We start from the raw sequence: 57671 nt of genomic DNA, 5'->3' as shown, positions 1-57671 counted from the left end.
TTCGGAGGGAGGTGCAGGGCTCTTTCGATAGAGTTACCTGGTATAAAATGAGGCTCTTGCTGGCCCAGAAGGCGCAGATAGCCGGGCATTATCACTTTGGTGGGGGAATGCAGGGCACTGATGAGCCAGATAACGCTGACTCGTATAGACCAATTGTATTAAACAGGATTGGCCCTGACAGACTTTCGGCTAAATTACTCACAGGCTTTACTATTTAGGGTAGGTAATCAGCTTAAGATACCTTCATTAAATATAAAAGTTTCATACTTAAGGTATAATAATAATAAATCTAACTAAATAAAAATCAAAAAATTAAAATAATAATCTAAAAAATTGCATCAACGTGCACCTATTGTTAATTTATGAATTTGAAGAGAATAAGTATTACAGGCCTTTTCTACTCAAACAAGCCTTAATACGAATACTTATATATAGTTTAGCTTAAGTATAAAATTGCACTGCTTTTTGCGAGGATACCCTTGTGATTCGTATGGTTAATTCACTCATAAAAACCTGCACTAACTCTTGAGTCAGTTTCTTTCCGATGCAGATTACATTTGTGAGGAACTCCTCTATACTGTATATTGATAGCTGGTACAAAACATTTTATGAAAAGAAAGACCCATCTCCGCATCCGTAAAACACATCGCTATCTGGGCCTGATTACAGGTATACAGTTTGTGATGTGGACCATCGGCGGCATCTATTTTAGCTTCAGTGACCTGGACGAGATTCATGGTGACCATCAACGCAAATCTGTCAGTATGACTTTAGGGAGTGGGGAGGAACTGGTTTCGCCGGCTGAGGTGATGGCACAATTGCCCGGCACATCCTCTATTACGTCACTCAAGCTGATCGATATCCTAGGGACGCCGCATTACCAGATCGCCTATCATACAGCAAACGACCAAACATCCTATGGGACAGGACATGAGCAGGTGCCGGCACGTATGCAACTTGCTGTCGCGGCAACAGGCGAACTGCGCCCTGCCCTTAATGAACAGGAATCCACAGAACTCGCCCGCCAGAGCTTCGTGGATTCAGTCGCGGTAGCCAAAGTAGAGTACATCACGCAGGAGAATATGAACGGCCACCATGAGTACCGTGGCAGTGCTCTGCCAGCCTGGGCTATCACCATGGAGCACCCTACTCAAACCACCGTGTATGTGGCTGCTGAGCAAGGCGTGGTTACCAAATTCCGGAACAACAAATGGCGCATATTCGACTTCCTCTGGATGCTGCACACCATGGATTATCAGGGTCGCGACAACTTCGGGAATCTGCTGCTGCGGGTGTTTTCTATCGCCGGCATTGTAACCATATTTTCAGGCTTTGCACTCTATTTTGTGAGCAGTGGCGCACGTCGCAACAAATCGTCGGTATCGCATGAACACAGACGATCTGTCAATGGTTAGCCTGCCTTAATCCTCAATAGTTTGTAATAAAAGCCCTGCTCTAAACGGCAGGGCTTTTATTTTTGGAAAAGGCGAGCCAAAAGGGGAAATTGCATAGCTAACCTACTATCACGATCACCCTTAAAACAACCGTACCCATGAAAAAAATCTACGCGCTCGCCACGGCGACACTGGTCTTTCTGAGCCAGTGGACAATGGCGCAGACAGACCTCTCCTACTACCTCCCACAGGATGTGACCTACAACAAAGAGTTTCCTACCCCCAGAGACATCCTGGGCTACAACGTAGGCGAATGGCATGTGAGTCACGACCAACTGACGATGTACATGCGGCAGATGGCGCAGCTTTCCGACCGTATCACCATAGAAGAGTATGCACGTACCCACGAAAACCGCCCGCTATACCTGCTCACCATCACCTCCCCCGAGAACCACAAAAACATCCAACGCATCAAGGAGCAGCATCGTCAGCTGACTGACCCAAATGCATCCGGTAAACTCGACATCAAGAACATGCCGGGCGTGGTGTGGATGGGTTACAGCGTACACGGCAACGAACCAAGTGGCAGCAATGCTTCTTTGCTGGCTGTGTACCACCTGGCCGCTGCGCAGGGACCTGAAATCGATAAGCTGCTCAGCGAAACCGTTATTCTGATCGACCCTTCTATTAACCCGGACGGCCTGAACCGCTTTGCCAGCTGGGTGAATACGCACCGTGGTAAAAACCTGGTGACTGACCCGAACAGCGAGGAGTTTGCCGAGGCCTGGCCACGTGGCCGCACCAACCACTACTGGTTTGACCTGAACCGCGACTGGTTGCCGCTTCAGCACCCGGAGTCAAGAGGTAGGCTGGTGAAGTTCCATGAGTGGAAGCCGAACGTGCTGACCGACCATCATGAGATGGGCACCAACTCCACTTTCTTTTTTCAACCAGGTATACCCAGCCGCAATCACCCGCTCACGCCTGCAAAAAACTACGACCTGACCAAAAAGATTGCCGGCTTCCATGCCAAGGCCCTTGACAAGATTGGTTCTTTCTATTATACAGAAGAGAGTTTCGATGACTTTTACTACGGCAAAGGCTCTACTTACCCGGATGTGAATGGTGCCATCGGTATTCTGTTTGAGCAGGCGAGCTCCAGAGGCCATGCGCAGGAGAGCGTGAACGGTGTACTCTCTTTTCCTTTCACCATCCGCAACCAGTTCACGACTACCCTTTCGACTTTAGAAGCGGTGCAGAACATGCGCGAAGAGCTGCTCACCCATCAGCGTGACTTTTACCGTGATGCCTTGAAAGAGTCCGCTAAGGCACCGTTCGGCGGCTATGTGTTCAGTGCCGAAAAAGATCCGTCCCGTGCTTATCACCTGGCTGAGATCATCCACCAGCACCAGATTGACATCTACCGTCCGAAGGAAAAATTCACGGTCAATAACGTGACCTACACGCCTGAGAATAGCTACATCGTGCCTACTAACCAGCCGCAGTATAAGCTGATCGAAGGTATGTTTGAACGCCGCACTTCGTTCCAGGACAGCTTGTTCTACGACGTATCCGCCTGGACGCTGCCGCTTGCCTTCAACCTGGAGCACGCGAACCTGACCTCCCGACAATTTAAAAGCAATATGCTAGGCCACAAACTCGCCTCCGTTGACTTCCCTACAGGTCAGGTAGTGGGTGGTAACAGCGCCTATGCCTACGCTTTTGAGTGGCACGGTTACTACGCTCCAAAAGCCCTCAACACACTCTTTAATCATGGTTTGCAGGCCAGAGTGACCACTAATAAGTTTACCGCCGAAGGCAAGCAGTTCGACTACGGTACTATCCTTATACCTGTAATGGGCCAGCCGCTGAGTACAGAGCGTATTCACGAATTGATGACGCAGATCGCAAAAGACAACGGCATCACGGTGCACGCCATGAACACCGGATTTACGGAGGGCATCAACCTCGGAAGTCCGGGCATCTATACCTTGCAGCAGCCTAAGGTGGCGATGTTGATCGGAGACGGCGTGAACAGCAACGATGCCGGCGAGGCCTGGCACCTGCTCGACCACCGCTTCGATATCAATACCAGCCTGGTGAATGCTGAGTCTGTGAACCGCATTGACCTGAGCCGCTACAATGTGATCGTGATGGCCGATGGCTCTTATGGCACCATTTCGGAAATCGGGAAAACGAGGCTGCGTACCTGGGTGCAGCAGGGCGGCACGCTGGTAGGTATGGGCAATGCCACCCGCTGGCTAGCCAATAACAAGATCGGCAATTTCAACTTCAAACAAGGTGAGTCTGCTGATACTGCCCGCCTGCCATACGCCAGCATGAGCAACACGACCGGTGCGCAGGTGATAGGCGGTGCCATTTTTGAAGCCAACCTCGACCTGACCCATCCGCTGGGCTATGGCTACTACAACAGCAAATTGCCCGTCTTCCGTGACAATCGCTTGTTCATGGAGCCAAGCAAGAGCCCTTATGCTAACCCAGTGGTGTATACAGCCAATCCGCTGCTGAGCGGCTACATTTCGAAGCCAAACCTGAAGCAGTTGGGCAATACGGCCGCTATTGCAGTATCGGCTTTGGGTGGTGGCAAAGTAATTGGCATGACGGACAACCCGAACTTTCGCGCCTTCTGGTTCGGCACCAACAAGTTGTTCCTCAATAGCATCTTCTTCGGCCAGATCATCAGCGGAGGCTCCGCCCGTGCTGAGGAAGCTGCTCACTAACCAGCTAATTGATTCCTATACCTGGCGCACAAGGTGTACAGATTGCAGGTATAGAATTTAATAGAAAACATCTGATTCAGATATCATAGAACTACTGAGAGTATTAAACTAGAAAGGCCAGCGCATATGCGCTGGCCTTTCTAGTTTGTGAACGATGGACTTGAGTTTTACTTGAAGCGATAACCTAATACGATTTCATGTGAACCTGCACTATGGTGGCGCACAGGCGACACCGTGATGTCGTAGGTATAGCTCAGCTGGAACTGCTCCTGAAACTGCACTCCAACCAGGCCTACAATGGCATCCTGGGTACGGTAAGAGATGCCTCCCCATACCTGATCGTCGTACACTGACTTCTGGCGGCGCTTGCTCATATGGTAGGCAGCTTTCACGTTAAAATCAGCCTGAATTGGAGCCCCCTGCACATACTTGAGCAAAGCTGAAGGCATCAGGCGAACCTTGTCGTGCACATCATAGTTGTACCCACCCGACACAAACAAGTGGCGCGATAGGCGACTCACTTCTTCTCCCCCATCCACTTCATTTATCTTGTTGCCAAGCACCTGAAACAGGGAAATCCCGAAGTAAAAGTCTTCTGAGTGCATGAAAGTACCGAGTGTCAGGTCGGGCATAAAAGCGTCTACACGGCCGTGGTTGGTCACGGGGTCATGCTCGTTGGAGCCGTCTGCCAGACGCACCTTGGCCGGGTCGAAGCGGAACTGCTGGAAACCGGCAGAAAAGCCCGACGACAGGAATATCTTGCGGTTCAAGGGCACATGGTAAGCGTAGGAAGCCAGCGCACCGGTACGGGTGGTTGGGCCTGTCTGGTCGGTATAGACCATACCGCCTGCCCCATGGAAGCCCTGCGCCTTGCGACTGCGCTTCAGGTGCTTGTTGAATAAAGCTCCTTCCCCACTCAGATAAAAGGTTTTGGGAGCTCCCTCAAAGCCAACCCATTGATTGCGATAGCCCATTTTGATGTTTACATCCTTCTCAAACCCAGCTACTGCCGGGTTGAGAATGAAGTAATTGGTCATGTACTGTGAGTAAAGAGCTTTCTGCTGAGCCGATGCGGTGAAGGCGATCAGCAGGAAGCAGAGAATTAATATCTTATTTTTCATAACGGTCTCTTTCTAAAATGGCGAAACTTAACGCATGATGGTCACTGATGTCTTGACAGCCGGCGTATCGTCACCGAACTCGATGATGGCGTAGTAGGTACCATCTGGCAGTCGTTTGCCCTTGTTCGAACCGTCCCACTCTTTGCCATATCCTTTCGATTCGAAAACCGGGCTACCCCAGCGGTTGTAAACCGTTACGCGGCAGTTAGGGTAAGTTTCCGGCAGATTGCGGATCACCCAGGTGTCGTTGATGCCGTCGCCGTTCGGTGTGAAACCGTTCGGGATATCCAGTTCGCCGAGGCTTGTTACATCAAACTCGACTTCTGTGATACAGCCGTTGGCATCGCGTACTTTCAGGAAGTGCTTACCACCGCGCAGGTTCAGGAACTCCGACTCGTTTACAAACTCTGCTCCGTTTAATGAGTAGACGTATGGTGCCGTACCGCCGCTGATCGTGCTCACTTTGGCGCTGCCTGAGTTAGGTTTACCCGGCATACCATCATTCACAGTCATCTCTACCTGCAGGGCAGCCGGTTCTGTAATCTCCACAGCACCCAGCGTAATGGTGCAGGTAGAAGAGAAGCGTGTTACCACCTGGTAAGTACCTTTGGCCAGTCCCGTGAACTCCGGTGTTTTCTGGAAGGTCTTGCCGTTGTCGATGCTGTATTCAGTGCTCGCATCGCCTCCGGTTGCCTCGATCAGGATCGTACCGTTCTTGTCGCCGAAGCAGCTGATATGGCTAACCTGCGCTATTTTGCTGGAGAGACTAACTACTGTTACCGGAACTGAGAAGGTACAACCTTTGGCATCTTTCACGATCAGGGTATAGCTTCCGGCTGCTACGTTCGCCAGTGTGGCTGAAGCAGAGAAGTTAGTACCGTCGAGTGAGTAGGTATAAGGAGCTGTGCCACCGGTTACTTCCGTCACGACAACCTCACCGGCTTTTTCGCCACAAGTGGCAGCAGAAACCGTGAATTTCGCATCGGTCAGCATCGGGCTGTTTTGCAATGTTACCGTCTCGATCAGGATGCAGCCGCTGGCGTCTTTCACCGTTACTTGGTACTCACCTTCGGCCAAGCCAGTAAAGTTTGGCTCAGACACAAAGTTGATTTTGTCGATGCTGTAGGTATAAGGCGCTGCTCCACCCACAATCTCGCTGATGGCAATGCGGCCGTTGCGTTCCCCGCAGCTGGCATCGGTTCCAGTCGCCGTGAAGCTTTCTACACCGCCACTAGACGTTACCGTTTGCTCTACCGTGATGGCACAGCCTTCGGCGTCTTTGATGGTGATGGTATAAGCACCTGCCGCCAGGTTAGCGAAAGTGGCTGAAGTCTGGAAGCTACCACCGTTCAGGCTGTAGGTATAAGGGGCCGTGCCACCGTCTACTTCCGTTACTGTGATCGAACCGTTCGTTTCGCCGCAGGCTGCTTTGTTTGCTGTTAGCGTCGCTTCTTTCGGACCTTTCTGGCCAACTGTCACAGTTGTTACTGCACTGCAGCCATTGGCATCCTTCACCCTCACCTCGTACTCACCCGGAGCCAGCGATGCAAAAGCTGCTGAAGCCTGGAAAGTCGTGCCGTTGATGGAGTAGGTATAAGGCGCTACACCGCCAGTTACCTGGCTTACATTGATCGCTCCGTCATTGGCGTCGCAGGAAGTAGCGGTTGTGTTTGCAGTCAGATCGGAAGGACCAGCTACGTTGCTTACCACTACTTTCTTCTCGATTGTGCAGCCATTGGCGTCTTTAACTGTGATGGTGTGCTCACCAGCTGCTACCGAAACAAATGCCACTTCGCTTTGGAAAGCTCCGCCGTTCAAGCTGTAGGTATAAGGAGCTGTTCCGCCCTTCACGCCGCTTGCCGTGATGCTACCGTTGGCTTCGCCGCAGGTTGCTGTAGAGGCCCTCAGCGCAAACTCAGTCGGACCAGCAATGTTCTCGATCACCACCGCTTTGCTGAAAGTACAGCCGTTGGCGTCTTTGATGTAAACCGTGTGGTTGCCTGCCGCCATACCTGTCAGCTCAGCCGAATTCTGGAAGTCAGATCCATCTTTGCTGTAGGTATAAGGAGCGCGCCCTCCGGTTACTGCACCAATCGTCACGCTGCCGTTGCTGGCACCGCAAGTGGATGCTTTGGTTGTGGTGGCAAATCCTTCCGGACCATCAGTGTTTGTTACAGCAACCGCTTTCGCGAAAGTACAGCCATTCGCATCTTTCACCGTTACCAGGTACTCGCCAGCAGCCAAAGCTGTGAAGCTGGCTGATGTCTGGAAGTTGGAACTGTTGATGCTGTAGGTATAAGGGGCAGTTCCGCCTGCCACGTTGCTGACACTGATCTGTCCGTTGCTATTGCCGCAAGTGGTGTTCTGGGCTGAAGCAGTCAGGTCAGAAGGACCAGCCACATCGCTGATCGTGATCGTCTCAGTGTGTTTACAGTTGTTGGCGTCTTTTACTGTGATGGTGTAAGCTCCTGCCATCAGACCTGAGAAACTGGCTGCGCTTTGGAAAGCGCCACCGTTCAAGCTGTAGGTATAAGGAGCCACACCACCGTCTATTGAGGTAATTCGGATGCTGCCATTGTCACTGCCGCAGGTTGAGCTATTGGTTGAGGCAACAAAGCTACCCGGACCGTCTTTCTCGACTTTTACCGTAGTTGTCGTTTCGCAGCCTTTGGCGTCGCGCACCGTCAGGGTATACTCGCCTGAAGCCAATGCCGTGAAGGCTGTTCCGGACTGGAAAGCACCGCCATTCAGGCTGTAGGTATAAGGAGCCGTACCACCTGTCACCGTGCCCGCTGAGATGCGGCCGTCGTTGTCAGCGCAGGTTGCAGCTTGTGCACTCGCCGCTAATGCAGAAGGTCCTGCTATGTCAGACACCGTGAAGGTTTTGGCAAATGTACATCCGTTGGCGTCTTTTACCGTGATGGTATGGCTTCCGGCAAGAAGACCTGTGAAGGTAGCTCCTGTCTGGAAGGTCGTACCATCGATGGAGTAAGAATAAGCTCCCGTTCCACCTGAAACGTTCGTCACTGTCAGTTCGCCGTTTGCTGCGCCGCAAGTAGATGCCTTAGCAGAAACAGTCAGGTCAGTAGGACCAGCAATGTTGTCTACCACGATCTCTTTACTGAAGGTACAGCCGTTGGCATCCTTCACGGTCACGGTATGTTTGCCGGCCAGCACACCTTCGAAAGCAGTGCCTTGCTGGAAGTTAGTACCGTCGATGCTGTAGGTATAACCACCTGCCACACCAGTTACACCTGTCACGTTGATCGTGCCGTTAGCGCTGCCGCAGGTAGAGGCTGTGCTAGCCAGGATCATATCGCTTGGACCAGGCACATCTTCTATTGTCAAGACTTTAGCAATTGTACAGCCATTGGCATCTTTCACCGTAATCGTGCGCTCGCCTGCCAGTAGTCCGGTCAGGGTAGCCGATTCCTGGAAGTTCACGCCGTCTTTGCTGTAGGTATAAGGCGCTGTGCCTTCTGTTACGTCACCCACTGTTACAGTTCCGTTCGCACGTCCGCAGCTCGAAGACTGGGCAGAAGCTACAAAGTCAGACGGACCCGGGATGTTCTCCAGCGTTACCGCCTGCGTATAGGTACAGCCGTTGGCATCCTTCACCGTCACCTGGTAGGCGCCGGCAGCCAGCGAGGCAAAAGTAGTTGCGCTCTGGAAGTTCGTGCCGTCGATGCTGTAGGTATAAGGAGCCGTGCCGCCGGTCACGCCATTGATGGCGAATGAAGCGTTTGCATCACCGCAGGTACTTGCTTTTGGTGCGATAGCCAGTCCAGATGGACCCGCTATGTCGCTTACCTGTACCTGTGCAGCGTAGGTACAGCCTTTGGCATCCTTCACCGTGATGGTATGCGTTCCGGCCACAAAACCAGTCAGCGTAGCCGAAGTCTGGAAAGTTGTGCCATCCTTGCTATAGGTATAAGGAGCGAACCCACCAGTTACTTCACCCACTGTGATCGTGCCGTTGTTGCTACCGCAGGTAGTGGCAGTGGTGGTGGAGGCAAAAGTCGTTGGGATGTTTTTGGTTACAGTAACTGTTCTGGTTACTGTACATCCGTTGGCATCTTTCACCGTTAAGGTATACTCTCCAGAAGCCAGTCCTGTAAAGGCTGTTGTGCTTTGGAAAGTCGTACCGTTGATGCTATAGGTATAAGGAGCTGTGCCACCAATAACTGTGCCGGCTGTGATCGAGCCATCGTTATCGGCGCAGCTTGCCGCTCCTGACGTTGCCGCCACTGCTGTTGGTCCGCCAGTGTTAATTACGTTAAAAGCTTTCTCGAAAGTACAGCCGTTAGCGTCGCGCACGGTGATGGTGTGCGAACCCGCTCCAAATCCGGTGAGCGTCAGTTCAGACTGGAAGTTCACACCGTCTTTGCTGTACTGGTAAGGAGCCGTTCCGCCCGTTGTGCCTGTGATGGTCAGTTCGCCGTTTGCCGCGCCGCAGGTAGAAGCTTTGGCAGTGGCTACCAGATCAGAAGGACCAGCAATATCATTCACGGTGATTTCTCTGCTCAAGGTACAGCCATTGGCATCTTTTACCGTCACGGTATACTTCCCTGCCAACACCGACTCAAAGCGAGTTCCGGCCTGATAAGTGGTACCGTTGATCGAGTAGGTATAAGGAGCTGTTCCACCGGTCACGCCATTCACGATTACCACACCGTTGGCACTGCCGCAGGTAGAGGCCGTGCTGGCCAGTGTCAGTTCGCTTGGTCCAGGGATGTCAGTTACTTCGATGGTCTTGGCAACCAAGCAACCGTTGGCGTCTTTCACGGTGATGGTGTACTCTCCTGCTGCCAGCGAACCAAAGTTGGCTGAAGTCTGGAAGTTAGTACCATTCTTGCTATAGGTATAAGGAGCCGTGCCGCCTACCACATTGCTGACGCTGATGCTCGCGTTGCTGTTACCGCAAGTAGAAGAAGCGCCAGCCAGTGTGAAGTCAGATGGTCCGGCGATGTCCTGTACTTCTACTGTTACCGTACCGATACAGCCATTGGCGTCTTTCACTGAAACCGCGTACTCCCCTGCAATTACATTGGCAAAAGTAGTCGTGCTCTGGAAAGTCGTACCATTGATGCTGTAGGTATAAGGAGCCACGCCGCCAGTTACTGCTCCCACCAAAATGTTGCCGTTGCTGGCACCGCAGGTAGTGGCTTTGGTCGAGGCTGTGAACTGTGGACCTGCCACGTTCTCCAGCGTAACCGACTTGGTGAATGTACAGCCTTTCGCGTCGCGTACTGTAATACGGTGAGCACCTGCTGCCAGTCCGGTGAAAGTGGTGCCTGATTGGAAGCTGCCGTTGTTGATGCTATAGGTATAGGTACCCGTACCACCCGTAACCGTGCCCACTGTGATGCTACCGTCACTGCGACCGCAGGTAGATGGCACTGTCGTGTGAGCAACGTTAGTTGGCACGTTCTCGCCTACCGTCACTCTGCGTGTCACGATACAGCCATTGGCGTCTTTCGCTGTCAAGGTATAGCTTCCGGAAGCTAGTCCTGTAAAGGCTGTTGTGCTCTGGAAGTTTGTGCCGTTGATGCTGTAGGTATAAGGAGCTGTGCCACCCGTTACCGTTCCAGCGGTGATCAAGCCGTCGTTGTCGTTACAGCTGGCTGGCGCAGTCGAAGCTGCCACTGCCGTTGGACCGCTGATATTGGCTACCGTAACTGACTTGGTGAAAGTACAGCCATTGGCATCTTTCACTGTGATGGTGTGCGTGCCCGCTGCAAAACCTGTCAGGGTTGTTTCAGCCTGGAAGTTCACCCCGTCCTTGCTATAGGTGTATCCTGAAGTTCCGCCTGTCACACCTGTTACTGTAATCTCACCGTTGCTGGTGCCACAGGTAGTCGCTTTGGTTGTGGCAGTCAGGTCAGTTGGTCCGGCGATATCTTCTACTACAATCGCTTTGCTGAACGTACAGCCGTTGGCGTCTTTTACCGTGATGGTATAAGTGCCCGCCAGCACGGTTCCGAAAGAAGCTGTAGCCTGGAAGTTGGTGCCGTCTATACTATAAGTATAAGGAGCCGTGCCGCCCGCCACATTGTTCACAGAAACAGAGCCGTTCGCGCTGCCACAGGTAGAGGCTTTCGAAGCAAGCGCCAGGTCTGATGGACCGGCGATGTCGGTCACTTCCACCTCGCGGGTAGCTGTACAGCCGTTGGCATCTTTCACTGCAATCGTGTAAGTACCAGCCAACAGATTTGTAAAGCTTGTGCCACTCTGGAAAGTCGTGCCGTTGATGCTGTAGGTATAAGGGGTCGTACCGCCGTTTACCTCGCTCACACTGATGCGTCCGTTGCTGGCGCCGCAGGTAGAGGCCTGGGCTGTTGCCGTAAAGTTTGGACCGGCAATGTTACTTACTACCACATCTTTGGCAAAGGTACAGCCGCTGGCATCACGCACCGAGATGCTGTAGGTGCCTTCCGCCAGGCCAGTAAATGTAGTCGAAGTCTGGAAAGTGCCACCGTTGATGCTGTAAGCATAAGGCTCTACGCCACCGCTTACATTCGTCACCGTCAGCTGACCGTTCGGGTTACCGCAAGTCGATGAGTTGGTAGAGGCAGTCAGGTTAGATGGTCCGGCCACATCGCTCACTGTTACCTGACGCGCGATGATACAGCCTTTCGCATCCTTCACCGTGATAGTATGCGTGCCGGCTACAAAGCCTGTGAGGGTAGTGCCCGTCTGGAAGGTAGTGCCGTCCTTGCTATAAGTATAAGGAGTGAAACCGCCTGTTACCGCTCCTACTGTAATCGTACCGTTGTTGCTTCCGCAGGTAGACGATACCGAGGTAGTGGCAAATGTGGTTGGGATGTTCTTGTTGATCGTAACTGCTCTAGTCACAATACAGCCGTTAGCATCTTTCGCCGTCAAGGTATAGTTACCAGAAGCCAGGCCGGTGAAAGCCGTTTCGCTCTGGAAGATCGTACCGTTAATTGAGTAGGTATAAGGAGCCGTACCACCTGTAACTGCACCGGCCGTGATGGAACCATCGTTATTGGCGCAGCTGGCCGCAGCTGAAGTAGCAGCCACTGCTGTAGGACCGGCAACGTTGGTCAGCGTAAATGACTTAGCAAACGTACAGCCATTAGCATCTTTTACCGTAATGCTGTGGGCACCTGCTGCCAAACCTGTGAAAGTAGCCGATGTTTGGAAGTTCACACCGTCTTTGCTATAGGTATAGCTTGTGGTGTTGCCCGTCACGCCAGTCACTGTGATTTCACCGTTCGCCGCGCCGCAGGTGGTTGCTTTCAGCGTGGCCGTGAAATCCGTAGGGCCGGCAATGTTGGTAACAGCTATCTGTTTCGCAACAGTACAGCCGTTTTTGTCTTTTACGGTGATGGTGTACGTGCCTTCTGCCAAAGCTCCGAAAGTAGCAGAGGCCTGAAAGTTCACCCCGTCCTTGCTGTAGGTATAGCCGGAAGTACCACCCGTTACAGCACCTACTACGATGGAGCCATTGCTTCCACCGCAAGTAGCGGTATTCGCTGTCAGCACAAAATCTGTTGGTCCGGCTACGTCTTCTACCACCACATCTTTCGCGAAAGTACAACCCTTCGCATCCTTCACGGTGATGTTGTAAGTACCCGCTCCCAGCGACCCGAAGGTGTTTGATGTCTGGAAGACGCCGCCATTGATGCTGTAGGTATAGCCTGACGTTCCGCCCACAACAGCCGTTACCCGGATGCTGCCGTTGTTGCGGCCGCAAGAGGTAGCTGTTACCGCTGGCGTAAAGTCAGACGGGCCCGCCACATCCGATACTACCACTGCTTCTGTATAAGTACAGCCATTGGCGTCTTTCACGGTTACGTTATATGTTCTGGCAGCCAGTGCCGTGAAAGTAGCCGAAGCCTGGAAGTTAGTGCCGTCTATACTATAGGTATAACCTTCTTTTCCACCGGTTACACCTGTTACCGTCAGTGCCCCATTCGGATTGCCGCAGCTCGATGACGTTGCAGTCGCCACCAGGTCAGTAGGACCTGCTTCGTTACTAACCGCTACCTGGCGCGACACCACACAGCCTTTGTTGTCACGCACCCAAATCGTGTGGGTAGTAGAGGAGAAGCCAGTAAGAGTAGCATTATTGCTGAAGTTCTGACCGTCCTTGCTATACTGGTATGGACTAGTGCCGCCTGTTACCGTACCCACCGTGATCGTACCGTTGCTGTTGCCGCAGGTAGATGGATTAGTGGTGAAGGCAAAGTCTGTCGGCACGTCCGTACCCACCGTCACCGAGAGGGTCACGGTACAGCCATTGGCATCCTTCGCTGTTACGGTGTAAGGTCCTGCAGCAAGTCCGCTAAACACCTTACCAGCCTGGAAAGTAGTGCCGTTGATGGAGTAAGTCATGGTGCCGGTACCGCCTGTCACGGATCCTACCGTAATAGTACCGTCGTTGTTGCGGCAGCTGGCAGCCTGTGCAGTAGCCGTTACCGCCGTTGGACCGGCCACGTTGGTGAGTGTGAAGGTTCTGGAGAAACGGCAGTTGTTTTCGTCTCTAACGGTGATGGTATGGGTGCCTATAGCCAGGCCAGAGAAAACAGCTGAGTTCTGGAAGTTCACACCGTCGCGGCTGTAGGTATAGGTACCCGCTCCGCCGGTCACGCCCGTTACCGTGATCTGGCCATTTGCAGCACCGCAGGTAGTATTAGCCACAGTGGCAGCAAAGTTGCCAGGGCCTGCCACATCGCCTACTGTTACTTCTTTTGAGAACGTACAGCCGTTAGCGTCTTTTACCGTGATGCTATACTTATTAGCACGCAAACCGGAAAAGACATTTGAGTTCTGGAAGCTGCCGCCGTTGATGGCATATGTCTTGGTGCCCGTTCCACCGGTTACAGTTCCTACCGTGATGCTACCGTTTGTGCCACTGCAGGTAGAGGATGCTGCTGTGAAAGCAAAATCAGATGGACCTGGTACGTTGGTGATGGCGATTTGCTTGGAGAAAGTACAGCCACGCGCATCCTGCACCGTGATGGTATAGGTTCCCGCTGCAAAGCCAGTCAGCGTCGCATCATCCTGAAACGTAGTGCCGTTTCTGCTATACTTATAAGGTGACACACCGCCCACAATATTGCTCACCAGTACGCTACCATTCGGGTTGCCGCAAGTGCCTGCAGTCGGCGTGAGCGTGAAGTCTGTTGGCATCACCTGCTCTACTCGTACTGAAGTAGTTACAGTACAGCCATTGGTATCACGGGCCGTTAAGGTATAGTTTCCGGAAGCCAGGCCTGTAAAAGTAGTGCCTGCCTGGAACGTAGTACCGTTGATGGAGTACTCCTGCGTGCCTGTGCCGCCTGTTACAGCGCCTGCTGTAATGGTACCGTCGTTGTTGCGGCAGCTGGCGGAGGTGGAAGTAGCCGCTACCGCTGTTGGGCCAGCCACGTTCGTCACCGTCACAGACTTAGAGAAAGTACAGCCGTTGGCATCACGCACCGCTATAGTATAGGTGTTGGCGGCCAAACCAGTAAAGGTGCCAGTTGACTGATAATCGCCACCATTAATAGAGTAAGTAAAGGTTCTGTTTCCGGTAGAGACAACATTGCTCACAATAATCTGGCCATTGGCGTTGCCGCAGGTAGAGGCTGTTGGCGTTGCTGTGAAGTTCGTCGGTCCAGGTATGTTGCTTACAGTTACTGACTTGCTGAACACACAGCCTTTCGAATCTCTTACCCACACCGTGTGTGTGCCGGCGGCAAAGCCAGTAAGGACATTAGATGACTGGTAGGTTTGGCCATTCTTACTGTACTCCAATTCGCCTACACCTCCTACTACACCGGAGATCGTTACAGTACCGTTCGGATTGCCGCAGGTAGAGGAAGCTGGTGTAGCTGTAAAGTTGGTGATGGAAGCCTGCGTCACTGTTACCGAAGTGGTTACGGTACAGCCATTGGCATCCTTTGCCGTCAGGATATAGTCGCCGGAGGTGAGGCCCGTGAAGGTAGTACCTGCCTGGAAATTGGCACCGTTGATGGAGTAGGTTTTGGTTCCTGTGCCACCCGTTACTTCACCTGCTGTGATCGAGCCGTCGTTGTTGCGGCAACTGGCAGGATTTGACGTGGCCGCAACTGCAGTTGGTCCAGGGGTATTGGTCAGCGTGAAGGATTTGGCAACTGTACAGCCGTTGGCATCGCGCACCGTAATGGTGTGGTTGCCCACTGCAAGTCCTGTAAAGGTATTGCTCGTCTGGAAGTTCGTTCCGTCCTTGCTGTAGGTATAGTTGGCCGTTCCGCCTGTCACATTATTGACAATGATCTGCCCATTGGCATTACCGCAAGTAGTATTGGTTGGTGTGGCCGTAAAGTCAGACGGACCTGTCACCTGTGTAATCGTGAAGTCTTTCAGGATAGAACACCCTTTGGCATCCGTTACCGTCACTGAATAAGTGCCGGCTGCTTTGTTCGCTATGGAAGCAGTGGTTTCGCCGGAGCTCCAAACATAGTTCAGGGGACCTTGTGCGCCTGTTACGATGGCCGTGATCGTACCCAGCGTACCGTTACATATAACAGGTGTCCCTGTCAGTTCCATTTCCATCTTATAGAAGGAAATCACCACTTCGTCATATACCGGACCACAGTTCCCGTTTCCGGTCGACTCTAAGGTAAGTGTTACCGAACCTGCATTTAACTCGGCAGTTGTTGGGGAATAAGTTGCATTCAGGTTGGTTCTGCTCGAGAAGGTTCCAGCCCCGCCTACCCAGCGGCCTCCGGTAGCGGCCGTCACCGTACCTGCCAGTTGCACCGTGCTGCCCGCACATACCAGTTGGTCAGGGCCAGCGTTGGCAGTGAGATTACTTACCACATCGATGGTGGACGAGAACTCTTCGCAGTTTTGCGCGTTGTTCGGAATCACCGAAAATTTGTACGTGCCGACAGCAGTAGCCGTGTAGTTGATACCTGTTCCTACTTGTGTGCCGGCGGCATTTGTCCAGCGGTAGGTAAAACCAGCATCCTGGTTACCGCCTGTTACGTTGCCACGCAGCACCACCCCACCTCCTCCGGGACAAATAATGGCCGGTGTCGGGGCAACCGTGACGACAGGCTTAGGGTAGAAAAAGACGCGGATATCATCATAGTAAAGATTATCTGAGCACGAGCTCTGATAAGCAGTACCCCTGGCACGGTAGTCCACATAAGCTGGGGCGTTATCATCGCCTGTCACTACCGCCTCTTTTTTACCATTCGGGAAACTCAGGTATTTTAGATAGGCTCCGTTCCCTGTCAGATCTTCCCATACAATGCTTTCTTCATTAAAAGTCTCAGGCGCTCTCAGGATGTCTGAGCAACCTGAAGTGAGAGACACATCAGATTGGGGCACAAAGGCGGCAATAGACTTAATCGTATAGCTGTTCGCATTGTTACCTGGCTTACAGAAAGTGATCGTAAAGATACCTGAATTGGGAGCACAGACTTCATCACCCACCCTCACCTTGGGGCCGCAATTTATCGTATAATCCATCCCACCAGATCCACCATCAACTGTCACCACGATCTGTCCGGCCCTGGCATCCAGTATCACATTAAACTGAATACAGTTATTATCTGCACACACACTACCATTCCTGCTCGTTGGTGGTGATGTCCAATCCCCATTGGGGTTGCCGCGAAGATCCACATCAAAAGTCGGAACAGTAGAGATCACAACTGCAATAGTAGCTGTACTGGTACAGCCGTTTGTGGTAACAGTCAGGCGATAAGTGCCGGCATCTGTGGTGCGCATGTTCGCGCGGGTTGGCTCTCTCAGGCTGGAAGTAAATCCGTTAGGGCCTGTCCATGAGTAGGTGGCGCCAGGTATTTCCGTAGCAGAAAGGTAAAGCGTGCCTCCCACACTCGGGCTACTGGCCGTGAGCTCAGGCAATGCTGGCCTGGCGTTAATGATGATGTCGGTGCCGTTGTCAGCGCCCGCTCTGCGGGCGCCCACTGAGAACACGCGGATTCTGTACCTGTTACCGGCTGGCGTGTCAGCAGGTATAGTGGCTGTGATGGATCCTGTGTTGTTACTGATCGAACCGATAGCGGTAGGATTTGCGAAGCTGCCGCTGGCATCCGACAGTTCTGCTCTATACCCATTGCCCAGGGACCTGGAAGTAGCATAGCTTACGGTGATCGCTTGGCCGGGGCAGTAAGCACCAGCTGTCACGCTGGTTGTTCTCAGAAGTGGAATAAGTTGGGAAATAAACGTCTCTTCTCCTCCTTTATTCGGTATGACGATGCCACCGAAGTTGGTTGTATTGCCCTGGAAATAGCCTGTTACGTACATATTTCGGGCCGCATCGGAGGTAATGCCAAAGCCACGGTCGTCCAGAGCGCTGCCCGCACCGATGCCCCATACCGGGTTGCCATCACTGCTATACTGCGCTGCAAATATGTCGAGTGCCCCAACTGAGTTTGGAAGGGGTCCGCCAATGGAAATATTGTTTCCCGAGTAGCTGCCCGTCAGGTACAGATGTCCGTCCTTATCAACATGCAGATCGTGCAGTTCCTCTGTACCACCCCCTCCTGCTTTGGTGGCCCATAGAGCGGTGCCGCTGCTGTTGTATTTGGCCAGAAAGATGTCCTGACTTCCACTATTTGGAATGCTGATGCCTGTACCGAAAGTTGGGGCTCCATTAAAGTGACCTCCCAGGTACAGGTTGCCCGCTGCATCAATACCTAAACCATTTACACGGTCTCTGTTATTACTGCCGGCTCTTCCGGCCCATTTTGGAATACCGCCGCTGGTATAGGCTGCCAGAAAAATGTCCTGATTACCGCCGTGCGTAAGCGTTGTGATGCCAAATGTGAAGTTTCCGTTGAAGTTGCCCGCCACATACACCTCGCCGTTGGCGTCTATAGCAATGCCCCTGCCTTCGTCGGCAGCAGCACCGCCTAGCTTCTGTGCCCAAACAAAGACACCGCTTGGGTTGAGCATCGCCACAAAGCCATCAGTATTGCCAGAGCTCACAAGACTGGTAATGCCAAAATTACCAGTGCCTGAGAAGCTGCCTGTTATGTAGCTATTACCGGATGCATCTACTGTTATACCTGTGCCCTTGTCGGCACCAGCACCACCGGCTTTGGTAGCCCACTGCACTGTACCGCTTGTGTTATACTTGACAATAACAACGTCGCTGGAGCCGCTGCTTGTCAGGGAGCTACCTAAGGTAGCGGAGCCCGTAAAGGAAGTGACTACATAGCTGTTCCCGGCGGCGTCTGTTTTCAGGCTCCCCTCGTCTGTTATGTTGGTATCGGATATTTTCCGGGCCCACAAAAAGGCTCCCGTGCTGCTATACTTGGTTAAATAGGTACCAATGCTTGTCGTAGTAAGTGATGCAGAACCAAACAGGGCAGATGGCGCGGAAAAATGCCCCAGCGTATACACATTGCCGGCTCCGTCAATCTGAATAGCGCGGCCATGGTCATGGGAGGTTCCACCTACTGTTTGAACCCACTTTATATCCCGCTCTTGGGCAAATGTTGACATGCTGCCACAGATATATAGGACAGCTACTAGAATAAACTGTAGAAGTTTGTTCATATAATAATAAATGAAGTACAAATAGAATTTCTGACCAGCTTGTAAGGAAAGCTGAAGCACAAGTCTAACAGGAAGCTACAGCCTGTAGCATCTCAGTTAATTGCCAGTAAGAGAAAAAGAGGAAGTAGAGTTTATCTTCATATAGTAGTGGTTAGCGTTAACGATGGTGTTTTCATATGATGTACAGGGTTATAGTTCACTGGTTTTGGACACTTAATTTTATATTACTATTTTCCACTTGGCTAAACTTTACAAATACTGTATAAACCAGCATGAAATTAGTACAATTTTTATCAATAACTGTTAAGTAAAAACGGGCTTTTCAATTCGGATTCAGCAACTTAATAAATTGCCAGAACTTTCAACTTGTAAATAAAGCAAAAATAAATTTTTTAAAACAATACTAAATAGCAATTCCTAAATATTTAAAAGGTACAAATCATAAATTGCAATTTTCTTATTTAAATGTTAACATATTTTGCTTAAATTATAATATCGCTGCTTCGTAAAACCTACCACAAAACATTACCTTTGTACATCTCTCACTTAAGCTAGATTTGATATGAGCGCCAAGAGCTTTGAGCTATTACTCCAGACTGCCTTTGCACCAGAAACTCCCCAGGTTTTTGAGAGCCCTTCTACTGCCGTATATCAGCAGTTGGAACAGGCCCTGAGGCAGTCCCGCCTCGGTAAAGGGGATAAAATATCAGAGGAAGTGGGCTTTCGGTTTGAGCGCCTGCGGCTAGGGATTGCTATCGCACTGATTAAAGCCTATGCTCGCCTGGCCGACAATGAAGGAGCCAAGGATGTGCTTGGTTTATTGCTGGAAGCAGTCAAGGCCAAAAATACGCGTGAAATCGACAAGATCATCCAAAAGAAGATCGGGTTGTTTGACAATCTGTACCACGAAATTTTTGTCAACGAGCAGCGAGAGCACCTGCTGGCCCTGTTTGAACAGACCCTGGATGCCGCTTCAAAAGAGGAGCTGGATGACCTGATACTGGAAGGGCTGGAAGCGTTGCAGGAAATCGACTTTGATGCCCCTCAACCTGACGAGGACGAGCCGCTCGATGAGGACTTCCTGAAAAGCATTCAGTAATTTCGCGCCTCATCGGGTCAATGGAAATAACCCTTACTACCCCTGCCCTGCTGTTTCCGGCTATCTCGCTGCTGTTGCTGGCTTATACCAACCGCTTTATGGCGCTAGCCAATTTGATACGAAGCCTGAAAAACCGCTATGCCTCCACACAGAGCCGATTAGTGTACAGCCAGATGGAGAACCTGCGTATTCGCTTGGTCCTTATCCGCAACATGCAAGGCTTTGGGATTGCCAGTATGTTTGGCTGCGTTTTCTGTATGTTTATCCTCTTTGCAGGGTATAGCACAGTAGGCAAGTATACCTTCGGCCTCAGTCTCTTGCTTCTGATGATCTCGCTGGCACTGGCGCTGCGTGAGATTCAGATATCGGTAAAGGCGCTGGAACTGGAGCTGGATGATTTGGAAGAAACTTCGGTTCAGTAAGCTCTTTCCTCCAAAAACCCGCTACATCTACTCTTCCCTAAGGCCGGCCATACCACTGGATACCGATCTTGATCCAGCTCTTATACCCGCTGCACACAAACAAGGTATCTGCTCAGAACCAGCGTAATTTTTTAACGGATTGAGTACCTTTGCCCTTCATGAGTTGCGAGCATAAAATCAAGAGACTAACGTTTCGCGACCCTTAATTTCAAACTCAAAATGCATACCAACCCGAAAAATCTGGCTATCAAGGATTTTGTGTACGAGCTGCCGGATGAGCGTATTGCCAAATTTCCGCTGCCTGAGCGCGACCATTCCAAGCTGCTCTGTTACAAGCAACAACGTATTGCCGACCATACCTTTAAGGACTTGCCGGAACTGTTACCAGCGGGCAGTCTGCTGGTGTTTAACAACACCAAAGTGGTGCAGGCGAGGTTGATTTTTAGCAAACCAACCGGTGGCGCGATAGAGATTTTCTGCCTGGAGCCCGTAAAACCGCACCGCGAAGTGCAACTGGCCATGCAGCAAACCCGCAGTTGCACGTGGAAATGTTTGGTTGGCAACAATAAGCGTTGGAAGGAAGGCCCGCTGAAGCTATTTTTTGAAGGGGGCGTGGTAACAGCCGAGCGCGATGCACAGCAGGAAGGGCACTTTCTGATCCGCTTCACATGGACGCCTGCTGAACTGACCTTTGCCGAAGTGCTGGAACGCTGTGGCCGCTTGCCCCTGCCCCCTTACCTCAACCGCGGACTTACCCCTGAGGACCGTATCCGCTACCAGACCATTTATGCCCGCAACGAAGGTGCAGTGGCTGCCCCTACTGCCGGACTGCACTTTACCGGCAATGTAATGGAGCAACTGCAAGTTAAAGGGATAGAAAGCACTTACCTGACCCTGCACGTGGGCGCTGGCACATTTAAACCGGTAAAGGCCGACACCATGGAGGCCCACCAGATGCACGCCGAGCAGTTGATGGTTTCAAAGCAGGTGGTAGCGCAGTTACTCAGGCATTTAGGCAAGCCGCTGATACCTGTCGGCACGACTTCGATGCGCAGCCTGGAAAGCTTGTATTGGCTGGGCACTTTGCTATTGCAGCAGCCAGACTTAATACCCGAGGAACTGCATGTCACACAGTGGCTGCCTTACGAAACCAGCACGCCTCCTGCCGCTGTGGAAGCGCTGCAGACTTTGCTCGACTACATGGAGCGGCACCACACGGAGCATCTGCATGCCAGCACGCAGATCATCATCGCGCCAGGCTATACCTTTCAGGTATGCAACGGACTTGTCACCAACTTCCACCAGCCCGAGAGTACACTCTTGTTGCTGGTCGCTGCCCTTATCGGCGAGGACTGGAAACAGGTATACCGCCATGCGCTGGACAATGATTACCGCTTCCTAAGCTACGGCGATAGCTCGCTTTTGCTACCGTAGAAACGCTGTGAGCGCAGGTAAAAATAAAAGGCCGGTTCTACGTAGGTGTAGAACCGGCCTTTTATTTTTCTTTGATCTGACTACTTGCCCGCCTTGGCGCTGCCTCCATGGAGGCCATGCTCTGAAATCAGGTATACTAGGGCGGCCATACCTGCGGAGCCCAGCTGCATTTCGCGGCGGCTTACGGTTTCGAAGGTATCGATTTCGGTATGGTGATAGTCGAAGTAGCGTTGCGAGTCAGGGCGCAGACCGATTAGTACGACATTGTTCTGGCCTTTCAGGGGACCGATGTCGGCACCGCCGCCGCCACGGTTAAGTTCGTGTAGACCGTAGGGAGCCAGCAAATCTTTCCAGGAGAGTATTCTAGCATACTGCTCGTCGTGGGCATCAAAACCAAAACCGCGTGGTGTAAAGCCGCCTGCATCCGACTCGATGGCCGCTATGTGTTTTTCGCCTTTCGCTTTGGCTTCCTCAGCGTACTTACGACCGCCACGCAGACCGTTTTCTTCGTTCATGAACATCACGGCACGGATGGTGCGCTTGGGACGTATTCCTTGCGCTTTAAGCAGGCGTAGCACCTCGATGGACTGCACACAGCCGGTGCCGTCGTCATGGGCCCCTTCGCCTACGTCCCAGGAGTCGAGGTGACCGCCGACTACCACAATTTCTTCTGGTTTCTCAGAGCCTTTTATCTCACCGATCACATTATAAGAAAGCACATCCGGACGGGTTTCGCAGGTCATGCGCAAGTAGAATTTCAGCTCTGGATCGTTTTTCAACATGGCACTTAATTCATCTGCACCCTTAGTACTGATGGCAGCGGCTGGTATTTTCTCCACATCGTCGGCGTAGCGTGTGTTGCCGGTGTGGGCCACATCCTGGATGTCGTTGGCCATGGAGCGCACGAGCACAGCCACTGCACCGAGTTTAGCGGCTGCTACCGGACCTCCGCCACGCTGGTCTACAGCACCGCTATAGGCTGCCATGGTATGCACATGCTTATTGTCGAATGGACGGTTGAAGAACACGATCTTGCCTTTCACTTTCTTCTTGCCCAGTTTCTCGAGCTCCTCGAAGTTTTGCACCTCAATTACCTGCGCACTCAGGCCTTGCGTGCCGGTGCCCACCGAGCTGCCCAGCGCCAGAATATTCACCTCCTGGCTGCCATTACGTCCGCTCAGGATGCGGCCAATTTCTTTATCGCCACGTACCCAGTGCGGTACCATCACCTCCTGCAGGTATACACGGTCGAGGCCCATCTTCTCCATCACCTGGCGGCTCCACTCCACGGCGGCAGCGGCCTGCGGCGAACCACTCAGGCGGGCACCGATGTTTTTGGTGAGATAACGCAGGTTTTCATAGCTCTCGTAACTGGTGAGGGCCTCGTCATAAAACTTGCGGATAACAGTGGAATCGGACTTGTAGGTGTTCTGCTGCGCCATGGCAGGTATAGCGGCCAGCATAGCAGCCCCCGCCACAAAGGCGCGTAGTTTGTGTTTAAGTAACATCATCAGGTGAATAATGATTGAAAAGTTAAGAGTAGATTTGTTTGTGGCTTTAAGTTAGGAAATCATTTCGAAGTATAAACAACATTCGCTATAATTCCGGCTATACCTACTTCACCTGCAACACCTTCTGCAAATCCTGCGGGCTCAGGGTGAGCAAGCCGACTTCCGGTAAGCGTTCTGTCAGCTCTTTCCAGTTTTTATCTTTTTTGTATACCTCTCTCAGGATTTTGGTGGCCCCGCTGATGTCGCCGTTGTTGGCTAGCCCAATGGCATGCCAGTACTTCATTTCGAGGTTGTCCGGGAACATAGCTTCGGCTTTGCCATATTCCTGCATGGCTTTTTCCATCTGTCCTTTTTCCACAGCCAGGTCGCCGTTGTTCATGTGCTCGTAGGCGCGGTATACCTTGAGGAGTCGCGCCAGTTCGTCCAGTGGTTTCTCGTGGTCATCCACCCGCAAGTCGATGGTTTTATCGTCCCAGGGCTGACCAGTAGCTTTGCCACGCACCACGACCAGCGCCGCCGACTGCTTACCGCGAATATCGCCTCCCTCCCGCTCAGCTGCCTGCATGGCAAGCAATACCCGCTCGGCCAGCGGCTTTCCTGCACTCGTCTCGAAAGCCTTCGCCATGGCCGGCCATACCTTGTCGGTGAGCATCATGTTGGCCTGCACCGAGAAATTTGTGCCTGTAATGTGACCAGCATAGCGGATGCACTGCTTGCCTGTATGGGTCGCCACGCGGCCCTGCGCATCCAGTATAGATACCTGCCGCACTTCGCGGCCTTCGTCATCGGAAAGCAAAATATCCAGCGCCTCTTGCGGCAACTTCCCTTCTTTCAGCAAAGCAAGTCCACGCAAGCCAAAAGACTTATTCGTAAAAGACTGCGTTGCCACCACGCCCACGCCAGCCTCTACCCAGGGCACAGCGGTGCCCACCGAAAACCAGTGGCTTTGCACGCCAACGGCCATCTCGCCGGTCTTCGCGTCGCGGGCTACAATTGAATAGGTATGGGCCAGGGGTTCTTCACTTTTAAACACCTGCGCCTGTGCTGAAAAATGTGTCACGGTGAGAAGGAGGGTTAGAATGGAGAATAATTTATTCATGGGAAGTACATGGTTTTGAAGGATTGAGTTTTAGCTGAAGCTGTTGGTACCTCTAAATTGTCCTAAGTATATCTTCTAATGACAGATGGTTTTCTTTAAAAAGCCTGTCCTTATAGCGTACATTCAGCTTATCGAAAAGCCTTGTCATGTTAAAGCCCGTAGCATAAAAATACACTCCAGACTTTGGCGTCAGGTATAGCCATTCATCCTTCTCCAACTTATAGACTTTGAAAGAGTTGTAAGCATGATAAGCTGAGTCTGACTTTTGTAATGTAGCGTCGGGATGCTTATGAGAAAACTTTTCGTAGAGCTTCTGTTCTACATACCTTGCCGTACCCTCTAGCGTCTCGTACGTCTTTTCATACGCTGCAATAGCAAGATTGAGTTTCTGAGAAGTTTCATTTCTTCGTTTTTCTCGCTCTTCAAAGAAAGTTGCAATTAACCTTCTGGTTTCTTCTCGATCGTCAGCCTCTAAAGCTTTTAGTAACAGGTCGTTTTCTCTGTCTATACCTTGTTTGAACCAGGTATGATCGTTGTACAATTCTTTAAGTTTATGTTTCTGGAATGTAGCTATGCTATCCGCAAAATATTGGAGATAATTTTTGTGCTGGAACTGAAACCCATGAAAGTATTCATGCACTACCATCGTTACCCATACCTCTGTTGTAGCCACGTCCTTCACGACCTTCCCTGTTTCCTCCAAGCTGCTGCAATGCATAAAGGGCGCATAATTATCGTACCCGCTAGAATCGCCAAATGTAAAATTCACGGCCATATGAAAGGGAATACTATCGAGACGGGTTGCAGTTTTGTATACCTTCAAATCGCTGTTCTGGAAAACTTGTGTTGGGTTGTAAATTTTCAAGAACTTATTAGTGGGGTTGGCTATAAAGGAGGAGGAATCGGTATAGTAAATTAGCGGAACATCATACTGCTTTTCATCGAAGCTTAGCCAAATCTCTTTTGCTATGGGAGGTTTAAGGCTGTATACATACGCCATCCTGTGGAACACCAATTGATCTGGGCTACTTATTTTTTTGGTGCAAGAGAATGCGGTGGCTGTCAGCAAAAGTAGAATTAGTCTGTGCATTGGTTTCTCTCTTCTAGTATGGTAACAATTTAGGCTCTATTATAGATGAACTCAGCGTGAGTGGCATACCTCAGGCTAAACTAATCTCCCCTATCCATCCTTTCTAAATTTAAAATCCTTAAATTACATCACAATATACTCAATCTCCTCTTATATAGGGAATTCCCTACCTTCTAACAACCCATCTTCATTTCAGAAGTATAACAAAACAAATTCAGCGCGTATAGGGCAACAAAACCCGGCGCAAATCATTTTATGAGCAAACCCTTCAACGAGAAAAAACAACAGCGCATGGCCATGCTAATAGATGGCGACAACGCGCAACCGACCCTTATCGTCAAAATACTGGCCGAAGCAGGCAAATACGGACAAACTACCATCCGCCGCATTTACGGCGACTGGACCACTCCACAAATGAACGGCTGGAAAGAATGCCTGAACAACCACGCGATACAGCCCATCCAGCAGTTCCGCTATACTGTGGGCAAAAACGCTACCGACAGTGCCATGATCATCGACGCCATGGACTTGCTGCACAGTCACCTGGTGGATGGCTTCTGCATTGTGTCGTCGGACAGCGATTATACCCGACTGGCAACCCGCATCCGAGAGGCTGGGATCTTTGTGATGGGAATCGGGCAGCGCAAAACACCCAAGCCTTTTGTGAACGCCTGTAATATCTTTATCTACACAGAAAACCTGACCGACGACATCGACGATAAACAGATAGCTGCGGCAGACAAAACCGCACCTAACGGACAGGAGAGCGCCCGTCCAAACCCCGTTCCGATGCTGAAAGAGGCTTTTACAATGGCTGTAGGCGAAGACGGTTGGGCACATTTGGGAGGTATAGGCACAAGCCTGCGCACCCTGGACCCGGCCTTTGACCCGCGCACTTTCGGGTATAGCCAGTTGATTCAACTCATCAAAGCGCACAAAGACTTGTTTACGATCCGCAAAGAAGATGACAAAGGTTCGTCGGCGGTATATGTGAAGCGCCGAAGCCCGGAGAAAAGGCGCAAACCCGCCAAAGTAAAAGAGGCCGCACCGGTTAGAGAAGAACGCAGCGAACGTAACTAAGCAATCGGCTATACCTAAAAACCCAAAAGCCTGAAAGAGACAGTAGCAGCTCCTTCAGGCTTTTGAGTTTTTAGGGAATCTTGTACGTAAGCTTCTAGATACTAAAGCCCACGGTTAGCGAGAAATTTCTGAACTTACCATCGGAACCGCTATCATTGAACACAGTAGTGAGTCCGTGATTATACATCAGGTCCAGCTCGACGAAGCGAAGAAATGTGATCCCCACACCACCGTGCAGCGCAAACTGGGCATTGCGTACATCACGGCGTCGCACGTCCAGGTTATTGTCGCTCACCCCGATGTTGTAGGCAAAAGAAGGGCCCACCATCACCCGGAACGGGGTAGAGCCGCCTCTCCGGTTCTTATAGTCACTTTCCCAACCCAACAGCACCGGCGCCCGGAAATAGCGGAAACGCACATCATCACTTTCGCCAGCGCGTGGCTGCACTTTGCGCTGCATATTTACTTTATTATTCACAAAGTCGACACCAGGCTGCACATAAAAGCGATTCCCGATACGGGCGAAGACCCCAAACTCCGTTCCCAGTTCAGATGATTCCTCCAGCAAACTAGGATCGCTGCTGATGTTGGAAACATTAAACCCTATCCTTGCACCCAGATCAATATTAGTCTCTTGTGCTGAGGCTGTAAAAGTGATGCCTAAAAAAAGCAGAAACAGTAGCGTATTTTTCATAATCTTGTCTACAATATATGCGTTCATAATAGAGCGACAGTGCCCAGCATAAGCTATTTAACTGATATATTGGAACTTATGTTTAGAATTTCTCTTTTTGAATTTTTGCAGTACTAACCCGCCATACCATGAGATCTGCCCCAGCAACACACCCCCTGATCGTAGCCTCAGGTATAAGCCTGTACGAAGCCCAGGTGAGCGATGCCCCGGCCCTCTACCAACTGATTGATAAGGGCCGGCTATACCTGCGGGAGTGGCTGCCGTTTATTGACAATAGTTTCTCTGCAAGCGACACCACCCTTTTCCTGCGAAGCGTCACTGCTCCCGGCAACTTCCAGGATCAGGTATACATCATCCGGTTTCAGGACGAAGTGGCCGGCATCATTGGGTACAAAACCATTGACCGGGTGAACTGTAAGCTGGAGATCGGTTATTGGCTGGGCGAGGAATTCCAAAAGAAGGGCATCATGATCCGGAGTTGCAGCGCCTTAATAGCACAGGCTTTTGAGCAAATGGGCATGAACCGCATCCAGATAAAAGTGGGCGTGGGAAACAGCAAAAGCAGCCACATTCCGCAGCGGCTGGGCTTCAAACTGGAAGGTATAGAACGCGCCGGCGAATGGCTGCAAGGCCGTTTTATCGACCTGGAGGTATACAGTTTACTGAAACGGGAGTGGCTGGAGAAAGAAACTAATCCTGACCGCGGCGAAAACGACCGATCTTAATTTTTGGTTTCGGTTCGGGCGTGGCAGGCGCTATACCTGTCCCCAGCAGCAGCGACACCGGCCGCAGCTCCTCGTGCTTGTCGGCGATAAGTTTGAGAATGGCGACGAAGGGAACAAACAGAATCATGCCGGATGCTCCCCACAGAATGCCTCCCGCCACAATGGCCAGCAAGGTAAAGAGCATGTTCACCTGCAACCGGAAGCTCACGGCCAGTGGAAAAATCAGGTTCGCCTCCAGGTACTGCACCACAGTAAATACTATAATCACCCCAATCGGGTACCACACCGAATCGTAAGTGATCCAGGCCACGGCCATGGGTAAAATTGCGCCAATGGAGATGCCCACATAAGGTATAAATGTGAGGATAGAGGCCACAATACCAAAGAAAACAGCATGCGGTATACCTAGCAGCAGCAGCCCGACACTGTTCAGCAGGCCCACCACTGCATACACAATGATCATCCCTTTGATAAAATTGTAATAGGTCGTGATGGTTTCGTGCAGAATGCTCCGGATCTTGCCGTGCTCTGCCTGCGGAAACATCGAGAAAAGCGCTGCCGCCAACTGTTCGCGGTTATACAAAATAAGCGCCGCATAGAGAGGGATCAGCAGGAAAAGTACGACCGTGGTCACAGAAGCATACAGCACGCCCCGCACCACATTCAGCACAGTGGAGGTCGCATCTTTTACAAGCCCTTCCATCCAGTTGCTGCGCTGCACATCGTTTACACCAAACTGGTGCTCCAGGTATAGCTCAAACTGCTGCCAGGCCTGTAGCAGTTTTTCCTGCAACATAGGCCACTCCTGCCCGAAACTGATCATTTGCCGGACCAGCAGCCAGCTCAATGCGCCCATTACCAACAGCATCGTCAGGAGACACAGTAATATTGCGCTCCAGCGGCTCCAGCTACGGTCTTCCAGCCACTTCACCACAGGATATAGAATAAAGCTGATGAGGAGCGAAAAGCTTAGCGGAACAAAGAGTGTGCGTCCGAAATAGAGCAAAGCCGACACCAACAACATGTATTGTAGTAACTTTAGCCAGTTTACTTTGGAGCTCTTTTCCATATTTCGCTATATTGGGTTGCTGTTTGCGTCGATGCGCGGCGTAGCAGCAATTATCCTGACAATATTTCCAAAAAAACATCAAAATCCTAATCGTATACATCGCTATACCTATGACACGCCAAAAGCTATTTGCTACTGCCTTCTCTCTCTTGCTCGGTGCTTCGCTCTCGGCGCAGGATCTCTCTGTCATCAACCAACAAGAGGCTACGCGCATGCTGCAGACCCTCAGCCACGACGACATGCAGGGCCGCGCCGTCTTCTCGACAGGTATAGAAAAAGCCGCTGATTTTATTGAGTCCGAATTCCACACAGCCGGGCTTGTGCCACTCAATGGCAATAGTTCCAGTCAGTCGCCTTCCTACCGGCAAACTTTTTATATGCACCGCCTCACGCCCAACCAGACAGAAGTAACATTGGGTAAAAAGAAAATTGCACCGGAGCACCTGTTTGTCAACACGGCGCAGGAAGCCTTTAACTGGAAACATAAAAACAAGGTCAACATCATCACCATTCCGGAAGGTGAGAATTTCAGAGCTGCTTTCGGAAAAGCAAATGCAGAAGAGCAGGACGCGATCGTGCTTGTTCACCCTAGTCATGCCGAAGCTTTTGCCAACTACCAAGGTTATTTTGCGAGAGGCGGGGTGAAGAAAGAGATAGGTACCGGCGCCAGCAAGGTATACGTGCTCACCGATCAGGCAGTCCCCAAGAAGTACGAAGTGAAGTTTGCCAACAAAGTCGAAAAACTGTCGCTCTCTAATGTAGTGGGTATGATCGAGGGCAAGCGCAAAAACGAATTTGTGGTTTTTTCCGGTCACTACGACCATATCGGCTTTCATAAGACCATTGACGGCGACAGCATTGCCAACGGCGCCGACGATGATGCATCCGGTACCACAGCCATGATGATGCTGGCCCGCTACTACAAAGAGCAGCCACAACCCGAGCGCACCCTGATCTTCGCCGCTTTCACTGCCGAAGAGATCGGCGGACATGGTTCCCGCTACTTTTCCGAGCAACTCAACCCTGACCAGATTGTGGCCATGTTCAATATCGAAATGGTAGGCAAACCGTCTAAATTCGGCCCGAACAGTGCTTACCTGACTGGTTACGAAAAATCTGATTTAGGCAAAATGATGCAGAAGCGCCTCGAAGGCACCACTTACAGCATCCACCCCGACCCATACCCGGAGCAAAATCTGTTCTACCGTTCCGACAATGCCACCCTGGCCCGCCTAGGTGTGCCGGCGCATACCATTTCATCGGTGCAAATCGATCAGGACAAGACTTACCACACTGTGAAGGATGAGTTCGAACTGTTGGATATGCCCCATTTCACCAGCATGATCCGCGCCATTGCGCTTGCCGCACAGGGCATCGTTTCCGGAGAGGATACGCCACTGCGAGTTGATAAGGCATTAGTGAGGTAAGGAATTTTCACCTCCCCTAGCCCCCTCCTTTTGTAGAGGTCCTCTACCCTCAAGACAGGAGGGGGAATTTCTGTAGCTACCATCTCAGAGGTATAAGCGTTTTAGTAAACTACCGTCGGCAGGTATAGCAAGAGTAACTTGCACACTAGCTACGAAGGTATAGCTCAGCCAGGTGCACCTTTTGACACTCCACTGTTGGGGGTGAAGGGGTCCCCCTGTCAAGAGCGTTCAGCGAGTGGGGGTAGGGGCCACTACTGTTCGAAACGTGTTCAGGTGACGAATTTCTCCATTTTAGCGGGGTCTCCCCCGCAGAGCAGCACGATTTGCCTCACCACCTCCACGTCCAGCTCCTGTGCAAAGCGCAGTTTGGCGCGACGGTCGCTGTCGAGCTTGTTGAGCTTGCGGTAGACGATGAGCAGCAGGGCCACGATCAGGGTCATGTAGCGCATGACCTGAATGCCGTTCTCGTTGCGGGTGACCAGGTGCTCGAGCTGCAGGTGCTGTTTTAAGAACTTGATGAGCACCTCGATCTGCCAGCGCTCCCTGTAGATAGCCGCTACCTGGTAGGCATCCAGCCAGGCGATGTTGGTGACAAACCAGATCTGCTCCCCCGATTCCAGGGTGGCCTTGACCAGGCGCAGGGGCTTTTCGAGGTAGCTTCCGGGCTTTTCCCGGAAGCTCACCCAGGCATCGCTCAGCACGGTGAGGGTCGTCCCCCCGGGCCGCTGCCCCACGGCCAGCAGCTCCTGCTCGATGCAGTGGGAGCCCACCTTGCAGCGCGTGACAAAGAGGCGGCCCCGCTCGTCGAGCTCCTTGAGGGCTTTGCGCGACTGCACGCCCCGCTCGAAGACGACGATGCCCGAGCGGGAGATCTCCTCCGAGAGGATCGTCTCAGGCAGGGCGCAGTCCTCGCTCAGGGCCTGGCGGTTGGTGAACACGCGCACCTGGCAGGGCAGGCTGCCTTTCATGGCCAGGGTGCACTTGAGCTGGCAGCTCTGCTTGCTGCCCGAGCGTGTGCGCATGCTCCAGGCCACCAGCCGGGCCGAGACGGCGATCAGGGTGGAGTCGTAGCGCACGAGCGCATGCTGCTCGCCCAGCAGGCGGTTGAAGCGCTTGAAGAGCAGCTCGAAGATGGCCCGGAAGAAGTCGGGCCGCATGGTCACGATCCGGTCCCGGATGGAGTTGTGGCGTGTGGTCTGCCCCTGCCCCACATCGGCCAGGGTCCGGAACTGCATAGAGCAGTAGAGCTCCTCCATCACCCGAAGGCTCGCCCGGCCCCCCTCCAACAGCGAGAGCAGCAGCAGTTGGAACATCACCCGCCCGCTGAGCTTCTTGACCTGGTGGTCCACCCGCGTCCGGGCCGCCAGCTGAGAAAGGTCCTGGTCAGGGATAAATGCCAGTAAATCCTTCGCCTTCATATCAGCCTCCTTTCATGTATGCCCGTTACATAATACGAACTTGACAAGGTTTCGAACAGTAGTGGGTAGGGGCCCCATCAAGAAAAAAAGTAGGTGCCCGCCGCACAGGCGAAGCTACAAAGCAACACAGGTCGCTATACCTGCAACAGCAGGCACTACAAAGTAAAACAGGTCCCGCCTATACCTAGACGGGACCTGTTCTGTTTTTATAAGCTATACCTTTAATTCCTCACAGCAATCATCAACCCAAGCTCCTTATACCGCATCCCAAACTTCTTAGCGATCTGCGAATTTGTCAAACTACCTTTGTAGATATACACACCGCTGCGGTAGTGCTCATTCATAAACAGCACCTCGTTGATGCCTCCGAACTTAGAGATTTCGGTAAAGATTGGTGTGAAGATATTACTCAACGCCGTAGAGGCGGTGCGTGGTACACGTGAGGCGATGTTCGGTACGCAATAATGGATGATGTCGTATTTGCGGAAGATCGGGCGGCTATGTGAGGTCAGTTCAGAAGTTTCGAAGCAGCCTCCCTGGTCGATGCAAACGTCGATGATGATAGAACCCGGATTCATCTGAGCCACTACCTCCTCCTCGACCATACATGCCATACGTCCCTCTTCCGCCACCAGCGCGCCAATCACGACATCCGCGTTTTTAAGCTCGTGGTGCAGGATAGTCTTGTCCAGCGTAGAGGTAAAAATTGGTTGACTGATGTTATGCTTCAGACGGCGCAGCTTGTAGATGTGGTTATCAAACACCTTCACTTCGGCACCCAGGCCCAGGGCGGCGCGGGCTGCATATTCGGCCACAGTACCAGCGCCCATAATCACTACTTTGGATGGAGCCACACCAGTTATACCTCCCAGAATAACACCTTTCCCGTCGTTGCTGCTACTCAAATATTCTGCCGCGATCAGCATGGACGAACTGCCAGCAATCTCACTCATAGCGCGCACTACCGGCTTCGACTCCGACTTGTCGCGGATCAGCTCAAAGGAAATGGCGTTTATTTTCTTGCGGAGAAGGGCATTGATGTAGTCAGAAGTCAGGTTGCCAAAATGCAGGGCGGAAATCAGTGTTTGCCCCGGACGCAGGTACTCGATTTCGTCGTAAGTGGGCGGTGCTATCTTCAGGATGATGCCGGCTTCGTATATCTCTTTACACGAGTAAACAATGCGGGCGCCTGCTTCGGAATAGTCGTTGTCGGAGTACTTGGACGGACCGCCGGCTCCGGTTTCTACCCAGATTTCGTGTCCCTGGTCGGTTAACTGTTTTACGGCGTCCGGAGTAAGGCCAATGCGGTTTTCCTGAAACGATGATTCCTTCGGCAGCCCGATAAACAGGCTTTTGTATCGTTCCTCCACAGCCAGCATCGACTCCTTTGGGTAAAGGGCCTGACTGGCCGCCAGTTTTCCTAATTCAACGGCGAATCTCTCCGTCATGCTCATACGCGGTTTATGGTCATCGTGCGCTCCTCGCCTTCAGCGGCGGGCTGCAGCTTTACCAACAGGTAATGCTCGGGCAACAGGTTGGGGATCATGGATGGCCACTCGATCAGGCAGGTATGGCCGGAGTTGAAATACTCCAGTGCACCGATGCCAAGTGCCTCACGCTCCTCATTAATTCTATAAAAGTCAAAATGATAGATTAGGTTCCCTTTAGCCGTTTCGTACTCGTTCACCAGGGCAAAGGTTGGGCTACTAACGTTCTCCTGCACACCCATCTGGCGGCAGAGCTCTTTTATAAGCGTTGTTTTGCCGGCTCCCATCGGGCCTTCAAACAAAATAATTGGCTCCTCACTAGCCTCCTCCAAAAGCACAGAAGCCGCCGCCGGCAGGTCAGCCAACGACGACATCTTGATGCTTCTCTTCTCAACTCCTGTGTTATGCATTCTTAGGCGTCAGCGTAATAAAAGGTATAATGCACTCTTCCAGCGACACACCTCCGTGCTGGAAGGTATCTTTGTAGTAGTTCACGTAGTAGTTATAGTTATTTGGGTATGCGAAGAAGTAATCCTCTATCGCAAATACAAACGTAGTGGAAACGTTGGCCTTTGGCAAGAAAAATCGCTCCGGCTTGCGCACCGTGAACACATCTTTGTCGGTATAGCCGAGGTTTTTACCGTGCTTATACCTGAGGTTGGTGTTCGTCTGACGGTCGCCGATGATCTTGAACGGACGCTTCACCCGGATCGTGCCGTGGTCTGTTGTGATGATCATGCGGGCTTTGCGGTCAGCAATCATTTTCAGCATCTCGAACAACGGCGAGTGGATGAACCATGAGCGCGTGATAGAGCGGTACGCCGACTCATCCGGTGCCAGTTCGCGCACCATGTTGCTATCCGTGCGGGCATGCGAGAGCATATCCACGAAGTTATACACGATCACGTTCAGCTTGTTGTTATCGAGGTTGTTGAACTTGCTGTTCAAGTCCTTGCCGGCAGCCGGGTTAGTAATTTTATGGTAGCTGTGCTTCTCGTTTATGCGGTTTTGCTGCAACTGTATCTCCAGAAAATCAGGCTCGTTCAGGTTTTTACCCTCTTCCTCATCATCGCTCACCCACAGATTCGGGTACTTTTTCATGATCTCCGTCGGCATCATACCTGAGAAGATCGCGTTACGGGCATAGGCAGTGGTAGTTGGCAGAATGGAATAAAACATCTCTTCTGTGTCCACTGTGAAGTATTCGGAAATAAGCGGCTCGAGCACTTTCCACTGGTCGTAACGCAGGTTGTCAATCAGGACGAAATAGACCGGCTTGTCCGATTCCTTCATCATTGGGAATACCCGCTCCCGGAACAGCTGGTGCGACATCAGCGGCGCATCGTCCGACTCCTTGTTGATCCAGTCCTCATAATTGTCCATGATGAACTTGGCGAAGTTGGAGTTGGCCTCGTCCTTCTGCATGTTGATCACGTCGGCCATACTTTTATTCTCGGTTTCGTCGATCTCCAGCTCCCAGTATACCAGTTTTTTGTAGATATCAGCCCACTCGCCCGGACTCAGGCGCTCGCCAAAGGCCATACCCAACTGACGGAAGTCGCGCTGGTAGCTCATGTTGGTTTTCTCTGACACCAAACGCTTGTTTTCCAGCGTCTTTTTCACGGAAAGTAAAATCTGGTTCGGGTTGAGCGGTTTGATCAGGTAATCGGAGATTTTGGAACCGATCGCCTCCTCCATAATGTGCTCCTCCTCGCTCTTTGTGATCATGATCACAGGCATGGCCGGGCGGATGGTCTTGATCTCGTTAAGCGTCTCTAAACCGCTTATGCCGGGCATGTTTTCGTCGAGGAATACTACGTCGTAGGCTTGCTCCTGCACTTTCTCAATGGCGTCGGTCCCGCTGTTGACGGGCGTAATGTCGTAACCCCTGTCTTCCAGGAAAAGAATGTGTGGCTTGAGTAGGTCGATTTCGTCATCGGCCCATAAAATCGTATATCTTTGCATAGTTTTATTTGTTGCGCGCTATTTATAAATGGCTTGGTTTTAATCGGTTACAAAGCAGTAAGACCAAAACAGGTATAATTTGTTTACTATACCTGATCCTGAAAGTTACCGATCACCTGAACGTAAACATAAGTGTACAGATGGTGGTTCATGCATAGGGTTAGTCTGTCTCCAGTTCGAGCAACCGATTAACGATTAGCAATTTAACAATTAAAAACCTCGGTTTTTGTGAATAAGAAAAAAATATTAAACGACCCTGTATACGGTTTCATCACGGTGCCGTCTGAATTACTGTTCGACATCATCGACCATCCTTACTTCCAGCGGCTGCGCCGGATCAAGCAACTGGGACTGACTGAGATGGTATACCCGGGCGCTCTGCATACCCGTTTTCACCACGCTTTGGGGGCCATGCACCTCATGAACCTGGCCCTGAACACGCTGCGTGGCAAGAACAACGAAATATCCGACGCCGAGTTTGAGGCTTCGCTGATCGCCATTCTCCTGCACGACGTGGGCCACGGTCCTTTTTCGCATGCGCTGGAGACGGCCATTTTCCAGGAAGTGCACCACGAGCACCTCTCGCTACACATCATGCATTTGCTTAACGAAGAGTTTGGCGGCAGATTGAGCCTCGCTATCAAAATTTTCACAGATACCTACGAGCGTCGCTTCTTTCATCAGCTGGTTTCGAGTCAGCTCGACGTGGACCGTCTCGACTACCTGAACCGCGACAGCTTCTATACTGGTGTATACGAGGGAAAGATAGGTGCCGACCGATTGATCAAAATGCTGGACGTGGCTAATGACAAGCTGGTTCTGGAAGAAAAGGCGATTTATAGCATTGAGAACTTCCTGGTGAGCCGCCGCCTAATGTACTGGCAGGTATACCTGCACAAAACCGTGATCAGCGCCGAGCACATGGTGTTGCGCACCGTGCAGCGTGCCCGCGAGCTCCTGCAGCAAGGTATAGACGTACCGGCCAGTCCCTGCCTCAAGTTCTTTCTGTCCTCCAACCTCACCCTCGAAGACTTCCAAAGGGACGGCAGCATCCTGGAGCGCTTTGTTTCGCTGGACGACCACGACGTGTGGAGCGGCATAAAAGAATGGGCTGCACACCCAGACCCTGTTATCTCCTATCTATCCAAAAGCATTTTGAACCGCAAACTGTTCAAGGTATACATCTCGAGCAAACCGATTGATGAGGACATGATGCTAGGTATAAGCGAACTTGTAACGGACCGTTTTCAGGTGCACCCGGACGACGTGAAGTACCTGATGATCTCGGGCCGCATCAGCAACAGTGCTTACATGTCCGAGGGACAGTCGATTGACGTGCTCACCAAAACCGGCTATGTGGTGAACGTGGCAGATGCCTCGGACCTGCCAAACATACAGGCGCTGAGCAACAAAGTGGAGAAATACTTTGTTTGCTACCCGAAAGAAGTGGCCGCTTTATAGAAACTGATTATAGGATTTGCACGGGATTTGCTTGTGCTCTCCTTAATCTGCAGCAGAATATGGCGGCACAGCGTAAACTTTTTGTTAAGTTTGCGCCCCCAATGGGTAGCACATTTTATTTTTTGCTCTAATTTTACAAGATGGAATTCACTATTCAACAGATTGCGGACCTTTTGAAGGGAGAAGTTGAAGGAGACAGTACAGTAAAGGTCAGCACATTAGCCAAAATTGAAGAGGCCCAAACCGGGGCACTCGCATTTTTGTCTAATCTAAAATATGAACCATTTCTTTATACAACCGGAGCAAGTGCGGTGATCGTGTCGGATAAACTGGAGCTGAAAAAGCCTGTATCCGCCTCTCTAATTCGCGTTTCTGACCCTTATTCCAGTTTCTCAACTTTGCTGGCCTATTACCAACAGGCCGTGCTAGCCGCTAAGGTTGGTGTGGAGGAGCCTTGTTTTATAGGTGCTGGCAGCGAAATAGGCGAAGGCCATTACCGCGGTGCCTTCTCTTACATCGGCAACAACTGCAAAATTGGTGTTAATGTGCGCATCTACCCACAGGTATACATCGGAGACAATGTGACCATCGGCGATAACACTACCATTTTCGCGGGCGTGAAGCTATACGCTAATACCGTCGTGGGCGCTAACTGTACCCTGCATGCCGGCGTGGTGCTGGGCAGCGATGGCTTTGGCTTTGCTCCACAGCCTGACGGCACTTACAAAAACGTACCGCAGATTGGCAATGTAGTGCTGGAAGATGACGTGAACATCGGTGCCAATACTACCATCGACTGTGCTACCATGGGTTCTACCATCATCCGCAAAGGCACCAAGATCGATAACCTCGTGCAGGTAGCCCATAATGTAGAAGTGGGTCAGCACACTGTTATCGCTTCACAAACAGGTATATCCGGCTCAACCAAGATAGGCAACAACTGTGTGATCGCAGGGCAGGTAGGTATAGTAGGCCATATCAGTATTGCCGACAAAACTACTATCGGTGCGCAATCCGGTGTTTCCAAATCCGTGAAAGAGTCGGGCACCGTCATACAGGGCTCCCCCGCCTTCGACTACAAGCAAAACCTCAAAGCCATTACCGTTTTCCGCAAACTGCCGGAATTACAGCGTGTTTTAGACGATCTAAGAGAGAAGAATTAAGATTTCAGGTCTCTGCCATACCGTGCCATCAATTAAAATTGGCAGGCAGTGTATAAAATCTTAAGTTTGCACTCGCAATACTCCATCCGCTGTAACTCCGCTCATACTCTGTGCGCTACAGCCGCGAAAGTATCGCTATAAGTTAACAACGAAACATTAAATGAATTATAAACAGCACACTATCAAGGGTTCGGTTACCGTATCGGGCATTGGATTGCATACGGGCGTTGTATCAAACATGACCTTTAAGCCGGCCGCTGCAAACCATGGCTACAAGTTTCAGCGCATCGACCTGGAGGGCCAGCCGATCGTGAATGTGGACGTGGACAATGTAGTGGACCTTTCGCGTGGCACGACCATCGAACAGAATGGCGCGCGCGTGAATACGGTGGAGCATACGCTGGCCGCGTTAGTAGGCCTGCAGGTCGATAATGTGCTGATTGAACTTGACGGTCCGGAACCTCCGATCATGGACGGCTCTTCTATCGAGTTTATAAAAGCGCTCCTTTCAGTAGGACTGCAGGAGCAAAATGCGCTGCGCAACTACTTTGAAATAACCGAAGGTATAAGTTACAAAGATGACAGCCGTGGTGTAGAGATCGCCGCCCTGCCACTTGACGACTACCGCCTGACGGTGATGGTGGACTATAATTCGCCTGTACTTGGCAGCCAGCATGCCTCCATTACAGACATGAACCAGTTTGAAGAAGAGATCGCGCCTTGCCGCACGTTCTGTTTTCTGCACGAACTGGAAGCACTCTACAAGCAAAACCTGATTAAAGGTGGCGACCTCGACAATGCAATCGTGATCGTGGACCGTGTAGTAGAAGAAGGAGAGCTGGAATACCTGGCTGACCTGCTGGGCAAGAAGAAAGTAAAAGTTGAGGAAGAGGGTATACTGAACAACACGGCACTCCGCTTCAGAAACGAGATGGCCCGCCACAAACTATTGGACCTGATGGGTGACCTCGCCCTGATCGGCCGTCCGATAAAAGGGCAGATATTGGCCGCAAGACCAGGGCACGCGGCCAACATCGCTTTTGCGCGCCGTGTTAAAAAACTGATACAGGAAGCTTCTATCAAGACTGTACCAACCTACGACCCGAAGAAGCCACCGGTAATGGACATCAACCAGATCGCGGCTACTTTGCCACACCGCTACCCTTTTCTGCTGATAGATAAGATCATCCACTTAGACGAAACCACGGTGACGGGCGTTAAGAACGTGACCATGAACGAGCCATTCTTCCAAGGGCACTTCCCTGGCAACCCGGTGCTGCCAGGCGTGATCCAGATCGAGGCGATGGCCCAGACGGGTGGTATACTGGTGCTCAACACAGTGGAGAATCCGGAAGACTACTGGACTTATTTCCTAGGTATAGACCGTTGCCGCTTTAAGCGCAAAGTGATACCGGGCGATACCATAATATTTAAATGTGAATTGCTTGCCCCTGTGAAACGGGGTATTGCCAAAATGTCTGGTCAGGCCTTTGTAGGCGGCCAACTGGTAATGGAGGCAGAGATGTCGGCAAGTATAGTAAAGAAAGACGCATGAATCAGCCGTTAGCATATATTCATCCAGAGGCTAGAATTGCCCAAAACGTGGTTGTAGAGCCCTTTTCGACTATCTATAAAAATGTAGAGATCGGAGAAGGCACCTGGATCGGTCCCAACGTGACCATCATGGAAGGCGCCCGCATTGGCAAAAACTGCAAGATATACCCGGGTGCCGTTATCTCCTCTGTACCACAGGACCTGAAGTTTGCCGGCGAAGAGACAACTGCCATCATCGGTGACAATACCGTCATCAGAGAGTGCGTGACCATCAGCCGCGGTACCATCGACAAGATGAAAACGGTGGTGGGCAGCAACTGCCTGATCATGTCCTACGCCCACATTGCACACGACTGCATTGTAGGCAATAACTGTATTGTGGTGAACGCCGTGCAGATGGCTGGCCACGTAGAGATGGGCGACTATGCCATCATCGGAGGTTCGAGTGCTGTACACCAATTCGTGAAAATCGGTGCGCATGCCATGATTTCGGGTGGGTCGCTGGTGCGCAAAGATGTGCCTCCTTTTGTAAAGGCAGCACGTGAGCCGCTAACTTATGCAGGCATCAACTCCATTGGTCTGCGCCGCAGAGGCTTCAACAGCGAACAAATCAACGAGGTGCAGCAGATCTACCGCATCCTGTTTATGAGTGGCAACAACACCACCGAAGCACTGGATAAGATTGAACTGGACATGGCCCCCAGCCGTGAGCGTGACGAAATCATCAATTTTGTGCGTAACTCCGGTCGCGGGATCATAAAGAGCTATTTCTCTAAAGATGCAAATTAACCTAAGCAACTTAGGTAAACGCTACAATTACGAGTGGATTTTCCGGAACCTGACCTATACCTTAGAGTCAGGCACCTCTTACGCTATTTTGGGGCATAACGGGTCCGGTAAATCCACTCTTCTTACTGTTATAGCCGGCCACAACCTGCACTCGGAGGGAGAAATCACTTACCTGATCGATGGCAAGGCAGTCGCGCCGGACAGAGCTTATCGTGAGCTATCACTTACAGCGCCGTATCTGGAGCTGGTGGAGGAGTTCACGCTCTTGGAAATGATTAATTTCCATACCCGTTTCAAGCCATTACGCCACAACCTTTCGCACGATGAGCTAGTAGAGCGCATGGGTCTGCAGAAGTCGCGCAACAAGTATGTGAAGGATTTCTCGTCAGGTATGAAGCAGCGCCTGAAGCTAGGCCTGGCTATCTACTCCGATACGAAACTGTTGGTGCTCGACGAGCCTACCACTAACCTGGATCAGGAAGGTGTGAGCTGGTACCAGGAGCACGTAGCGGCCAATAAGGAGGGCAGGCTGATTATTGTGGGGTCCAACATTGCGCATGAATACAGTTTCTGCGACCAACACCTCTACATCACCGACTACCACGCGCAGACCAAACAGCCAAAAGCAGCAAGGCAGTAATCGTTCGTTAACCATTGTTCCTTGTTCGGCTAAGTTTGCCACAAATTATCAGGTATACCTACCCGAGTAAGTGTGAGCCTATCTGAAAGCATTCCGGTACCTCTATCCCGAAAACCTAAATGCAATATACGAGCGACAATTAACGAATAACGATTAACGAAAATATTACCAAATTACAGTTAAGCTGCCTAAATTTGTAGGACATAATACTTAACCAGATACCATGGGAAGAGCATTTGAATTTAGAAAAGCCCGTAAGTTTAAGCGTTGGGACAAGATGTCGAAGGCCTTTACGCGCCTCGGCAAAGAGATTGTGATGGCAGTGAAGGAAGCTGGTCCTAACCCGGAAACCAACTCCCGACTACGTACGGCTATCAATAACGCCAAAGGTGTGAACATGCCGAAAGACCGTGTAGAAGCGGCCATCAAGCGTGCCTCATCCAAGGAAGAAAAAGACTACGAAGAAGTAGTATATGAGGGCTACGGTCCGCACGGCATCGCCATCCTTGTAGAGACCGCTACAGACAACCTCAACCGTACCATTGCCAACATGCGTGTATACTTCTCGCGTGCAGGCGGCGCTGTAGGCAAAACCGGCTCTCTGGACTTTATCTTCACCCGCAAAGGCATTTTCAAAATAGCCGCTGAGGGTCTCGACATTGAGGAACTGGAACTGGAACTGATCGACGCCGGTGCAGAAGACATCTACGAACACGAAGGAGAGATCATCGTGGAAACAGCTTTTACCGACTTTGGTGCGATGCAAAAAGCCCTGGAAGAGAAAGAACTAAACGTGATCAGTGCAGAGCTGCAGCGCGTGCCGAACACGCGTACGGAACTGACAGACGAGCAGGCTGAGGAGATAGAAACTCTGGTAGAGAAGATTGAAGAAGATGACGACGTGCAGGCGGTTTACCACAACATGGCATAACCCCTCGCTTCGCTTTAAAGTATAGTGGAAGGCTGTCTGGCGTTGTATAGACAGCCTTTCTTTTTGTGACACACCCTTACCCCCTATGCTACTATATATTCTATTCATACTTGGTTTCGTACTTTTGGTAAAAGGGGCTGACATGTTAGTCTCCGGTGCCTCTTCCATTGCCAAGCGCTTCAAAATCTCGGATATGGTGGTCGGCCTGACCATCGTTTCATTCGGCACTTCACTGCCTGAGCTGATTATCAACATCATGTCGAGTGTACAGGGGCAGTCGGAACTGGCGATAGGCAATGTATTTGGCAGCAATGTGGCTAATCTACTCCTGATCATAGGTATAGCAGCCATCATCTGCCCGCTTCCGATTAAGCGCAACACTATCCTGACCGAAATACCTTTTTCGCTGATCGCCACACTGCTCGTTGGTTTTCTGGCCAATGCGGTGCTTATTGGTGATAAAACTTCCCTCTACATCAGCCGGATCGATGGGGCTGTTCTGCTGTTCTTCTTCGTGCTGTTTATGGCTTACATCTGGAACATTGCCAAAACTAATAAAGACGAAGTGATAGAAGACGACGTGGCACCAACAATGACGATGCCGAAATCAGTGTTGTACATCGTGCTGGGAGGCACTGGCTTATTTTTGGGCGGGAAGTGGGTGGTAGACGGAGCTGTAACCATCGCGCAGTCATTTGGCTTAAGTGAGTCTTTTATTGGTCTAACAATTGTCGCTATCGGAACCTCACTGCCAGAACTGGTTACATCGGCCATGGCTGCTTACCGCAGAAACATTGACATTGCAATAGGCAACGTTGTAGGCTCTAACATCTTCAACCTCCTCTGGATATTAGGTATAAGCGCGCTCATCAATCCACTCCCCTTCAACGTGGTGAGCAACTCCGATATTGTCATGATGATTTTTGCAAGCACACTGTTGATCATCGCTATACCTATCGGAAAAAAGAACACAATTGACCGCTGGAATGGTATTCTCTTCATAGCTATCTACATCGCCTACATTGTGTTCCTAGTGCAGAGAGGGTAGATAAGTAGAGGAGTTTGGGCGTTAGATAGATCTGACTTTGAATATTAAATTTGCAGAGAAACGAGCAAGGACCGCTATGATGGCGGTCCTTGCTCGTTTCTATTGTAATATATTAGGTGCTATCTATACCTGCATGAGTAAGGTATAGCACGCTCTGACTCTAACTCCTGAACTTAATAATTCCAAGGGTATAACTCCGGCTCTCTGCCACCACGAACTTTCATGTGCAGTGGATGTACCCCCTCCGTTTCGTCGAAGTAAAGGAAGGCGTCGTAGCGCTCAGGTATAACAGTAGGCACGTAATTACCGAAGTGTTCCATTTTGGGGTCATATACCACGCCAATCGCACGGTGTGGGATGGGTTTCTGAAGCTCAGGTATAGCTTTTAAGTCAGAGGAAAGAATAATTTTGTCTTCGGTGCTCATTTCGTGCAACATGTGCTCCCAACTCCCCTCGCGGGCAGGTGGCACGTCCATTTTCTGCATCGGTGCCCCCCAGGAGCGGCTGGCAATTACATTGCCCTGGTAAGTGCCAAAGCCAACCAGCTTCACCTGTTCACGCCCGTAGGCTTGGCGCGCCAGCTGCCCGATGTTAAACATGCCATCATCGGCCATATCGGTATACCTGGCGTCGCCTATGTGGGTGTTGTGCTCCCATACAATCGCCTTGGCATTCGGGCCGTGGAGATCGAGTAATCGGTCCAGTGTTTCCATCATGTGCGTGTCGCGCACGTTCCAGGAGCCCGCCCCTCCCCTGATCATGGCGCGGTAATATTTTTCGGCGTTCACCGCCACCAGCGCATTTTGGGTTGTGCTGAATTCGTGTTCCGGGTCGTCGGGGTATACGGGGCGGCGCGAAACCTGCTCGAGCATCTGTACCACTTCATCCTGACAATCGGTGGGCACAAAGGCAGTAGCTTGCGCGTAGGTTTGCGGGTCTCGGTGGAAGGGCTCGAAGCAGCGTACGGCGGCACGGGCAGCTTCGGCAGCTTTACCGTCGCGCTGCTCCATGTATTTGAGTACCTGCTCCAGTGACTCCCACAGACTGTACACATCCAAACCGTAGAAGCCTATCTTTGCCTGTACCTGCCGCAGGTGGTTGAAGTCCCGAATCCACTCTACCAGCGCAGCTACCTCCCAATTGGCCCACATCCAGGTAGGCCAGCGGCGGTATACCTCCAGCACCTCGGCAATTTTGCGGCCCGAGTTCTGGTAGCCTTTCACGAAGCGGTTTACTGCGTAGCACTCCGGCCAGTCGCCCTCCACGGCTATAAAACAAAAGCCTTTGTCTTCGATCAACCGCTTCGAGATAGCGGTGCGCCAGGTATAGTACTCCGATGTACCATGCGATGCCTCTCCCAGCATCACGACCCGGGCGTCTCCGATCTCCTCTATCAGCACATCCAGGTCTTTTTCTTTCGTAATCGGACTGTATTTGAAGCGTTTGTTTTCCATAGGTGACAGGGGGCGTAATAAGCGTATCTAACTCACTCTTAAAATTTTGTGTATTGTACTTTCAATCCGGTTTTAATGTTTTGCAAAAAAGAAAGCCCGCTGTACCAATCGATACAGCGGGCTTTTTAAAGTGGTATACCAGGTATAGCCTATGACTGATTTTCTTTCGAAAACACTCTGCGCAACAACTCTGTGGTGCGTGCAATCGGGTTCTCGCGTATGTTTGCCTCTTCCTGGGCAACCAGCTGGAACAAGCCGTCCATCGCCTTTTGCGTGGCGTACTCATCCAGGTTCGGGTTCACTTTCTGCACCAACGGAATCTGGTTATACCTGGTCACGAGGTCGGTGTAGTAGCGGGTAGCATTCGTTTTCTCCAACGACTGACGGATAACAGGCATAAAAGCTGCCTGCAGTTGCGAAGAAGTGGTGCGCTTGAGGTATTGTGTAGCGGCATCTTTATCGCCTTTCAGGATGCTCCAGGCATCTTGTATGGTCATTTGCTTGATGGCACTCACGAAAATAGGTACAGCACTCTTAGCAGCGTCTTCGGCCCCACGGTTGAGCGTCATCACAAAGCGGTCGACCTCTTTGCCCAAGCCAACCTGACGCAGCGTATTCTCCACTTTCTGCACATCCGGTGGGAACGGGATGCGTATCAGCGAATTTCCATAAAATCCGTCTGTCTGGGCTGCCTGGTTGGAGCCTTTGGTAATGCCTACTTCCAGTGCTTGTTTAAGGCCAGAAGCTACTTCATCGCGGGTAACAGCAGCGCCACCAGTTCCGGCCATCACGCCATCAACAGTCCGCTGAATGTCGGCCACCGTACAGGCAGAAGCACCTAAGGTAAGGGCGAGAAGTGAGGTGTAGAGTAATTTTTTCATGGGTTGTTTCTTTTGTTTGTCAGGCTATACCTGCACGAGGGGCTTAAATTACAGAAAATAATGCGTGTCGTACTTCAAATTGCCCGAACATCTTTAACTTGAATGAGTTTTCCTTTGCAACACACAAATCAGACCAAAAAATTTAACATGAAAGTGGTACACGCAGAAATCATAACGATAGGCGACGAAATACTTTACGGGCAGATCGTGGACACCAACTCTGCCTGGATGGGGACGGAACTTGCCAGGATAGGTATACGGGTGAAACAAATCACGTCGGTGTCGGATGAGGTAAGCCACATTGTGGAGGCGCTCGACAATGCCAAAACCCGCGCCGACATCATCCTGATGACCGGTGGCCTTGGCCCTACCAAAGACGATATGACCAAAAATGTGCTGGCCGACTACTTCCATACCGAGCTTAAACTTGATGAGCAATCGCTGGCCGATGTGACGGAGCTGTTCAAAAGCCGTGGCTACGAACTGACAGAACTGAACCGGCAGCAGGCTTTTCTGCCGGCTTCGTGCAAACCTGTGCGCAATGTGCTGGGTACTGCCCCGGGTATGTGGTTTGAGGAGGCGGGCAAGGTATACGTATCGATGCCGGGGGTGCCGTTTGAGATGAAGCGCATGATGACCGATATTGTGCTGCCGCAGCTCAAAGCCTTTTTCAAAACCCCGCATATCATTCACAAAGTTATCCAGACGGTAGGTATAGCAGAGTCGATGCTAGCCGAAAAACTGGACGATTGGGAAACGAGCTTGCCCCCGCATATCCGGCTGGCCTACCTGCCCCACCTGGGCGGCGTGCGCCTGCGCCTGACAGGTATAGCCGAACATGCCGAACAGCTGGAGAAAGAACTGGAAGCGGAAGTAGCCAAACTGAACGCGCTTATACCTAAATACATTTTTGCGCACGGCGAAGTGCCGCTGGAAGAAGCCTTGGGAAAAGTGTTGAAAGAACGCGGCCTAACTATTTCCACTGCCGAAAGCTGCACAGGTGGCTATCTGGCACACCGCCTGACGAGTGTACCGGGCAGTTCCGCTTACTTTATGGGCAGCGTGGTGGCTTACGACAACAGTGCGAAAACGAATGTGCTGGGCGTAAAACCCGAAACCCTGCAAGAGCATGGCGCGGTGAGTGAAGCCACGGTACTGGAAATGGCCCAAAACGTACGCCGGAAGCTGAAGACAGACATCGGCGTAGCCACCAGCGGCATCGCCGGACCCGACGGTGGCACTCCCGAAAAGCCGGTCGGCACCATCTGGATTGCCTATGCCGACCAGCAAGGTGCTAAGGCAAAACTTTTGCAGTATAACAAAAACCGACAGCTCAATATTGAGTATACTGCCTTGGCTGTGCTCAACCTCGTACGCCAAAGTTTGAATATAGCGGTTGAGGAATAGGCTAAAATCCTTAACTTTGTTTGCAAATTCGGGTCGACAGGTATAGCAGGGCTTTGCTTTTCTATGTCTTGCGCCTCCAAATACTGTCCCTTAAAAGAACAACGAATAAATAAAATATGGCACTTGTAGAAATGGTTATGCCCAAAATGGGCGAGAGTATCATGGAAGGTACCGTTCTGAAATGGCTTAAAAGCGTGGGTGACACGATTGAGCAGGACGAATCGGTGCTGGAAGTAGCTACAGACAAAGTGGACACGGAAGTACCTGCCATTCAGGGTGGTGTACTGAAGGAGATACTGGTACAGGAAGGTGACGTGGTAGCCGTAGGCGCCCCGATCGCGATTATCTCTACCAACGGCGAAGACACCGCCGCTCCTGCTGCTCCGGCCGCTACAGAAGCTCCTGCCGCCACACCTGCACCTCAGGCAGCCGCTCAACCTGCAGCCGCTTCTGGTGGCACCGTAGCCAAACTCGACCAACCGGCTTCAGGCCGCTTCTACTCGCCGCTCGTGCTCAACATTGCCCGCGAAGAAGGTATCTCAATGCAGGAACTGGAGTATGTACCAGGCACCGGCAAAGAAGGTCGCGTGTCGAAAAAAGACATCCTGACTTACGTAGAGAGCCGCAAAAACGCACCGCAGCAAGCTGCTGCTCCACAGGCTCAGCCACAAGCTCCTGTCGCTGCACCACAACCACAGGCCGCTCCGGCACCTGCTGCTCAGCCACAGCCTCAGACTGCTCCTGCCGCCTCTAAGCCAGCCGCTTCTTACAGCGGAAACGTCGAGATCATCGAAATGGACCGCATGCGCAAAATGATTGCCGACCGCATGGTGGACAGCAAGCGCATTTCTCCGCACGTAACTTCTTTCGTGGAGGCCGATGTGACCAACATTGTGAATTGGCGCAACAAGTGGAAAAACGATTATAAGAGACGCGAAGGTGAGAACCTGACGTTCACGCCAATTTTCATCGATGCAATTGCCAAAGCCATCAAAGACTTCCCGATGATCAACGTGTCCGTGGACGGTGGCAACATCATCCGTCACAAAGATATCAACATAGGTATGGCTGTGGCCCTGCCAAGCGGTAACCTGATCGTGCCAAACATTAAGAACGCCGACCAGCTGAACCTGAACGGTCTGACCAAAAAGGTGAATGACCTGGCTAACCGTGGCCGCATCAACAAACTGACACCAGACGACCTGTCGGCCGGTACTTATACCGTGTCGAACGTGGGTTCATTTGGCAACGTGATGGGCACACCCATCATCATGCAGCCGCAAGTAGCTATTATGGCCGTGGGTGCTATCAAGAAGAAACCTGCGGTAATTGAAACGCCGGAGGGCGATCTGATTGGTGTCCGTCACTTCATGTTCCTGTCGCACTCTTACGACCACCGTGTAGTGGATGGCTCGCTGGGTGGCATGTTCGTGCGCCGAGTGGCTGATTACCTCGAGAACTTCGATGTGAACCAGTCAATTTAATTTTTGACAAAAGACTTCAGGTATAAACAGAAAGCCTGCCTTAGAAAATGGGCAGGCTTTTTTGTAGGTCTAGCTTTATGTATACCTTTTTGCTAATATTGATACATCCGTTTTAATCCGCTTCCGTTTATGTGGAAGTATAACCGATCATCGAAATTATGAGAGTTGCCATTGCCTGGATTCTGGCTGCCATATTCCTGTTTGCAGCTGTATATTTCTACTGGAAGAAAAATGACGCCGAAAGCCGCCTGCGTATAGCCGACAACAAACTGGCTGAAACAGGCCAGCAACTGGAGCAGGAGGCAGCTGAAACCGATTCGCTCGAAGAGATGGTACTACCGCCTGATACCATGTCAGTCGCACCTCCTAGCGGTGTGGAGTTTGTGGATAAAATGGGCAGCCTGAGCGAAAGCGATATCCAGAAGCTTCGTAAAAAAGGCCTGCGCAACCCCGAGGTGGACCTGATGAATGACCTGAGCCGTAAGCAAGGACAGCTTATACCTAGAGAGGGCGTAGCGGGCGGTACCATGGCCATACGCGACAGCCGCATCCTGAACGACCGCTATGCGATGGCCTATTATGAAGATGGGCACATCGGAGGCTACATGATTCTGAAATACGAAGTGAACAATGGTAATATCACCTGGCGCGTAGTGGATAGTTCCGCTTTGTAGCTTTCTGCACGGTATTTGAGTATAGGAAAACAGGTATAAACCACAACAATATGACACCATTATCGCTTCTGTTTCCTATACTTGTTTCGTTTATTTTCAGCCAGGACAGTAATCTCCAGCTGAGTCAGGATCTAAACAAAGACGCAAAAATATTAGCAAATACCTCCGTCTTTATCAGCGATAATGCTACGTTAAGCCCCTCCATGCGGACTGTAGAGAGCGATCTGGAGCTGTTTTATGTGATGTCCAGCATCAACATTTCACAAAGTAAGTACAGCGCCGGACAGCAAGGCAAACACCATGTACAGACCTGGCGTTTCGATGAAGGCAACATCAAAGCCATTCACCAGATCGAGACGACTATAGCACTAGATACAGTTGTGACTCAGCGCTACCTTGAGAACCGGGCTCCCACACAACAGCGCATCCAGAACAACTTCAAGTTTCGTACTTACACTGTTTCCACTACAGATGCACTGATCAAACTCTACTACCTCACCGAAGATGAGCAAGGATTACTCGAGTATAAGATCGACGACCGCCACGTAGAACTTGTATACCCGAAAAAGAAGCAGGGCCTGAGCGATCTGATGCCGAAAGTGAAGGATGAATTGGACAGGTTAGTAGTAGAGTTGAGTAAGAATCACGATTAGGAAAGGTATACACGATTGTACAGATGCTGCGGCAGACTGCTCCTGCTTGTCCAGGAAAGACAATCTCAGTGCATGATTTACCCCCCTATCCCCTTCGAAGGAGGAGTTTCTGCTACTGCCAGTTTCTAGGTATAGCTCCATAGTAAACACCACTGGCAGGTATAGCAAGAGTACCTTGCCCTTTCGGCAGGTATAACAAGACTAACTTGCACGTCCACTACGAAGGTATAGCTTAGCCAGGTGCGCCTTTACGACGCTCCACTGTTGGGGGTGAAGGGGTCCCCCTGTCAAGAGCGTTCAGCGAGTGGGGGTAGGGGCCCTCGATTTGGGGAGTCTTGACTTTTTTACCTACTGGGGGTAGGGGCCCTCGATTTTTGTGTCAAGACAAAAAGTAGGTACCCGCCGCACAGGCGAAGCTATGAAAAAACACAGCTCGCTAACCTACGACCACCGCTACACTAGTAAAAACAATAGCGGCCGTTCCCTCACGAGAACGGCCGCTGCCACTTTTCATAAAAAAACTTTACAAGGAAGCCAGGCTCTGCTCTATCGCGTGAATCTTCGCTTCGGCATCGGCTTGTTTCTTGCGCTCGTTGGCAATTACCGTTTCTGGTGCACCGCTTACAAAACGTTCGTTGCTAAGCTTCTTCACCACGGAGTTCAGGAAGCCTCTGGTGTATTCCAGTTCCTTCTGCAAACGCTCGCGCTCCGCTTCCACATCAATATTGCCTTCCATCGGTATGAAGAACTCGTCGCCAGCCTCTACAAAGCTGATAGCGCCCTCCACATTCTCCTGCACCAGCGTCACTTCGTTGATGTTTGCCAACTTACGGATGATGCTAATGAAGTTCTCATACCCATCCTGGTTCATCACTTTTATTGAAAGGTCAAGGGACTTGTTTGGCGATATATTTTTCGAGTTGCGGATGTTGCGGATGGCGGCCACAATCTTGAGCACGCTTTCCATTTTCTCCGTCAGCTGCTTGTCAAACTTGTCCTGCTTTGGCCATGGAGCCACAATCAGAAACTCTTTGTCCTTGCGCTCTTTCAGGTCCTGCCAGATTTCCTCGGTGATAAACGGCATGAACGGATGCAGCACTTTCAGCACCTTTTCCAAGAAGTCTACCGTGGCGTCCAGCGTTTGCTTGTCGATTGGCTGCTGGTAGGCTGGCTTGATCATTTCGAGATAGCTCGAGCAAAAGTCGTCCCATACCAGTTTGTATACCGCTAGCAAGGCATCTGAAATACGGAACTTGCTGAAGTGATCTTCGATCTGGACGAAGGCCTCGTTGAAGCGAGAGTCGAACCAAGCCATCGCTGTTTCATTCGGGCAAGGCAGGTTTTCGTCCACTTCCCAGCCTTTGATCAGACGGTAAGCATTCCAGATTTTGTTACTGAAGTTACGCCCCTGCTCCACCAGTTTCTCGTCGAACAGCAAGTCGTTACCGGCCGGTGAACTGAAAAGCATACCTGCCCGTACGCCATCGGCGCCGTACTGGTCGATCAGGTCGAGCGGATCTGGAGAGTTGCCCAACTGTTTCGACATTTTGCGGCCCTGTGTATCACGCACAATACCGGTTAGGTATACGTTGCGGAACGGCGGCTCATTGCGGAATTCGAACCCAGCCATGATCATACGCGCTACCCAGAAGAACAAAATCTCCGGAGCCGTTACCAAGTCATTGGTTGGGTAGTAGTAGAGGATGTCTTTATTGTCCGGGTCTTTGAAACCGTCGAAAACCGAGATCGGCCATAACCAGGAAGAGAACCAGGTATCCAGCACGTCTTCATCCTGGCGCAGGTCTTCAGCTTGCAGGTTATCGTTGCCGCTTTGCTTACGGGCCAGTTCCAGCGCTTCTTCAGCTGAAGTTGACACTACAAACGAGCCATCCGGCAGGTAATAAGCAGGTATCTGCTGTCCCCACCACAGCTGACGCGAAATACACCAGTCGTGCACGTTCTCCATCCAGGAGCGGTACATGTTCTTAAACTTTGGCGGGTGCAAACGGATCTCGTCATTCATCACAGCGTCCAGTGCTGGCTTGGCCATTTTATCCATCTTGCACCACCACTGCATCGACAAGCGTGGCTCAATTACGGCACCTGTACGCTCGGAAGTCTGTAGTACGCTGGCATATTCTTCAATCTTCACCAGCAGACCAGCTGCTTCTAGATCTTTCACAATATTGCGACGGGCAGCAAAACGATCCTGACCAACATATAGCTGTGCCTTTTCATTCAGCGTGCCGTCATCGTTCAGGATGTCGATGGTTGGTAGTTTATGCTTTTGGCCCAGTTCGTAGTCGTTCAGGTCATGTGCAGGCGTCACTTTCAAGGCACCTGTACCAAAATCAATCGACACATACTCATCCAGGATCACCGGAATCTCTTTGCCCAGCAAAGGTATATGCACCGATTTGCCATGCAAATGGGTATAGCGCTCGTCGTTCGGATTCACCGCTACGGCTACGTCCGCCATGATGGTCTCAGGGCGTGAAGTCGCTACAGTGATATAAGTCGGCTCTGCAGCACCTACAACTTTATAGTTCAGGTGGTACATTTTCGCCATCGTATCTTTTGGTACTACCTCTTCATCAGAAAGGGCTGTTTTGCCTTGCGGGTCCCAGTTTACCATGCGCACACCGCGGTAGATCTGACCTTTGCGGTACAGGTCCACAAACACCTCGATCACAGCCGCGCTCATGTCATCTTCCATCGTGAAACGGGTACGGTCCCAGTCGCAGGAAGCGCCAAGTTTCTTGAGCTGCTCCAGAATGATGCCGCCGTACTTCTCTTTCCACTCCCAGGCATACTCCAGGAACTCTTCACGCGTCAGGTCTGCTTTGTTGATGCCTTTTTCCTTCAGCATGGCCACTACTTTTGCCTCAGTGGCGATAGAAGCGTGGTCGGTGCCCGGCACCCAGCAAGCCTCCTTGCCCTTCATGCGCGCACGACGAATCAGCACATCCTGAATCGTGTTGTTGAGCATGTGGCCCATGTGCAGCACGCCCGTCACGTTTGGCGGCGGAATCACGATGGTGTAAGGTTCCTTTTTGGGGTTAGGTGTAGAACGGAAGAAGCCGCGCTGCATCCAGCTGCTGTACCACTTCTCTTCTACTTCTCTGGGGTTATATTTTGTTGAAATCGACATCGTAAACTAGTTTTTCTGCTTTTTGCGCCAAAAGGCAAAATTAAGGATTTTGTGGTAATTGTTGATTGCAGTTTGCGGATTGTTCAACCTACAGGTATAATAAATATCAAGCAAGTATGTATAGCCACAAAGGGCGTCAGGTATAAGGTATAGCTATACCTGTCACACGACCCGGATGTCATACCTGTTCAGCAAACCTGCCAGCCCGTTCTCCGAGAACTTCGCTTTTTTGATGTTGTTGAGTTCCGGATCTATTATAAAGTTGTAGGCTGTGCTCAAATCGGCTTCACTGAGGTTGGTTCGCTCAAAAACTGCTCCAGCCAGGTCTGTGTTTTCGAACCTGGCCTTTGTTAGCGTGGTGAACTCAAATACAGCATTTTTTAACGAACAATCGATGAAAAGCGCCTTCGGCATTTTACGTTTCAGGAATGATGTATAATCCATCAGGCAACTCTCGAAACCCACTGTAAACAAGAACTCCTCGCACTCGCTGAAATTTATACCTGTAAGTTTGCACTCCTTGAACGTAACGCCATTTAGGGTCGAGTTGCTGAGGCGCAGCAAAGCCAGGTTGCAGCCAATAAATTCGCAATCGGTGAAGCGGTTGTTGGAGAAATCGGCGCTGGAGAAATCGCAGTTTTTGAACACGCAGTCCTCAAACTCCCTGCCCCTGACGGCTTTGTTTGGGTAAGTGATTTTCTCGAACGTTTTGTCCTGATGCAGTTGCTCTTCCATGGGTATAATTGGCGTGAAGTGAGTAAAAATAAAAAAACCTGCCGTAAGAGACAGGTTTTTTATGCTTTTGGTGCAGGCTATACCTTAGCTGGCCTGGTGCAGCCAGTCTTTCTTTGCTAATAGCTCTTCTTCTGTCTCACGGTAGTCTGGGTCGTCGACGCAGCAGTCAACCGGGCAGACAGCAGCGCACTGTGGCTCCTCGTGGAAGCCCATGCACTCAGTACATTTGTCTGATACGATGTAATAGAACTCGTCCGAAATAGGAGGCTGCGCAGCATCACCAGGTATGATTTCGCCGCCGTCAATCTCAACTTCCTTCAGAGCCGTGCCACCTCCCCAGGTCCATTCCGCACCGCCTTCGTAAATAGCAGTGTTCGGACACTCTGGTTCGCAAGCGCCACAGTTTATACACTCATCAGTTATCATTATTGCCATAATCGTATCTCCTGTATATTTTTAGTACTTTTGTATCGCTTTCTTACTTGTGGAACAAAATTAGGAACATTAACTATCCGTATCAAATAAATTTTAACGCAGCGGCCAGCCATGACATTAGAAAACAGAATCGAAGCTTTCGTTAAATTGGGAAAGCAACTGCAGGATTTGACGCCGGAAGAGCGCCAGGCGCTGTCATTAATTGCACAGGCCAAAAACCCATGGTTCGACGAGGCTAATGTTTCCGCTGCCCTGCAGGGCGTTACGACGCTGCTCGACGAACAGTATCTCCGTGAATGGCTTTACCCCTACCATCTCAAACAGGTTACACCCAAAAAGGTTGGCGTAGTGATGGCAGGCAACATTCCGTTGGTCGGTTTCCACGATTTTATGTCGGTTTTGCTTAGCGGTCACTTCCTGTTGGCCAAGCTGAGTTCGGATGATGATGTGCTGATGCGCCGCCTTGCCAGCATGCTGGTAGGTATAGAGCCAGCCTTTGCCAACCAGTTTGAGTTCGTGGACATGCTTAAGGAAGCGGACGCCATCATCGCGACCGGCTCCGACAACACGGCCCGCTATTTCGAGTATTATTTTGCTAAACGCCCGCACATCATCCGGAAGAACCGCACCAGCATCGGTATACTGACAGGCCACGAAGAAGCCGATGACCTGCGTGCCCTGGGCAACGATATTTTCCAGTACTACGGGCTGGGCTGCCGCAACGTCTCCAAGGTATACGTACCCGAGGGCTATACCTTCGATAAACTGTACGAAGCCAACGAAGACTACAAAACGATTCTCAACCACCACAAGTACCAGAACAACTACGACTACAACAAGTCCATCCTGCTCGTAAACCGCGTTCCGCACTTCGACAATGGCTTCCTGCTGGTGCAGGAAAGTGAGCAACTTGTCTCTCCTATCTCGGTTTTATTTTACGAAACCTTCACTTCTCTGCCCGACCTGCGCCATAAACTGGCTGCCGTCAAAGAAAAGACGCAATGTGTCGTATCCGCGCACGGCTGGCTCGAGGGTTCTATACCTTTCGGAGACGCTCAGTGCCCTATGCCGTGGGATTATGCTGATGGTGTGGATACTATGGCGTTTTTGCAGAAGCTGTAGGTATAGCGCGACTCTAAAGTAAGCCCCTTCATAGAACTAAAATATTAGTGTGGCATGTTTTGTGGTTATATACCTGCCAATACTAAAAATTTACGACTATGAATAGAACCGAGCGGAATCCTAACCTGATTGAAAAAGAGCACATCCCGATGCTTCGCTTTAGCACCGAAGATGTACTGAAAGACCCTGTAGCCCGCAGTGTACGCAATTACGAAGCCAACCGCGCCACTATTTTGGGTAACGCCTACCGCAACAAAGCCATCATCACGTTCTGCACCGCTGACGGCGATGTAAAAAGAGTAGAGACTACAGTTTGGTGCTATGACGATAAGTTTGTGCTGCTGAAGTCAGGTACGTTTCTCCCTCTCAATTCTATTCTAAAAATAGAGAACAGCTAATGGTACAACAACTGACCTGCCGCTATACCTGCCGAAAAAACAGATTGAAAACATAACAGCCCGCATACGAAGGTTAAACTCCGCTGCGGGCTGCTTATTTTATATGCTTCTGTCAGTTGGAAGGTAAGCTTCTGACATCATTAATCCTGAAAATTCATTTTAATTCTCAGAATCCTGATTCAGTCAGATAATGCCTGTGCACGATTCGGACAGATCGCGACCTGTCCCTACAAGTTCCACTCAATCAGTCTCAAACTAACTAAATTCTATCCAGCACCTTCACAATCAGGCTATCAATCACTTCCTCAGCATTTGTCGCGAACTCCTGCGAAATACGATTAGCCACGATGGCATTGAGCGACAGCATTTCGTGGCCCAACAGGCGCCCCATCGCGTAATAGCCGGCTGTCTCCATTTCGAAGTTGGTCAGTCGGAAATCACATACCTTAAAATCCTGGTATACCTTCAGCAGATCGGGGTTGCGCAGGCCACCGCGCAGTACACGGCCTTGCGGTGCGTAAAAGCCGGGGCAGGTAAGCGTATTCCCCGGAATCATGTCAAATGCAATCTTGTCGATCAGACTTTTAGAGCCATTCACTACATAAGGCCGGAAACCTACGCCCAGCTGCTCCTGCAGGGCTTTGCTGATGCTTTGCTCGTTTTCGTTCTGCTCCAGCGGATAAAACTCCATTAGCGAATCCAACCCTACACCAAAATGCGAGGCCAGGTGACTGCCCAGCGGAATATCAGACTGCAGCGAACCCGAGGTACCGATCCGCACAATTTTCAGGGCTATTTTCTCTTCATTGGGTTCACGGGACTCAAAATCGATGTTTACCAGCGCGTCCAGCTCGTTCATCAGAATGTCGATGTTGTCGGTGCCCATACCTGTCGAGATGACCGTGATACGTTTGCCTTTGTAGTAGCCGGTGTGCGTCACAAATTCGCGCTTGGTAATCTGTACCTCGATCTCGTCGAAATACTTGCTCACCATGGGCACGCGGTCAGGATCGCCAACGGTGATGATAGTATCTGAAATGTGTTCCGGCTGCAGGTTGAGATGGTAAATGGTGCCGTTCTTATTGATGATTAGTTCTGATGCTGGAATTGCCATAGGATTGGTTGTGTTAAAAACAAAGAAAAGCGTGGCTGGTGAGCACACGCTTTTCTTAGCTTTAGAGAATACTTACTTAGATACGATAGAAGTCTTGCGACGGTTGAATCCTTTTAATGGATTGTAGCCATTCAGGTTCTTTTGGTAATAGCCGGTGCCGTCGTAAGCACGTTTTTCCGGGTGCTCTTTACATTCGGTAGAGCAGGCTCCTTCCAGTTCCCAGCCGCATTTCTCGCAGATAGGCACGTGCAGGTTGCATACCGGGTTGGCGCAGTTCACCATGCGGTCTTCCACAGTGCCGCATACGTGGCACTTTGAAATCACTTTTGGATTTACGGAGTTCACCTCTACAGCCACACGGTTATCGAACACGTAGCACTTGCCCTCGAAATCTTCACCGCCGGCTTCTTTGCCATACTTGATGATGCCGCCATGCAGTTGGTATACGTCCTCAAAACCCTGCTCCAGCAAGAAAGCACTGGCTTTTTCGCACTTTATACCACCTGTGCAGTAGGTCAGGATCTTCTTGCCTTTCAGTTCTTCTTTCAGCGCATCGATCTTCTCCGGAAACTCGCGAAAGTTCTCGATGTCCAGGGTTACGGCGCCTTTGAAGCGACCCACGCTGTACTCATAATCTGAGCGCATGTCCATTACCACCACATCGTCGCGGTCTTTCATTTCCTTGAATTCCTTCGGCTCCAGGTGTATACCTGTGCGAACGTTCGGGTCGATGTGCAGCAGGCCGGAGTGTACGATTTCCGCTTTGGTACGTACATGCAACTTGGCAAAAGCATGTTTGTCTGACTCGTCTACCTTGAAGTCGACTTTAGCAAAACGTGGATCGGCTTTTACGATTTCCATATACTTGTCGCAGTCTTCTTTCAGACCGGAAACTGTGCCGTTGAGGCCCTCTTTGGAGATGATGATGCGGCCGAGCAGATTCAGCTCCAGGCAAAGTAAATGGTGCTCCTCCCGGAACGCCTCAGGGTCTGCTATCGGTGTGTAGCAGTAGTACAGTAATATGCTGTATGGCTTGTTCATAACTGCTTAGTTTCAGCTAAGTGTTAAAATAGATTGTTGATTATTCAATTGTTGAATATTGAATAGTTGGGTGCACGATTCGTACAGGTAGCGACCTGACCCTACGAACGGGCTTGCTTTTATACTTGCCCTGCACGACGTTACGGTGTAATGTCGCTGCATTTTAACTTTTCAACCTTCTGCAAATTTCCTGCTTTTCTTTTTAACCAAAAATGACTTTGGTCAGTTCGGTT

General features: G+C 51.0%; 39 protein-coding genes. 21 read left to right on the top strand and 18 right to left on the bottom strand.

The window, feature by feature from the left end; all coding sequences use genetic code 11:
• Positions 1-608 precede the first annotated feature (608 nt).
• The gene (locus tag K3G39_RS08045; protein ID WP_220625673.1) at positions 609-1415 is read left to right on the top strand and encodes a PepSY domain-containing protein; all 807 of its coding nucleotides are present in this window, start codon (positions 609-611) and stop codon (positions 1413-1415) included.
• 137 nt (positions 1416-1552) lie between these two features.
• Complete coding sequence (locus tag K3G39_RS08040) at positions 1553-4135, top strand: M14 family metallopeptidase (protein ID WP_220625672.1); 2583 nt, start codon at positions 1553-1555, stop codon at positions 4133-4135.
• Between the two features lie 167 nt (positions 4136-4302).
• Here K3G39_RS08040 and K3G39_RS08035 read toward each other — a convergent pair whose 3' ends face one another.
• Both K3G39_RS08035 and K3G39_RS08030 read right to left on the bottom strand, forming a co-directional pair.
• A complete protein-coding gene (locus K3G39_RS08035) occupies positions 4303-5256 on the bottom strand; it encodes a type IX secretion system membrane protein PorP/SprF (protein WP_220625671.1) in 954 nt (317 codons plus the stop codon).
• Positions 5257-5283: 27 nt separating this feature from the next.
• Positions 5284-18729: a gliding motility-associated C-terminal domain-containing protein gene (locus K3G39_RS08030; protein ID WP_220625670.1), complete on the bottom strand. Its 13446-nt coding sequence runs from the start codon at positions 18727-18729 to the stop codon at positions 5284-5286.
• A gap of 616 nt (positions 18730-19345) precedes the next feature.
• Between K3G39_RS08030 and K3G39_RS08025 the strand changes: the two genes are divergently transcribed.
• From K3G39_RS08025 to K3G39_RS08015, 3 genes are all read left to right on the top strand, one after another.
• The gene (locus tag K3G39_RS08025) at positions 19346-19882 is read left to right on the top strand and encodes a hypothetical protein (RefSeq protein ID WP_220625669.1); all 537 of its coding nucleotides are present in this window, start codon (positions 19346-19348) and stop codon (positions 19880-19882) included.
• A 20-nt stretch (positions 19883-19902) separates the two neighbouring features.
• Positions 19903-20304, top strand: a complete 402-nt coding sequence (locus tag K3G39_RS08020) for a DUF2721 domain-containing protein (protein WP_220625668.1) — start codon at positions 19903-19905, stop codon at positions 20302-20304.
• A gap of 219 nt (positions 20305-20523) precedes the next feature.
• Positions 20524-21738 (top strand): S-adenosylmethionine:tRNA ribosyltransferase-isomerase, encoded by a 1215-nt coding sequence (locus K3G39_RS08015; protein ID WP_220625667.1) that lies wholly within the window; start codon positions 20524-20526, stop codon positions 21736-21738.
• A gap of 80 nt (positions 21739-21818) precedes the next feature.
• Here the strand turns inward: K3G39_RS08015 and K3G39_RS08010 are convergent, their stop codons facing one another.
• From K3G39_RS08010 to K3G39_RS08000, 3 genes are all read right to left on the bottom strand, one after another.
• Positions 21819-23246: a M20/M25/M40 family metallo-hydrolase gene (locus K3G39_RS08010; RefSeq protein ID WP_220625720.1), complete on the bottom strand. Its 1428-nt coding sequence runs from the start codon at positions 23244-23246 to the stop codon at positions 21819-21821.
• Positions 23247-23352: 106 nt separating this feature from the next.
• A complete protein-coding gene (locus K3G39_RS08005) occupies positions 23353-24348 on the bottom strand; it encodes a DUF1028 domain-containing protein (protein WP_220625666.1) in 996 nt (331 codons plus the stop codon).
• Between the two features lie 52 nt (positions 24349-24400).
• Positions 24401-25417, bottom strand: coding sequence for a hypothetical protein (locus tag K3G39_RS08000; protein WP_220625665.1), 1017 nt, complete (start codon positions 25415-25417; stop codon positions 24401-24403).
• 276 nt (positions 25418-25693) lie between these two features.
• Here K3G39_RS08000 and K3G39_RS07995 point away from each other — a divergent pair, with 276 nt between their 5' ends.
• Positions 25694-26518, top strand: coding sequence for an NYN domain-containing protein (locus K3G39_RS07995; RefSeq protein ID WP_220625664.1), 825 nt, complete (start codon positions 25694-25696; stop codon positions 26516-26518).
• Between the two features lie 94 nt (positions 26519-26612).
• Here the strand turns inward: K3G39_RS07995 and K3G39_RS07990 are convergent, their stop codons facing one another.
• Positions 26613-27212, bottom strand: a complete 600-nt coding sequence (locus tag K3G39_RS07990; protein ID WP_220625663.1) for a porin family protein — start codon at positions 27210-27212, stop codon at positions 26613-26615.
• Between the two features lie 128 nt (positions 27213-27340).
• Here K3G39_RS07990 and K3G39_RS07985 point away from each other — a divergent pair, with 128 nt between their 5' ends.
• Positions 27341-27937: a GNAT family N-acetyltransferase gene (locus K3G39_RS07985; protein WP_220625662.1), complete on the top strand. Its 597-nt coding sequence runs from the start codon at positions 27341-27343 to the stop codon at positions 27935-27937.
• On the opposite strand, the gene K3G39_RS07980 is transcribed toward K3G39_RS07985, so the two are convergent.
• On the bottom strand, positions 27903-29006 hold the full coding sequence (locus tag K3G39_RS07980; protein WP_220625661.1) for an AI-2E family transporter: 1104 nt from the start codon (positions 29004-29006) through the stop codon (positions 27903-27905). The genes K3G39_RS07985 and K3G39_RS07980 overlap by 35 nt on opposite strands.
• Before the next feature lie 110 nt (positions 29007-29116).
• On the opposite strand from K3G39_RS07980, the gene K3G39_RS07975 reads away from it, so the two are divergent.
• Positions 29117-30433, top strand: coding sequence for a M20/M25/M40 family metallo-hydrolase (locus K3G39_RS07975; protein ID WP_220625660.1), 1317 nt, complete (start codon positions 29117-29119; stop codon positions 30431-30433).
• 269 nt (positions 30434-30702) lie between these two features.
• Here K3G39_RS07975 and K3G39_RS07970 read toward each other — a convergent pair whose 3' ends face one another.
• The 4 genes from K3G39_RS07970 to K3G39_RS07955 form a co-directional block, all read right to left on the bottom strand.
• Positions 30703-31851, bottom strand: a complete 1149-nt coding sequence (locus tag K3G39_RS07970; RefSeq protein ID WP_220625659.1) for an IS4 family transposase — start codon at positions 31849-31851, stop codon at positions 30703-30705.
• Between the two features lie 221 nt (positions 31852-32072).
• Positions 32073-33299: an alanine dehydrogenase gene (locus K3G39_RS07965; RefSeq protein ID WP_220625658.1), complete on the bottom strand. Its 1227-nt coding sequence runs from the start codon at positions 33297-33299 to the stop codon at positions 32073-32075.
• 2 nt (positions 33300-33301) lie between these two features.
• A complete protein-coding gene (gene tsaE, locus K3G39_RS07960) occupies positions 33302-33748 on the bottom strand; it encodes a tRNA (adenosine(37)-N6)-threonylcarbamoyltransferase complex ATPase subunit type 1 TsaE (protein ID WP_255594115.1) in 447 nt (148 codons plus the stop codon).
• Positions 33741-35303 (bottom strand): PglZ domain-containing protein, encoded by a 1563-nt coding sequence (locus tag K3G39_RS07955; RefSeq protein ID WP_220625657.1) that lies wholly within the window; start codon positions 35301-35303, stop codon positions 33741-33743. The genes tsaE and K3G39_RS07955 overlap by 8 nt, the downstream gene beginning before the upstream one ends.
• Positions 35304-35531: 228 nt before the next feature.
• On the opposite strand from K3G39_RS07955, the gene K3G39_RS07950 reads away from it, so the two are divergent.
• The 7 genes from K3G39_RS07950 (at position 35532) to K3G39_RS07920 (ending at position 42889) form a co-directional block, all read left to right on the top strand.
• Positions 35532-36764 (top strand): HD domain-containing protein, encoded by a 1233-nt coding sequence (locus K3G39_RS07950; protein WP_220625656.1) that lies wholly within the window; start codon positions 35532-35534, stop codon positions 36762-36764.
• A 140-nt stretch (positions 36765-36904) separates the two neighbouring features.
• On the top strand, positions 36905-37927 hold the full coding sequence (lpxD, locus tag K3G39_RS07945; protein WP_220625655.1) for a UDP-3-O-(3-hydroxymyristoyl)glucosamine N-acyltransferase: 1023 nt from the start codon (positions 36905-36907) through the stop codon (positions 37925-37927).
• A 160-nt stretch (positions 37928-38087) separates the two neighbouring features.
• Positions 38088-39482 (top strand): bifunctional UDP-3-O-[3-hydroxymyristoyl] N-acetylglucosamine deacetylase/3-hydroxyacyl-ACP dehydratase, encoded by a 1395-nt coding sequence (locus tag K3G39_RS07940; RefSeq protein WP_220625654.1) that lies wholly within the window; start codon positions 38088-38090, stop codon positions 39480-39482.
• Positions 39479-40270 carry an acyl-ACP--UDP-N-acetylglucosamine O-acyltransferase gene (gene lpxA, locus K3G39_RS07935; RefSeq protein ID WP_220625653.1) on the top strand — a complete coding sequence of 264 codons (792 nt, stop codon included), beginning with the start codon at positions 39479-39481 and terminating at the stop codon, positions 40268-40270. Before K3G39_RS07940 ends, lpxA begins: the two co-directional genes overlap by 4 nt.
• Positions 40260-40910, top strand: a complete 651-nt coding sequence (locus K3G39_RS07930; protein WP_220625652.1) for an ATP-binding cassette domain-containing protein — start codon at positions 40260-40262, stop codon at positions 40908-40910. The genes lpxA and K3G39_RS07930 overlap by 11 nt, the downstream gene beginning before the upstream one ends.
• A 223-nt stretch (positions 40911-41133) precedes the next feature.
• On the top strand, positions 41134-41841 hold the full coding sequence (locus K3G39_RS07925; RefSeq protein WP_220625651.1) for a YebC/PmpR family DNA-binding transcriptional regulator: 708 nt from the start codon (positions 41134-41136) through the stop codon (positions 41839-41841).
• Positions 41842-41926: 85 nt separating this feature from the next.
• Positions 41927-42889 (top strand): calcium/sodium antiporter, encoded by a 963-nt coding sequence (locus K3G39_RS07920; protein WP_220625650.1) that lies wholly within the window; start codon positions 41927-41929, stop codon positions 42887-42889.
• Between the two features lie 173 nt (positions 42890-43062).
• On the opposite strand, the gene K3G39_RS07915 is transcribed toward K3G39_RS07920, so the two are convergent.
• Positions 43063-44343, bottom strand: coding sequence for an erythromycin esterase family protein (locus K3G39_RS07915; protein WP_220625649.1), 1281 nt, complete (start codon positions 44341-44343; stop codon positions 43063-43065).
• Between the two features lie 149 nt (positions 44344-44492).
• A complete protein-coding gene (locus K3G39_RS07910; RefSeq protein ID WP_220625648.1) occupies positions 44493-45224 on the bottom strand; it encodes a DUF4197 domain-containing protein in 732 nt (243 codons plus the stop codon).
• A gap of 147 nt (positions 45225-45371) precedes the next feature.
• Between K3G39_RS07910 and K3G39_RS07905 the strand changes: the two genes are divergently transcribed.
• The 4 genes from K3G39_RS07905 (at position 45372) to K3G39_RS07890 (ending at position 49442) form a co-directional block, all read left to right on the top strand.
• Positions 45372-46631, top strand: a complete 1260-nt coding sequence (locus K3G39_RS07905) for a competence/damage-inducible protein A (protein WP_220625647.1) — start codon at positions 45372-45374, stop codon at positions 46629-46631.
• Positions 46632-46747: 116 nt separating this feature from the next.
• Entirely contained in the window at positions 46748-48115 is a 1368-nt protein-coding gene (locus K3G39_RS07900; protein WP_220625646.1) for a dihydrolipoamide acetyltransferase family protein, read from the top strand.
• A gap of 158 nt (positions 48116-48273) precedes the next feature.
• Positions 48274-48789 carry a hypothetical protein gene (locus tag K3G39_RS07895; RefSeq protein ID WP_220625645.1) on the top strand — a complete coding sequence of 172 codons (516 nt, stop codon included), beginning with the start codon at positions 48274-48276 and terminating at the stop codon, positions 48787-48789.
• A 50-nt stretch (positions 48790-48839) separates the two neighbouring features.
• On the top strand, positions 48840-49442 hold the full coding sequence (locus K3G39_RS07890; RefSeq protein WP_220625644.1) for a hypothetical protein: 603 nt from the start codon (positions 48840-48842) through the stop codon (positions 49440-49442).
• 523 nt (positions 49443-49965) lie between these two features.
• Here the strand turns inward: K3G39_RS07890 and K3G39_RS07885 are convergent.
• The 3 genes from K3G39_RS07885 to K3G39_RS07875 form a co-directional block, all read right to left on the bottom strand.
• On the bottom strand, positions 49966-52593 hold the full coding sequence (locus K3G39_RS07885) for a valine--tRNA ligase (protein WP_220625643.1): 2628 nt from the start codon (positions 52591-52593) through the stop codon (positions 49966-49968).
• Positions 52594-52755: 162 nt separating this feature from the next.
• A complete protein-coding gene (locus K3G39_RS07880; protein ID WP_220625642.1) occupies positions 52756-53328 on the bottom strand; it encodes a pentapeptide repeat-containing protein in 573 nt (190 codons plus the stop codon).
• Between the two features lie 84 nt (positions 53329-53412).
• Positions 53413-53763 (bottom strand): 4Fe-4S dicluster domain-containing protein, encoded by a 351-nt coding sequence (locus K3G39_RS07875; protein WP_116542782.1) that lies wholly within the window; start codon positions 53761-53763, stop codon positions 53413-53415.
• Between the two features lie 111 nt (positions 53764-53874).
• On the opposite strand from K3G39_RS07875, the gene K3G39_RS07870 reads away from it, so the two are divergent.
• Both K3G39_RS07870 and K3G39_RS07865 read left to right on the top strand, forming a co-directional pair.
• Entirely contained in the window at positions 53875-54885 is a 1011-nt protein-coding gene (locus K3G39_RS07870; RefSeq protein WP_220625641.1) for an acyl-CoA reductase, read from the top strand.
• Positions 54886-54983: 98 nt separating this feature from the next.
• Positions 54984-55283 (top strand): hypothetical protein, encoded by a 300-nt coding sequence (locus K3G39_RS07865; protein WP_220625640.1) that lies wholly within the window; start codon positions 54984-54986, stop codon positions 55281-55283.
• Between the two features lie 259 nt (positions 55284-55542).
• Here the strand turns inward: K3G39_RS07865 and K3G39_RS07860 are convergent, their stop codons facing one another.
• Complete coding sequence (locus tag K3G39_RS07860; protein WP_220625639.1) at positions 55543-56397, bottom strand: nucleoside phosphorylase; 855 nt, start codon at positions 56395-56397, stop codon at positions 55543-55545.
• Positions 56398-56469: 72 nt separating this feature from the next.
• A complete protein-coding gene (locus K3G39_RS07855; RefSeq protein ID WP_220625638.1) occupies positions 56470-57438 on the bottom strand; it encodes a rhodanese-related sulfurtransferase in 969 nt (322 codons plus the stop codon).
• Between the last annotated feature and the right edge of the window lie 233 nt (positions 57439-57671).

The sequence above is a fragment of the Pontibacter sp. HSC-14F20 genome, assembly GCF_019599265.1.
Taxonomy (GTDB): Bacteria; Bacteroidota; Bacteroidia; order Cytophagales; family Hymenobacteraceae; genus Pontibacter.
The sequence above is the reverse complement of the archived record's forward strand: the minus strand, read 5'-3'. Positions and strand labels throughout refer to the sequence as shown.

Coding starts and splice junctions, on each gene's coding strand:
- K3G39_RS08045 (WP_220625673.1), top strand. CDS start 609: ATGAAAAGAAAGACCCATCTCCGCATCCGTAAAACACATCGCTATCTG.
- K3G39_RS08040 (WP_220625672.1), top strand. CDS start 1,553: ATGAAAAAAATCTACGCGCTCGCCACGGCGACACTGGTCTTTCTGAGC.
- K3G39_RS08035 (WP_220625671.1), bottom strand. CDS start 5,256: ATGAAAAATAAGATATTAATTCTCTGCTTCCTGCTGATCGCCTTCACC.
- K3G39_RS08030 (WP_220625670.1), bottom strand. CDS start 18,729: ATGTCAACATTTGCCCAAGAGCGGGATATAAAGTGGGTTCAAACAGTA.
- K3G39_RS08025 (WP_220625669.1), top strand. CDS start 19,346: ATGAGCGCCAAGAGCTTTGAGCTATTACTCCAGACTGCCTTTGCACCA.
- K3G39_RS08020 (WP_220625668.1), top strand. CDS start 19,903: ATGGAAATAACCCTTACTACCCCTGCCCTGCTGTTTCCGGCTATCTCG.
- K3G39_RS08015 (WP_220625667.1), top strand. CDS start 20,524: ATGCATACCAACCCGAAAAATCTGGCTATCAAGGATTTTGTGTACGAG.
- K3G39_RS08010 (WP_220625720.1), bottom strand. CDS start 23,246: ATGTTACTTAAACACAAACTACGCGCCTTTGTGGCGGGGGCTGCTATG.
- K3G39_RS08005 (WP_220625666.1), bottom strand. CDS start 24,348: ATGAATAAATTATTCTCCATTCTAACCCTCCTTCTCACCGTGACACAT.
- K3G39_RS07995 (WP_220625664.1), top strand. CDS start 25,694: ATGAGCAAACCCTTCAACGAGAAAAAACAACAGCGCATGGCCATGCTA.
- K3G39_RS07990 (WP_220625663.1), bottom strand. CDS start 27,212: ATGAAAAATACGCTACTGTTTCTGCTTTTTTTAGGCATCACTTTTACA.
- K3G39_RS07985 (WP_220625662.1), top strand. CDS start 27,341: ATGAGATCTGCCCCAGCAACACACCCCCTGATCGTAGCCTCAGGTATA.
- K3G39_RS07980 (WP_220625661.1), bottom strand. CDS start 29,006: ATGGAAAAGAGCTCCAAAGTAAACTGGCTAAAGTTACTACAATACATG.
- K3G39_RS07975 (WP_220625660.1), top strand. CDS start 29,117: ATGACACGCCAAAAGCTATTTGCTACTGCCTTCTCTCTCTTGCTCGGT.
- K3G39_RS07970 (WP_220625659.1), bottom strand. CDS start 31,851: ATGAAGGCGAAGGATTTACTGGCATTTATCCCTGACCAGGACCTTTCT.
- K3G39_RS07965 (WP_220625658.1), bottom strand. CDS start 33,299: ATGACGGAGAGATTCGCCGTTGAATTAGGAAAACTGGCGGCCAGTCAG.
- tsaE (WP_255594115.1), bottom strand. CDS start 33,748: ATGCATAACACAGGAGTTGAGAAGAGAAGCATCAAGATGTCGTCGTTG.
- K3G39_RS07955 (WP_220625657.1), bottom strand. CDS start 35,303: ATGCAAAGATATACGATTTTATGGGCCGATGACGAAATCGACCTACTC.
- lpxD (WP_220625655.1), top strand. CDS start 36,905: ATGGAATTCACTATTCAACAGATTGCGGACCTTTTGAAGGGAGAAGTT.
- K3G39_RS07940 (WP_220625654.1), top strand. CDS start 38,088: ATGAATTATAAACAGCACACTATCAAGGGTTCGGTTACCGTATCGGGC.
- lpxA (WP_220625653.1), top strand. CDS start 39,479: ATGAATCAGCCGTTAGCATATATTCATCCAGAGGCTAGAATTGCCCAA.
- K3G39_RS07930 (WP_220625652.1), top strand. CDS start 40,260: ATGCAAATTAACCTAAGCAACTTAGGTAAACGCTACAATTACGAGTGG.
- K3G39_RS07925 (WP_220625651.1), top strand. CDS start 41,134: ATGGGAAGAGCATTTGAATTTAGAAAAGCCCGTAAGTTTAAGCGTTGG.
- K3G39_RS07920 (WP_220625650.1), top strand. CDS start 41,927: ATGCTACTATATATTCTATTCATACTTGGTTTCGTACTTTTGGTAAAA.
- K3G39_RS07915 (WP_220625649.1), bottom strand. CDS start 44,343: ATGGAAAACAAACGCTTCAAATACAGTCCGATTACGAAAGAAAAAGAC.
- K3G39_RS07910 (WP_220625648.1), bottom strand. CDS start 45,224: ATGAAAAAATTACTCTACACCTCACTTCTCGCCCTTACCTTAGGTGCT.
- K3G39_RS07905 (WP_220625647.1), top strand. CDS start 45,372: ATGAAAGTGGTACACGCAGAAATCATAACGATAGGCGACGAAATACTT.
- K3G39_RS07900 (WP_220625646.1), top strand. CDS start 46,748: ATGGCACTTGTAGAAATGGTTATGCCCAAAATGGGCGAGAGTATCATG.
- K3G39_RS07895 (WP_220625645.1), top strand. CDS start 48,274: ATGAGAGTTGCCATTGCCTGGATTCTGGCTGCCATATTCCTGTTTGCA.
- K3G39_RS07890 (WP_220625644.1), top strand. CDS start 48,840: ATGACACCATTATCGCTTCTGTTTCCTATACTTGTTTCGTTTATTTTC.
- K3G39_RS07885 (WP_220625643.1), bottom strand. CDS start 52,593: ATGTCGATTTCAACAAAATATAACCCCAGAGAAGTAGAAGAGAAGTGG.
- K3G39_RS07880 (WP_220625642.1), bottom strand. CDS start 53,328: ATGGAAGAGCAACTGCATCAGGACAAAACGTTCGAGAAAATCACTTAC.
- K3G39_RS07875 (WP_116542782.1), bottom strand. CDS start 53,763: ATGGCAATAATGATAACTGATGAGTGTATAAACTGTGGCGCTTGCGAA.
- K3G39_RS07870 (WP_220625641.1), top strand. CDS start 53,875: ATGACATTAGAAAACAGAATCGAAGCTTTCGTTAAATTGGGAAAGCAA.
- K3G39_RS07865 (WP_220625640.1), top strand. CDS start 54,984: ATGAATAGAACCGAGCGGAATCCTAACCTGATTGAAAAAGAGCACATC.
- K3G39_RS07860 (WP_220625639.1), bottom strand. CDS start 56,397: ATGGCAATTCCAGCATCAGAACTAATCATCAATAAGAACGGCACCATT.
- K3G39_RS07855 (WP_220625638.1), bottom strand. CDS start 57,438: ATGAACAAGCCATACAGCATATTACTGTACTACTGCTACACACCGATA.